This is a genomic window from Bradyrhizobium yuanmingense (assembly GCF_029167105.1).
GTDB lineage: Bacteria > Pseudomonadota > Alphaproteobacteria > Rhizobiales > Xanthobacteraceae > Bradyrhizobium > Bradyrhizobium yuanmingense_A.
Map to the genome: position 1 here is coordinate 54412 of NZ_JARFML010000023.1, position 57671 is coordinate 112082.

Here is a 57671-nt window from a genome sequence, read left to right on the forward strand (position 1 = left end):
GGGTGACGGAGGAATAGACGCCGGCCTGCGCCGAGGTCGGCACGCGCTTGGTGCGCTCCATGAAGCGCTTCGAGAATGCACGCGTGTCGTCGTTGAGATCCCAGTAGAACGCTTCCGCGAGCAGCAGCCCCTGCGCGGTCTCGAGGCCGATCGAGTCGATATCGGTGACGAACGCGAGCAGCGGCGAGACCTTCTGGCCGCCCTTGGTGATGCCGAACTCCGCCGCCTGCTTGATCGCGTTGATGGTATCGCCGCCGGCATTCGCGAGACCGATCACCTTCGCCTTGGAGGCCTGGGCCTGGAGCAGGAAGGACGAGAAATCCGACGTGTTGAGCGGGTGGCGGACGCTGCCAAGCACCTTGCCGCCGGTCTTGGTCACGACCGCGCTGGTGTCCTTCTCCAGATCCTGGCCGAAGGCGTAGTCGGCAGTGAGGAAGAACCAGCTGTCGAGACCCGACTTCACGGCCGCAAGACCGGTCACGTTGGCCTGGCCGTAGGTGTCGAACACGTAGTGGACGGTGTAGGGGCCGCAGGCCTCGTTGCTGAGACGGATCGAGCCCGGCCCGTTGAACATGATGATCTTGTTGCGCGCTTTCGCGATCTCGCCGGCGGCAAGCGCGGTCGCGGAGGCCGCGACGTCGTAGATCATCTCGACGCCCTGATTGTCGAGCATGTCGCGGGCAATGTTGGCGGAGAGATCGGCCTTGTTGAGATGGTCGGCCGCCAGCACCTGGATCTTGCGTCCCAGCACCTCGCCGCCGAAATCCTCGACCGCCATCTTCGCCGCAGTCTCGCTGCCGGAGCCGGTGATATCTGCATAAAGGCTCGACATGTCGAGGATGCCGCCGATCTTCAGCGGCGGCTTGTCCTGAGCCTGTGCGGCGCTCGCATTGAGGGCAAACGCGGCGGCAAAAATGCCGGACAAAATAGTCTTCATCGAAAACGACCTCCCTTATCGCGCCGTGCTCTGATGGCGGCTTGGTTATTGCTCTTAGCTATTCGCTGTTGCCGCAATCATGCCGCATGCGCAAGAGCGCAGCAAGCGCAGGTGCGATGCAGATGAATGATCAATGCGCGCTTTCCGCAAAGCGGAATGCCGAGAGGACGGAAGCTGTCCCCGCATCGTCATTGCGAGCCAACGGGTTCGCGCGAAGCGCGGCCCGATGACAGGCTCCGCGAAGCAATCCAGAAATGCATCCGCGGAAACAGTCTGGATTGCTTCGTCGCGAAGAGCTCGTCGCAATGACGGGGGTGAGAAAGCCCCTTCGCGTCTCACCACGCATGAGTTAAAGTCCGGCCGCAATGCAACCTCTCCGGATCACGTGACGCAACGGCCTCGCTTCATCGTCGCATGTCTTCTCGTCGCAAGTAGCTCGGCATTCGCGAGCCCCTGCCGGTTCGAGTCCCAAGGCGAAGGCCGCGTCGCTGCCATCGTCGATGCGCGCAGCGTGCGGCTCGGCGACGGGCGCGAGATCCGCCTCAGCGGCATCGCGCCGACCGCGACCACGAAGCAGGCGCTGACCTCGCTGCTCGCCGGCCGCGACGTGATGCTGCGGAGCGCTGACGACACGCCTGATCGCTACGGCCGCCAGAGCGCACTGGTCTTCATCGGCGAAAGCGACATCTCGGTGCAGGCCATGCTGCTCGCTCGGGGCGATGCCATCGCCTCCGCCGAGATTCTGGACAAGGACTGCGCGGCCGCCCTGATGGCGTCCGAAGCAGCGGCGCGGCGCCAAAAAATGGGCAGCTGGGCTGACCCGTCGGCCATAAAAAACGCGGAAAGTCCGGACGATATTTTGGCGGAGATCGGGCGCTTTACGGTGGTCGAGGGCAAAGTCCTGTCGGTCCGGCAAGCTGGGGCAACGACCTACCTCAACTTCGGACGAAACTGGACACGCGGCTTTGCCGTGACTATTTCAAGGCGCACGCTAGCGGCGTTCGAAAGCGCTGGTATGGCCCTTAAGTCCCTGGAGAATCGGCGTATTCGCGTTCGGGGCTGGGTTGAGGGGAATGCGGGGCCACGCATCGATGTACGCCTCGTGGGGCAGATCGAGTTGCTGGGCGCAAACGAGCCGACAGGGGTAAGGCCTTAAGTCAGGCCGGGCACGGGTTAAACGACGTGAATGGGGTGCTAGAACGGCACGGACTGGGCGATTGCCGCCGCCTGCGGGCTGCGCCGGCCGCGCTTTGCCTTGCGCTGGGCGGACTTCTCGCTGGCTGCGGCGATATGGGCCGGTTCCAGACTGCGGCGACCCCGGCAGCCGTCGCGATGCCGAAGCCGAAGCCCGCCGTAGCCCAAACCCCGGCAACCGAGAAGGAGCACGAGCGCATCCTGGCGAGCTATGGCGGGACCTATGACGATCCCAAGCTCGAGGCGCTCGTCAGCAAGACCGTCGACCGGCTGGTCGCGGCCTCCGAGCGGCCCGACCAGGGCTATAAGGTCACCATCCTCAATTCCGGGGCGGTGAACGCCTTCGCGCTGCCCAACGGCCAGCTCTATGTCACGCGAGGCCTGCTTGCGCTCGCCAGCGACACCTCCGAACTGTCCTCCGTGCTCAGCCACGAGATGGCGCATGTGCTGTCCAAGCACGCGGCGATGCGCGAGGACCAGGCCCGCCAGGCCGCGATCGTCACTCGCGTCGTCACCGACATGAGCAACGATCCCGACCTCACCGCGCTGGCGCTGGCCAAGACCAAGCTCACCATGGCGAGCTTCTCGCGCAAGCAGGAGTTCGAGGCCGACGGCATCGGCGTCAGCATTTCCGCCAAGGCGCATTTCGACCCTTACGGCGCGGCGCGCTTTCTGTCCGCAATGGAGCGCAATGCCGAGCTGAAGGCCGGCAAGAGCTCGCTCGATCCGCGCGCGCAGGATTTCACCTCGTCGCATCCGGCAACTCCGGAACGCGTGCAGAACGCGCAGAACATAGCCCGCCAATACACGGCGCCCGAAGGCGCCGAGCGCGATCGCGAAAGCTATCTTGCCGCGATCGACAACCTCGTCTATGGCGAAGACCCCAGCGAAGGCTTCGTCCGCGGCCGGCGCTTCCTGCATCCGAAGCTCGGCTTCACCTTCCAGGCGCCGGACAATTTCACGCTCGACAACACCGCGCAGGCCGTGATCGGCGTGCGCGAGGGCGGCGCGCAGGCGATGCGCTTCGACGTCGTGCGCGTGCCGGCGGAGCAATCGCTGGGCGACTACCTCAACTCCGGCTGGATGGAAGGCGTCGAGAAGGCCTCGACCGAGGATCTCACCGTCAACGGTTTCCCGGCGGCGTCTGCCACCGCCAAGGGCGATCAGTGGCAGTTCAAGGTCTATGCGCTGCGATTCGGCAGCGACGTCTATCGCTTCATCTTCGCGGCACGGCAGAAATCGACCGAGAGCGAGCGGAATGCGCGCGAGACCGTCAACTCGTTCCGCCGGCTGACGCTGGAGGAAATCCAGGCCGCTCGCCCGCTGCGCATCAAGGTCATCACTGTGCAGCCCGGCGATACCGTGGAATCGCTCTCCCACCGCATGGCCGGCGTCGACCATCCCGCCGAGCGCTTCCGCGTGCTGAACGGCCTCGATCGCACCGCGCAGGTGAAGGTGCGCGACCGCGTCAAGATCGTGGCGGACTAATTGTTTGAGCATGATCGCATCGGACAACCGCTACACACTTTCCGGATCATGCTCTGACGCCGCGCCAAGCGCGTCTCATCCTATTGAAGAGAACTTTGCCGCGGCTTCCCCCGCACCATGATCAGCACCGCCGCCATCACCTCCAGCGCGATGCAGAGATAGAACGGCAGCGTATAGCCGCCGGAGAGATCGCGCAGGAAACCGACCACGCCGGGACCGAACGCGTAGGTCACCTGGTTGATCGCCGTGTTGAGGCTGATCAGCACGCCGAAGGCGGCGGAGTCGAACTCCTGCTGCACGATGAGCGAGGGCAGCGTGATGAGGTTGCCGACCGAAAAACCGAACACGGCGCAGGCCGCGATCAGCACATAGTCGTTGTGCAGGTTGACGACGACGAGAAGCGCGGCGGCCTGGCTGAGGAACGACAGCGCCGACGCGAGGCGCTGATCCAGACGGTCGATCACCAGCGAGAACAGCACGCGGCCGACCACCGCCATCGCGGTCAGCACCGCGACGGCCACGGCCGCGCGCTCGCGTCCGATCACGGGATCGAGGAACGAGATCAGATGCACGATGAAGCCGACCTGGGCGAACAGAACCAGGGCGAAGGCAATCGTCACCGTGAGGAAACCGGCATCTCGCAGCGCCCAGGCGCGGATCTCCGTCGATGATTGCGGCTTCGCCTTCGCCGCCGCCTGCCACCCGTGGCGATCGGGCGGGCGGCCGACGAGAAGGAGGATGACCGGCACGAGCAGCACCAGCATGGCGCCGGCGGCGGCATACATCGCACCGGCAAAGCCGATATGGCCGATCAACGCCACCAGCAGCGGCACGCCGGCGATGCCGCCGAAGCTGGCGCCGTTGAGCGCGAGACTGATCGCCATGCCGCGCTTCTCGTCGAACCACAGGCTGATCGTGTTGGTGATCATGGCAAGACTGGTGCCGGCCCAGCCGAAGGCGAGCACGGCATTGGCGAGATAGAGCTGCCAGGGCTCGCGCACCGCGCCGATCGCGACCGCCGCGGCCGCCATCGCCAGCGTCCCGGCGATCAGGCTCAGCCGCGGACCGTATTTCCGCACGGCCTCGCCGACGAAGACGACCAACAGCGCGCCGAACAGGTAGAAGAACGTGGTGCCGGAGGAGATCAGCGACGCCGGCCAGCCCCGCGCGCGCTGCAGCTCGGCGACATAGACGCTCTGGCCGTAGAAGCCGAGCCCCCAGCCGAACGTGGCGAGCAGGAAGCAGACCGCGACGATGCGCCAGCCTTCATAGCGGAGCGAGGATTCGTTGGCCGGAGGCTGTTGAAGATTGTCGAGCATCGCCGCTTACTCCGTCATGCCCGGGTTTGTCCCGGGCATCCACGTCCGCACGTCTAAGACGTGGATGGCCGGGACAAGCCCGGCCATGACGCAGCATCTATTATCTTACCTCAGAAATCACTTCGATCTGGATCGAAGCATCAACGCTGCTGACAATCTGCCGCCACTTAGACCGCGTCGGGAAATTCGCCCATGGCCGCCTCCAGCCGCGCCTTGCGGCGCTTCGCCCAGGAGACCAGCGAGAGCACCGCAAGGCCCAGCACCACCGGCGGGAACACCACGAGGTTCACCGCGGACCAGCCGTAATTGGCGAGCAGCTGGCCCGACGAGAACGAGCCGATCGCCATCATGCCGAACACCAGGAAATCGTTGAAGGCCTGCACCTTGTTGCGCTCCTGCGGGCGATGGGTCTCCAGCACCAGCGCGGAGGCGCCGATGAAGGAGAAATTCCAGCCTACGCCAAGCACGATCAGCGTCGCCCAGAAATGCATCGCCGTGAGGCCGGAGAGACCGATGATGGCAGCGCCCGCTTCCAGCAGCAGGCCGGCGGCGACGATCTTCGGAGCGCCGAAGCGCGCGATCAGCGTGCCCGTGAAGAAGCTCGGCCCATACATCGCAACGATGTGCCATTGCAGGCCGAAATTGGAATCGGACACGGACAGGCCGCACAGCTTCATCGCAAGCGGCGCCGAGGTCATGACCAGGTTCATCATGGGATAGGAGATGACGCCGCACAGCGCTGCCGCGATGAAGCGCGGCTGGGACACGATCATGAGCAGCGGCCGGCCGCCGTGCAGATCGGCCGGCGCGGGCTTCGGCATATCGACGCCGGCGACGATGCCCATCGCGATCAGCGCGACGGCGGCCTGCACCAGGAAGCTGAAGGCGAACAGATAAGGCTGCCAGACATCCATGGTCCATTGCACGAGCTGCGGACCGAGCACGCCGGCGAACACGCCGCCCGCCATCACCCAGGACACGGCCTTCGGCCGGTAGGCCGCACTGGCGCCATCGGCGGCTGCGAAGCGATAGGATTGCGCCACCGCGCCGTAGAGACCGCCGAGGAAAGTCGCCAGACAAAACAGCGCGAACGAGCCGCGCAGGATCGCGAACGAGCCGAGCAGACCGGTGAGCGTACCGAGACCCGTGCCGATGACGAAGGCGGCGCGGCGGCCGAAGCGGCGCGAGATCGCACCGGTCGGCAGTGTGCCGGCGGCGAGCCCGACCACATACATCGAGATCGGCACGGTCGCGAACGACATGTCCGGCGCGAGCGTGGCGCCGACGATCGCACCGGTGGCGAAGATCACGGCCGAGTTGGCGCCGGTCAGCGCCTGCGCGGCGGCGAGGCGCACCACGTTGGCGCGCACGCGGGCGTCGTCGGCGATCTCATTGGCGGCAGTCACGTCCAGCATCGGCATTTCCGCCCAAAGGGCTCTGTTGATTCGCGGCACTATGGAGGGGTGAGAGAGGGCCGGCAACCGGCGCAAACGGGCGCGGGCCATGCCCCTGACGCAATCGCTGGAATGATAACGCTGCGCACCCTTGACGGCTTGCGCTCGATCAAATCCTATCCGCCGCGATCTTCCCGGGAGTTACCTTCATGTCCGTCGACGACAGGCCCACGCTTCACGCTCCCGACGACGATCCCTGGCTGTGGCTGGAGGAGATCGAGGGCCGGCAGGCACTCGATTTCGTCGAGCGGCAGAACAGCCTGACGCTCGCCGCGTTCGGCGGCAAGGCCTTCGAGCACGATCGCGACATCCTCGCGGCGATTTATGACCGACCTGACAACATTCCCTATGTCAGCCGGCGCGGCAACGACCTGCACAATCTCTGGAAAGATGCCGCCAACCCGCGCGGCCTGTGGCGGCGGACTTCGCTTGCGGAATTTCGTAAAGCCGATCCGGCATGGGAGACCATGCTGGACATCGACCAGCTCGCGAGAAGCGAAGACGAGGATTGGCTGCTCAGCGGGATCGCCACGATGCCGGGAAGCTCGCGCGCGATTCTGAGCCTGTCGCGCGGCGGCAGCGACGCCGTCACCTTGCGGGAATTCGACCTCGCCACGAAAAGTTTTGTCGCGGACGGCTTTACGCTGCCCGAAGCCAAGGGCGGCGTCGACTGGCTCGATGCCGACACACTGCTGCTGTCGAGCGCTTTTGGCGAGGGGATGGCGACGAGCTCGGGCTACGCGCGGACGGTCCGGCTGTGGCGGCGCGGCCAGCCGGTCGAGCAGGCTGAGGTGATCATCGAGACCACCGCCGAGCACATGGTGATCTATGGCAACACCGACGACACCGGGGCGGCGCCGCGCGTGTGGATCGTCGACCAGATCGACTTCTTCAACCACGCCATCTGGCTGCGCGATGCGGCCGGCACGACGACGAAGCTCGATCTGCCGACGGGGATTTGGATGCAGGCGCATGGCGACTGGTTCGCGATGAAGCTACGCAAGGACTGGCAGGTCGAAGGCCGGACCTACACCACCGACACCGTGCTCGGCATCTCGCTCTCGGCCTTCCTCGTCGGCAGCCGCGATTTTGTTGTCCTGTTCGAGCCCGCACCGCGGCGCGCGCTGCAGGGGTTGTTCTGGGCGGCAGGAAAGCTGGTGCTGTCGATTCTCGACGAGCTCAAGCCGCGCTTCGAGATCTGCACGCCGTCGGCTGCGAGCTGGAGCCGCAAGACGCTTTCCGGCCTGCCTCAGATCGGCGTCGTCGATATCTGGCCGCTCGATCGCCATCCGAGCGAGAGCAATGGCGATCTGCTCGCCAATGTGCAGGATCCGCTGACGCCGCCCTCGCTGCTGCTGATCGAGCGCGGCGTCGCCAGCCCGATCGTGCTGAAGCAGGCGCCGAAGACGTTCACTGCCGATGGGCTCGTGGTGACGCAGCACGAGGCGATCTCCGTTGACGGCGAGCGTATCCCCTATGTGCAGACCGGCCCCGCTGGCGAGACCGGCGATGCGCCGGTCTATCTGAGCGCCTATGGCGGCTTTGGTCTCGCGGTGAAGCCGTACTACAATTCCTCGCTCGGCAAGCTGTGGCTGGAGCGCGGCGGCACGATTGTGCAGGCGAATCTGCGCGGCGGCGGCGAGTTCGGCACGCGCTGGCACGATGCCGGACGGCTTGCCGGCAAGAAGCTCTCTCACGACGATTTCGCCGCCGTCGCCGCCGATCTCGTCCGCCGCGGTGTGACGAGCGCAAAACGCATCGCCGCGCAGGGCGGATCGAACGGCGGCATCCTCATCACCAACATGCTGGTGCGCTACCCCGAGCGTTTCGGCGCGCTGTTCTGCACCATCCCGCTGATCGACATGCGCCGCTACACCAAGCTGCTCGCCGGCGCGAGCTGGATCGCGGAATATGGCGATCCCGACAAGCCCGACGAATGGGAATGGCTGAAGACCTATTCCGCCTATCACAACGTCAAGGCCGGCCAGTCCTACCCGCCGATCCTGATCGCGACCACGCGGCGCGACGACCGCGTCCATCCCGGCCATGCCCGCAAGATGGCCGCAAAACTCCAGGCGATGGGCTTTGAAGCCTGGTTCTACGAGCCCGCCGCCGGCGGCCATGGCTACGGCAAGGACAACAAGGAGCGCGCCGGCTTCGAGGTGCTGGGTTTTCGGTTTCTGAAGGAGAGGATCGGGTGGAAGGATGAAGGCTAGCGTGGATGCGCTGACGTCTCCACATCGTCATGGCCGGGCTTGACCCGGCCATCCACGCCTTGCCCTCCGGCACAAAGAACGTGGATGCCCGGGCCTTCGCCTCACCGAAGCGGCTTCGGCCGCGCAGGCGGGACAAGCCCGGGCATGACGACCTCCTAGCCTCGCGCGAACACCAGCGTCAGATTGTTCGCGGGCATCTCGATCGTATCGACGAGGCCGAGGCCTGCCGCCTTCGCGAGCTTCTCGACATCGACGACGTCGCGCACGCCCCATTCGGGATTGCCCTCGCGCAAGGAGGTGTCGAACACCGCATTGCTGAGCGCAGTGTGCTTGCCGTCGCGCTTGAAGGGGCCGTAGAGGAACAGCTTGCCGTCACGGCGCAAATAACGGCCCGCGCCGGCGAACAGGCCTTCGGCCACGGCCCAGGGCGCGATGTGAATGACATTGGCGCAGAACACGGCCGCGAGGCTGGTCGGCCCCTGCCCGCTTTTCATTTCCGGACACCAGTCTGGATCGGTAAGGTCGATGCGCAGGGGTGGGCGAATGTTCGGCAAGCCGGCATGCACGCGCCAGGCTTCGATGCTCTTGAGGTGGCGCTGGTTGAGATCGCTCGGCCACCAGATCAGGCCCGGCGTGTGGCGGGCGAAATGCACCACGTGCTGCCCGGTTCCACTGCCGAGTTCCACGACGTTGCCGGTCGCATCCGCGAGATGCTTTTCCAGCGCTGCCCAGATCGGTTCGTGATTGCGATGGAAGGCCGGCGCGTCGAGCCGGCCATCCGGCTCGACCCGTCCGCCATCCCTGCCAAATTCGACCACATATTCAGCCAAGTGCCGTCCCCAAAAAATGCGAACCAGAAAGAAGGCCAAACGTCCGAGAATAATCTGCTAGTCCACGCCCATCCGAATGAACGAACTATCTCGTCAGTTGCAATGCGCAGGATATTAACTCCATTTCACCGCGTGCATAGTCTTGATTGTCAGGCGATGGCCTTTGTGCTTTTGAACAATTCCGCAAACGAGATCATCGAGATAACGCCGGGACGATGCCTTGACCGCCTTTCTTCGCAAGCCCGCTCTGCTTGCTGCGCTGGCCCTCCTCGCCGGTGCGGCAATTGCCCCGGCGGGGGCGCAATCCACCGTGGCGGAAGGCCAGAAGCTTGCCTTCGACCGCGGCAAGGGCAATTGCCTCACCTGCCACGTCATCAAAGGCGGCGACCTGCCGGGGACGATCGGACCGGAGCTGAAGGACATCAAGGCCAAATACCCCGATCGCAACGAGCTCACCGCGATCATCTTCGACGAGACCAAGCGCAATCCGCAGACCATGATGCCGCCGTTCGGCCGGAACCGGATTTTGACCGAACAGGAGATCGACGCGATCGTTGATTTCCTGCAGACGCTGTAACCGCCGGCGGCCCCAGGAGACTTGAGATGACCACGACCCCCAAGCCTCATTGGAGGCCTCATCCGACGCGGCGCCTGATCCTTCAGGGCGCTGCCTCCGTGGCGCTGCTCGGCCTCGGCAATCTGCCGTTCGCGCCCGCGCGCGCCGCGGCGAACGACAAATATCCGGAAGAGGCCTTCAGGCAGAAGAGCGAGGCGGATGCGATCAAGGCGCTCTACGGCAAGGCCGCCGAGCCGTCGGACAAGGTCAAGCTGGATGCGCCGGAGATCGCCGAGAATGGCGGCGTGGTGCCGATCTCGGTGACGACGTCACTCGACAAGGTCACCTCGATCTCGTTCTTCGTGGCCGAGAACCCGAACGCGCTCGCGGCCAGCTACAGGATTCCCGAGGGCACGATCCCTGCCGTCGCCAACCGGCTGAAGATGGCCAGGACCACCAAATTGACCGCGATCGTGGAGGCGGACGGCAAGCTCTACAGCGCGACCAAGGAGGTCAAGGTCACCGTCGGCGGTTGCGGCGGTTAATCGAGGCAGTTCGACATGGCATCCAGCATTCGCGTACGCGCAACATCGACCGGCGACATCACCGAGGTGCAGGCGCTGATCCAGCACCCCATGGACACCGGCCTCGTCAAGGACTCCAAGGGCGAGTTGATCCCGGCGCATTTCATCCAGCAGCTGAAGTTCGAGTGTAACGGCAAGGACGTGTTCGTCGCCGATTGGGGCACAGCGGTCTCCAAGGACCCCTATGTCAAGTTCAGTTTCAAGGGCGCCAGGAAGGGCGACGAGCTCAAGATCTCCTGGACCGACAACAAGGGCGGCTCGGATACGACCACCGCAAAAATCGCGTGATGAAGGCCCGCATCCACCTCCTGCTTGGCTCGCTCGGCGCCGCGCTCGTCGCGTTCGCGCTCGCCTCGCCGCGCGTGATCGCGGCCGACAAGGTCGATCCCGTCGCCGACGCCAAGGCGTTCCAGAACTTCTTCTTCCAGAAGTTTCCGAACGTGAAGCACGAGGATTTCGTCAACGGTCCGTACTCCATGAACGAGGACATGAAGCGCCAGTGGCAGGAGAAGGAGGAATTCCCTCCTTACGAGTTCGCGCTCGAGGCCGGCAAGGAGATGTTCTCGACCCCGTTCAAGAACGGCAAGACCTATGCCGATTGCTTTCCGAACGGCGGCATCGGCATCCGCCAGAACTATCCGTACTTCGACAGCGGCGAAGGCAAGGTCATCACGCTGGAGCTCGCGCTCAACCGCTGCCGCGAGGCCAATGGCGAGGCGCCCTATTCCTACATCAAGGACGAGATGGCCTCGCTCACCGCCTACATGGCCTACACCTCGCGCGGCAAGCTGATGGACATCAAGATACCCGACGATCCCCGCGCGCTGGCGGCGTACGAGAACGGCAAGCGCTATTTCTACACGCGGCGCGGCCAGATGAATTTCTCCTGCGCGAGCTGCCATGTGCAGAGCCCGGGCGAGCGCATCCGCGCCGAGACCCTCGCTCCGGCGCTCGGTATCCTCAACGCGATGCCGATCTACCGTTCCGAATGGGGCGGCATGGGCACGACCAGCCGCCGCTTCGTCACCTGCAACAGCCAGACCCGTGCGGTTCCGCTCGAGCCGCAGTCGGATGAGTATCGCGACGTCGAATATTTCCTGTCCTACGTCGCCAACGGCCTGCCGATCTCGGGACCGGGAGCACGGCCATGAAGCGGTCACTTGGCTTGGCCATGCTGCTCGCCTTGAGCCTTGCGCCATCCGCGCGCGCGGCGAGTGAGGCGGACTACAAGGCGGCCTATGCCGCCGCCGAAGCCGCCTCCAAGGAGGCGGCCGGCATGCGCAACCAGTGGACGGTGACCGTATCTGCGCTGGCGGCCGCGAAAAGGGCTGCCGATGACGGCGATTTCGGCCGTGCGGTGGCTGCAGCCAGGGAGGCCGAAGCGCTGGCGAAGGCGTCGATCTTCCAGGCTGTTTCCGAAAAAGAAGCCTGGAAGGCGATGGAAATCCGCTAGACTGCCCCGCGGTGAACGCAGTCCCCACGAGAGGCGCGGAGAATTCTTGAATGGCGATCCGCCGCCGCGATTTCCTGAAAGGTGCAGGCCTTGCCGCGGCAACGATCGGCCTGCCGCGGCTCGCCCGCGGCGCTGACGCGGCCAGCATCTACGACCTCGAACGGTTCGGCAATGCACGCATCCTGCACATCACCGACACGCATGCGCAGCTCAACCCGGTCTATTTCCGCGAGCCCAGCGTCAATATCGGCATCGGCGAGATGGCGGGACGGCCGCCGCATCTGGTCGGCCGCGCCTTTCTCGAACACTTCGGCATCCGCTCCGACAGCGCCGATGCCTACGCCTTCACCTGCTTCGAGTTCGAGAAGTCCGCAGGCCGCTTCGGCAAGCTTGGTGGCTTTGCCCATCTGAAGACGCTGGTCGATCGCCTGCGCGCCGATGTCGGCGAGCGGCGTTCGCTGCTCGTCGACGGCGGCGATCTCTGGCAGGGCACGGGGCTGGCCAACCTGATGCAGGGCCGCGACATGGTCGAGGTCGCCAATCTGCTCGGCATCGAGGCGATGACGGGCCATTGGGAATTCACCTATGGCGAGCAGGCGCTGCGCGACAATCTCGAGCGCTTCAAGGGCGAGTTCCTGGCGCAGAACGTGTTCCTGACCGAGGAAGCCGCGTTCAACGACGCCCCCGCCTTCGACAAGGCCACGGGGCGCGTGTTCAAGCCTTCTGTCATCAAGGAGCTCGGCGGGCATCGCATCGCGATCGTCGGCCAGGCCTTTCCCTACACTCCGATCGCGCATCCCAGGAGGTTCACACCGGACTGGAGCTTCGGCATCCGTGAGGAGGAGTTGCAGAAGCATGTCGATGCCTTGCGTGGCACCGACAAGGTCGACGCCGTCGTGCTGCTGTCGCACAACGGCATGGACGTGGACCTCAAGCTCGCCAGCCGGGTCACCGGCATCGACGTCGTTCTCGGCGGCCACTCCCATGATGCCGTGCCGCAGCCGATGCCAGTGAAGAACGCAGGCGGCACGACGCTCGTCACCAATGCCGGCTCCAACGGCAAATTTCTGGGTGTGCTCGATCTCGCACTCGACAGCGGCAAGGTCAGCGACGTCAGGTATCGGTTGCTGCCGGTCTATTCGGAGCTGCTGAAACCCGATCCGGCGATGGCCGAGCTGATCGGCCGGGTCCGTGCGCCGCACGTGGCCGACTGGTCGGAAAAGATCGCAACGCCCGACCGGCTGCTTTATCGCCGCGGCAATTTCTCCGGGCCCATGGACGAGCTGATCTGCACTGCGCTTCGCACCGAGCTCGACGCCGAGATCGCGCTGTCGCCGGGCTTCCGCTGGGGCGTCACCGCGCTGTCCGGCCAGGCGATGACCATGGAGGATCTGCTGGCGGAAACCGCGATCACCTATCCCGAGACCTATGTGCAGGAGATGACGGGAGCCCAGATCAAGGACCTGCTCGAGGACGTCTGCGACAACCTCTTCAACGCCGATCCCTACTACCAGCAGGGCGGCGACATGGTCCGTGCCGGCGGACTCAGCTACACCTGCACGCCGGACGCCGCGATCGGCAGCCGCATCTCGGAGCTGAAGCTCGGTAGCGGCAAGGCGCTCAGCGCCAGCCACCGCTACAAGGTCGCGGGCTGGGCCTCGGTCAACCCCCAGCAGGGCGCGCCGGTGTGGGACGTGGTCGGCAAATATCTGCGCTCGGGCCGGATGATGCCCGAACGGCTCGGCTCCGGCGTCACGCTGAAAGGCGTCGAAGGCAATCCAGGCATTGCAGGACTGGGATGATGGGGCCGCAACTCTTGTCCGTGGCGGTACCGGCTGCAACAAGAATCTTCTAAATTTCTTTGTTCATGCAGTGAATTACTTCTCTTTCTGACCCGGATCGTAGTAGAATCTTGGAAGTCAGTTCCAAGCCGGGTCCTGCCATGATCTTCCGCCAGCTCTTCGACAGCGTTTCGGGCACCTATAGCTACGTCCTCGCCAGCCGCCCCGGCGGCGAGGCGCTGATCCTCGATCCCGTGCTGGAGAAGGTCGACCGCTACTGCCAATTGCTGCGCGAGCTCGACCTCAAACTGGTCAAGGCGGTGGACACGCATCTGCATGCCGATCACGTCACCGGCCTCGGCGAGCTACGCGACCGCACCCATTGCATGACCGTGATGGGCGACCAGACCAAGGCCGACGTCGTCGCCATGCGGGTGGCCGACGGCGACAAGGTGACGATCGAGGGCTTGTCGCTCGACGTGATGTACACGCCGGGCCACACCGACGATTCCTATTCTTATTTGATGGGCGACCGCGTCTTCACCGGAGACACGCTGCTGATCCGCGGCACCGGCCGCACCGATTTCCAGAACGGCTCGGCGCGCGCGCAATACGATTCGATCTTCAACCGCCTCTTGAAGCTGCCGGACGAGACGATGGTGTTTCCGGCCCATGACTACAAGGGCGACACGGTCTCCACCATCGGTGAGGAAAAACGCTACAATCCACGGCTTCAGGTGCGCTCGGTCGACGAATATGTCGAGCTGATGGCCAATTTGAAGCTGCCCAATCCGAAGATGATGGACGTGGCGATCCCCGCCAACATGCATGTCGGCCTGCATCAGGAGGTGCTGGAGAAGGAAGGACGCGCGCTCAGCGCGATCGAGGCGATCCGCAGCCTCGGCCGGCCGGACATCCTGCTGGTCGACTTGCGCGAGACCAATGAGCGGATGAAGCACGGCATGCTCGAAGGCGCGCTGCACACGCCGTATCCCTCCGTCGAGGAAAGCCTCAAGCCCGGCGGCATGCTGCGCGAGGTCGCGGCCGCAACCGGGCGCCGTGTGGTGTTCTTCTGCGCCTTCGGCGAACGCTCGGCGATGGCCGTTGCGGCCGCAAAGGAAGCTGGGCTTCCCAACACCGCCCATATCGCCGGCGGCATCGATGCCTGGAAGAAGGCGGGCGGGCCGGTGGTGCACTGACGGCCTCGTCGCCTCCTTGAGATAAGTCAGGCGCCGCACATATTTGGCGGGTAGATTCGGATGCAGCATCACCATCCGGGACCAGCCATGGCCAAGACCGGCAAGCCGAGCGAGCCACCCAAGATCACCGAGAACAAGCCCGCGGACGACAAGGCGAAGAGGGCCCCGCGCCGGCGCGAGACCGATGACGACGATTACGAAGACGGCGACATCGCAACGCCGAAACGTGATCGCTATGGCCCGGACGACGAGCCATTCTGAGGAGATCTTGATCGCGCGCTAGCGGGATGGAGCCCTACCTGCACTATCTGCCATGCGCCTGCGTTCATGGACAAATAACTGCCAGCCCCGATAGTTTGCCCGTCCACCGGGAGTGAAACGGAACTGCAATGGTCGACGTTCTCGCCGCACCGCAACAAGGCAAGACCGACAGTGCGCTGCGCACGCTGACGGGGATCTCGATCGCGCATTGGGTCAGCCATTTCCATCTGCTGGTCCTGCCGATGCTGTTTCCGTTCCTGAAGGAGAAGCTCGGCGTCGGCTATGTCGAGCTCGGCTTCTCGCTGACCACGCTCGCCGTGGTCTCCGGCCTGACGCAGGCGCCGACCGGCTACCTCGTCGACCATTTTGGCGCACGCAGAATCCTGCTGATCGGGCTGACGCTCGGCGGCTGCGCGCTGATCCTGCTCGGTCTGCACCTCAGCTACGCCGCCCTGATCGCCTGTGCCGTGCTGCTCGGGCTCGCCAACAGCGTCTATCACCCCGCCAATTACGCGATCCTGGCCGAGCACATGGACGAGGCGCGGATGGGCCGCGCGTTCTCGGTCCACACCTTCGCCGGCTATCTCGGCGGCGCCGTGACGCCGGCGATCGTGGCGTCACTGGTCACGGTGTGGGGCGGCGTCGGCGCACTGATCGCCTCGGGCGCCATCGCCATTCTGGTGGCGATGCTGCTGATCGCCATGGGCATTCCAGAGGCCGGCGCGCACAAGAAGAAACCGGGCAGCGCAAGCGCGCCGAAGCAGGCCGTGATCACGCCGGCGCTGATCACGTTGACCGCGCTGTTCATGCTGCTCAGCCTGTCGGTCGCCGGCATCAACAATTTCGGCGTGGTCGCGCTGATGAGCGGCTACGGCACGTCCTATTCGATCGCCAACGTCGCGCTGACTGCTTTTCTCGCCGCAAGCGCCGCGGGCGTGCTCGCCGGCGGCTTCCTCGCCGACCGCACCGAGCGCCACGGCTATGTCGCGGCGGCCTGCTTCGCCGCGAATGCGGCCATCGTGCTGCTGATCGCGCTGGTGACGCTGCCGGGCTGGGCCCTGACCGCGACGATGGCGACCGCAGGTTTCCTCTCCGGCGTGATCGCGCCTTCGCGCGACATGCTGGTGCGCAATGCCGCGCCTCCGGGTGCCGCCGGGCGCGCCTTCGGCATCGTCTCCACCGGATTCAACCTCGGCGGCATCGTCTCACCGCTGCTGTTCGGCTGGATCATGGATCAAAGTGCGCCGCACTGGGTGTTCGGCGCGTCCGTGATCTTCATGGTGGCGACGGTGGTGCTGTCGCCGTTCACGGAGCGGAAGCGGGAAGCTTCTGGGAGTTGAGCGGGCGGTATCGCTATAGATTGGGATGTCGCCCCTGCCTGGTACGCAATTGCGCGCGGGGCGGGGAGAAGTTATGTGGCAGCTGGTAATTCCGAGTCTTCGCCCAATTATGCCCTGTGGCTATGGGTCCCGGGCTCGCGCTTCGCGCGCCCCGGGACGACATGTGTGATTGGGGCTGGCAGTGCCGCGACTTACGTCGGCGACACTGCGCCCTTCAGCGCCGTGCCCTGCGCCGTCGTACCACGCGTCAGCCTGGCCTTCTCCGTGTTCGGCCACAGCAGCAGCAGGCCGATGACGCCGGAGCCGATCATGACCACCGCGTTGATGGTGAAGCCGGTCAGGTAGCCGTCGAGCATGCTGTCGGCGCGCTGGATCACGGTGCCCATCACGCTCGGCGCGATGATGCCTGAAAGCGTGTAGAGCGCGCCGTAGATCGCGAGCACTGCACCGCGCTGCGAGGCCGGCGTGAACTCGCCAAGCATCGGCGGGCAGACCACGTAGATCGCGCCGCAGAGTCCGGAGCCGACGACGAGCAGCGCGATCTGCAGGCCGGCGCCCTCGACATGCGCCATCGCGGTGAGGATCAGGCCGCCGACGATGAGCGGCACCGAGCCGAGCACGCCGCGCGAGACGCGCGTGGTGTAGCCGCGGGCCATCATCACCTGCGAGATCCAGCCGGTGAGGAGAACGATGGTGGCGCCGAACACCCAGGGCAGGACCGAGATGAAGCCGGCCTGGCTCTGCGAGAAGCCGAGCCCCTTGACGATGAAGGGCGTGAACCAGGTAAGGCCGAGCGACAGCGCCCAATAAGCGCCGAAGGTCGCGATCACGCAGCCGAGGAAGGTGCGCGAGGTCAGCAGCTGCACATACGGAATCTTCGGCTCGGTGGCGGCCAGGACCTCGGTATCCTCCAGCGGGCCTTCCTTGCCGAGCGCGAGCCAGGCTGCGACCCAGATCAGGCCGACGACCCCGAGCGCGCCGAAGGCGTAGTGCCAGGAATGGTTGACGATGATCCAGTTCAGCGCCGGCACCGCCAGGATGACGCCGAAGGCCGAGCCCTGTGACAGGATGGCGGTCGGCAGCGTGCGCTTCTCGTCGGGGAACCATTTGTAGATGGCGTGCGCGGCGACCGAGAAGGCCGGCCCTTCGCCCGCCCCCAGCACGATGCGGCAGATCAAGAGCGTGGTGAAGGAGACCGTGCCGACCATCGGGAACTGCGACACCGCCCAGATCACCGCCAGCGTCAACAACACCCAGCGCGTCGGCACCTTGTTGACGATGAAGCCGACCACGATGGCAGAGATCGAGAACAGGAAGAAGAACGAGGACCCGAGCAGACCGAACTGCTCGGCGCTGAGCTTCATCTCGGTCATGATCGGCACGCCGGCGAGACCGACCACGATCTTGTCCGCGAAGTTTACCACCATGAACAGAAAGAGGAGAAATGTAATGGTCCAGGCGCCTTTTGGCGTTTTGGTCGTCTTAACCGCCACATTCGGCATTTCCTGAGCGCTCATCATTCTCCCCGTATCACTTGTTTGGCAGTTTTTTGATTTGGCCGTCTTGGAAGCTAACAGCGGCTTCAGGGCCAACGCAACCCCGGCATTTCCGCATCAGGTGTGCTAGGCAGCAATTCCGTTAATTCCGTCCGGCGCCATCATCGTGCTGAGCATCCGAAACCTCTCAAAAACCTTCTCGTCGGCCGGCGAGCCCGTCCACGTTCTGCGTGGCGTCGACCTTGACCTCGGGGCCGGCGAGCGCGTCGCGCTGACCGGTGAGTCCGGCAGCGGCAAGAGCACGCTGCTGCACCTGATCGCCGGCCTCGACGCCGCCGATGGCGGCTCGATCCGGCTGGGTGACGCCGAGGTCACCACGTTATCGGATGCCGGACGCGCCAGCTTGCGGCGAGATCGCATTGGCTTGGTTTTTCAGCAATTCAACCTGATCCCGAGCCTCTCCGTCGCGGACAATCTCGCCTTCCAGGCGCGGATCGCCGGCCGGCATGATGCGGCCTGGACAAAAGAGCTCGTCGAGCGGCTCGGACTCGGCAGCCTGCTCAAACGTTATCCAGAACAAATATCAGGCGGCCAGCAGCAGCGGGTCGCGATCGGTCGGGCGCTGGCGACAAAGCCCGCGCTGCTGTTGGCGGACGAGCCGACCGGCAATCTCGACGAAGCCACCGCCGAGGAAGTGCTGGCGCTGGCGCGCGATCTCGTCGCGCGCACCGGCTGCGGCTTCCTGATGGTGACGCACAGCCTGCATCTCGCCGCCACGCTCGACCGTCATCTCACGCTGCATGCGGGGCGCATTTCATGACGCGCGCGCTCTGGGTTCTCGCCGTACTGCTCAGCCATTGGCGGCGCCACAAGATGCAATTCGCCACGCTGCTGATCGGACTGATCGCTGCAACCGCGCTGTGGAGCGGGGTGCAGGCGATCAACCAGCAGGCCCGCAATGCCTACGACCGTGCCGCAGCGACATTCGGCGGCGCGCGCACCGCGATGCTGGTCGCGCCCAATGCGGCGACCTTCCCGCAGGAGCTGTTCATAAAGCTCCGCCGCGCCGGCTGGCCGGTGTCGCCGGTGCTGGAGGGACGCGTCCAGATCAACGGCCGTTCGGTGCGGCTGCTCGGCATCGAGCCGGTCACGCTGCCGGTCGATGTCGGCAACGCGCCGCGCCTGGGTGCCGCGGATCTCAGCAGCTTCGTTTCTCCGCCCGGCCAGACATTGGTGGCCCGGGAGACGCTGAGGGGCTTGCAAGAAGCGGAAGGCGCGGCCCCGGCGATCAGCAGCGGCGCAAGGCTGCCGCCGCTGCGCATCCAGCCGCAGCTCGCACCCGATGTGCTCGTGGTCGATATCGGCGTGGCACAGCGGCTGCTGAGCAAGCCCGACCAGGTCTCGCGGCTGCTGATCGGCAAGCCGAGGGGCAAGCCCGCACCGCTCGCGAGCGTGGTCGGCGAGCAGCTAGAGCTGATCGAGCCCAATGCGGAGACGGAGCTCGAGCGTCTCACCGACAGTTTTCATCTCAACCTCACCGCCTTCGGCCTGCTGTCGTTCTTCGTCGGCCTGTTCATCGTCAATTCGGCTGTGGGCCTTGCGTTCGAGCAGCGGCTGCCGATGCTGCGCACCTTGCGCGCCTGCGGCGCCTCGGCGCGGCTGGTCAATACGGTGCTGGTGATCGAGCTGGTTGCACTGGCGCTGGTCGCAGGCCTGATCGGGCTCGCCTGCGGCTATTTCATCGCCGCCGCCCTGCTGCCCGATGTCGCGGCCTCGCTGCGCGGACTCTATGGCGCACAGATCCCGGGGCAGCTCAGCCTTCGGCCCGAATGGTGGCTCGCCGGCATCGGGATCAGCGTGGCGGGTGCGCTTGTGGCGGCGGCGACCAGCCTGATCAAGGCGATCAGGATGCCGGTGCTGGCGACGGCGCAGCCGGGCGCCTGGCAGCAGCGGCAACGCCGCTGGCTGATCCTGCAGAGCTGTGCGGCCTGCGGCGCGTTCGCCGTCGCGCTGCTGCTGTTCTACTACGGGCAATCACTGATCGCAGGGTTCGGCGTGCTGGCCGCGCTGATGTTCGGTGCGGCACTGATCCTGCCGGCCTTGCTCGACATCATCCTGCTCGTGGGTCAGCGCCTCGCGCGAGGCCCGCTCGCGCTGTGGTTCTGGGCGGACAGCCGGCAGCAGCTCTCCGGATTGTCGCTGGCGCTAATGGCGCTTTTGCTCGCGCTTGCCGTCAACGTCGGGGTCTCCTCCATGGTGGAGACCTTCAGCCGCACCTTCATCGGCTGGCTCAACGGGCGGCTCGCCGCCGACGTCTACATCAGCGCGTCCGACAATGCGCAAGGCGTCGCGATCCGGAACTGGCTGAAGGATCGCAGCGATGTTCAGGCGATCCTCTCGGGCGGGCGCGCGGAGGCGCAGGTTCAGGGCCAGCCGGTCGAGTTGCTCGGCCTGCCTGACCACGCGCTCTATCGCGAGCGCTGGCCGCTGCTCGACACGGCGCCCCGCGCCTGGACCCGCCTGGTACCGGGCAATGCCGCCTTCATCAGCGAGCAATTGAGCCGGCGGCTGAACGTGCAGATCGGCGACGTCGTCGAGGTGCCGGCGCCGGGCGGGAGCTGGGAGCTCGACATCGTCGGCATCTATGCCGATTATGGCAACCCCAGGGGGCAACTCACGGTGAACGTTGCCGCATTGATCCGGCAGTTTCCGCAGACGCCGCAGACGCGGATCGGCCTGATCGTCGCGAGAGAGAATATCCCCGGCCTGATTGCGGCTTTGCAGAAGCAGTTCGGGCTCGACGACCGCAGCGTCGCCGACCAGGCGACGGTGAAGGCGGAATCGATCCGCATCTTCAACCGCACCTTTGCAGTGACGTCGGCGCTGAACGCCTTCACGCTCGGCGTAGCAGGCATCGCTTTGCTCACGAGCCTGCTGACCTTGGCGAACTCTCGCCTGCCGCAGCTTGCGCCGCTGTGGGCGATCGGCCTGACGCGGCCGCGCCTTGCCTCGATCGAGCTGACCAAGACGCTCTCGGTCGCGCTGTTCACGGCACTGCTGGCCGTGCCGCTTGGACTGCTGGTGGCGTGGTGCCTGATTGCGATCGTCAATGTGAAGGCATTCGGCTGGCGGCTGCCGTTCCACGTGTTTCCGCTGCAATTGGTCGAGCTGGTCGTGGTCGCACTGCTTGCTTCGCTGGTGGCCGCCTTGCTGCCGATACTGCGGCTGGCGCGGATGCAGCCGGCGGCTCTCGTCAAGGTGTTTGCCAATGAGCGCTGACCGGATCTCGCGGCGCGCCTTCGCCGCCGGCATCGCCGCCCTCGCTCTCGCGCGGCGCGCCGGCGCGCAGGGCTATGCCGGGCTCGGCGAGACCGCCGACGGCTTTGCCAAAGTCACGCCGGGAAAGACATTCACCTTTCCCGCCGATCACGGGCCGCATCCGGACTTTCGCATCGAGTGGTGGTATCTCACGGCAAACCTCGTCGATGGCAGCGGCGCGGCTTGCGGCCTGCAATGGACTCTGTTCCGCCAGGCCGCGCAGCCGGGTCCGCAAGGCGAAGGCTGGGCCAATCAGCAGGTCTGGATGGCGCATGCGGCGGTGACGCGCGCCGACACTCACCGCTTCTCCGAAACGTTTTCACGCGGTGGCGTCGGGCAAGCCGGCGTGACGGCGAAGCCGTTCGAGGCCTGGATCGACGATTGGGAGATGAAGGGTCTCGAGCGCCCCGACGATCGCACCTTGGCACCGCTGACGCTGAAGGCGTCTGGCGCCGATTTCAGCTATGCGCTGACGCTGGAGGCCGAGCGGCCGGTCGTGCTGCAGGGCGATCGCGGCTACAGCCGCAAATCGGAGCGCGGGCAGGCCTCGTACTACTACAGCCAGCCGTTCTACCGCGCCCGCGGTACGCTCAGCATCGACGACAAGCCGGTCGATGCCTCGGGCCAGGCCTGGATGGACCGGGAATGGAGCAGCCAGCCGCTCGACGCCGACCAGACCGGCTGGGACTGGCTGTCGCTGCATCTGTCATCCGGCGACAAGCTGATGCTGTACCGGCTGCGGCAGAAGGACGGCAGAAATTATCCGTTCGGCAACTGGATCAGCGCGGCCGGCGAGACGCAGATGATTGCAGGCAGCGACATCCAGATGATGCCGAAGGCGACGGCTGAGGTTGCGGGACGCAAGCTGCCGGTGCAATGGCACATCGCGATCCCCGCGCGATCATTCTCGATCCTCTGCAAGCCGCTCAATCCGAACGCCTGGATGGGGACCGGTTTCTCGTACTGGGAAGGGCCGATCAGCTTTGCCGGCACACATGACGGCGTTGGCTATCTCGAGCTGACCGGCTATTGAAGCGCGGTTTCTCTCCAAGGGGTTTCGCGATGTATCATCTCACCGCCCTCGTCACGCTGTTGGCGATCGCGTTTTATTTCTTCACCTCCGTCAATGTCTCGCGCTCGCGCACCAAGACCGGCGTCAAGGCGCCTGCGATGTCGGGGCATCCGGATTTCGAACGCGCCTTCCGCATCCAGATGAACACGTTGGAATGGATGCCGATTGTCCTGCCCGCGCTGTGGCTGTTCGCGATCTATATCAGCGACGCCATCGCGGCGGGGATCGGCGCGATATGGATCATCGGCCGGATCGTCTATTTCATCGGCTATTCGCAAGCCGCGGCCAAGCGCGGCACCGGCTTTGCGATCCAGGCGCTCGCCGCAATGGCGCTGTGGGTCGGGGCACTGGGGGCAGTGGTGTTGCGATTGGTGTGAGAGGCCGAGCTGCGGACACATACTCGGTGTCGTCCCGGACAAGCGTAAGCGCCGATCCGGGACCCATAGCCACAGGAAGATGTCGTGACGCGAGCTGATCGCTCCGAGTCCCCGTAACCACACCTGCTTGTGGTTATGGGTCCCGGATCGGCGCGCGCTTGAAGCGCGCTTGTCCGGGACGACAGTGGAATGTGTGGCGCCGGCTTTGCCCTACTTCGTCAGCGGACAGCCGCTTTCCTTGGCGGTGAAGAAGGCCTTGTCGCCGGGGACGGTGGCGAGCAGCTTGTAATAGTCCCACGGCTTCTTCGATTCCGAGGGCTTCTTGACCTCGAACAGATACATGTCGTGGACCATGCGGCCGTTCTCGAGCACCTTGCCGCCTTGCGCGAAGTCGTCGTCGACCGGCAGCTCCTTCAGCTTCTTAGCGACGGCATCCGGATCCTTGGTCCCCGCAGCCTTGACCGCCTTGAGGTAGCTCAGCGTCGCCGAATAGGTACCGGCGTGGATCATGCTCGGCATCCGCCCGGTACGCTTGAGGAAGCGCTCGCCGAGATTGCGCGTCCTGTCGTTGAGATCCCAGTAATAGCCTTCGGTGAGCACCAGTCCTTGCGCGGCCTGCAAGCCGAGGCCGTTGACTTCGGCGAGCGTCATCAGAAGGCCCGCGAGCTTCTGGCCACTCGCGACGATGCCGAACTCGGACGCCTGCTTGATCGAGTTGGTGGTGTCGAGGCCGGCATTGGCGAGGCCGACGATCTTCGCCTTCGAGCTCTGCGCCTGCAGCAGGAACGAGGAGAAGTCCGACGAATTGAGCGGAACGCGCACCGAGCCGAGCACCTTGCCACCATTGGCGGTGACGATCTCGCTGGTGTCCTTCTCCAGCGCGTAGCCGAAGGCGTAGTCCGCGGTGAGGAAGAACCAGGTGTCGCCGCCGGCTTTGGTCAGAGCGCCGCCGGTGCCGACGCCGAGCGCGCGGGTGTCGTAGGCCCAGTGGAAGCCGTAGGGCTGGCAGGCATCGCCAGTCAGGCGCGAGGTCGCGGCGCCGACGACGATGTCGATCTTCTTCTTTTCCTTGGATAGCTCGTGGATCGCGAGCGCGACCGAGGAGGTCGTCAGCTCCGTGATCATGTCGACGTTCTCGACGTCGTACCAGCGCCGCGCGATCGAGCTTGCGAGGTCAGGCTTGTTCTGGTGGTCGGCAGTGACAAGCTCGATCTTGTGGCCGAGTACTTCGCCGCCGAAATCCTCGATCGCCATCCTCGCCGCTTCGACCGACCATTTGCCGCCATAATCGGCATAGACGCCGGACTGGTCGTTGAGGATGCCGATCTTGACGCCTTGCGCGGAGGCGGGAACCGCAATCAAGAGGGCCGAGGCCGCTGCGGCCCAAAGTGCTGATTTCATATGTTTAACTCCCGGCATTCTTCTGTGAAATCGCGCGGATAGTAGTGAAGAAACCCGCGTGCGCCCATTCATTTCATGTTGGTCGTTAGTATGGGATTCTGCGCGCCACATTCTCCACCGTCGTCCCGGGGCGCGTGAGCGAGGATACGCTGGCGGTCACCTTACGAAACCATCGCCTCCGGCTTCTTGTCGCGCCGCCCTTCCGCCAGGTTCCGCACCACGACATAGAAGATCGGCGTGAACAGAAGGCCGAACAGGGTGACGCCGATCATGCCGAAGAACACGGCGACGCCGACGGCCTGGCGCATCTCCGAGCCCGAGCCGGTGGAGATCACCAGCGGCAAGACGCCGAGGATGAAGGCAAACGAGGTCATCAGGATCGGCCGCAAGCGCAGGCGGCAGGCATCGATGACGGCCTCCAGCCGCGGCTTGCCTTCGTTCTCGATGTCGCGCGCGAATTCGACGATCAGGATCGCGTTCTTCGCCGCCAGTCCCACCAGCACGACGAAGCCGATCTGGGTCAGAATGTTGACGTCCTGGCCCATGATGCGAACGCCGATGGTGGCGGCGAGCAGGCACATCGGCACGATCAGGATCACCGCGAACGGCAGCGTCCAGCTGCCATATTGCGCGGCGAGCACGAGATAGACGAACAGCACGCAGATCGGGAACACGTAGAGACCGGCATTGCCGCCGGTGACCTGCTGATAGGACAGGTCGGTCCATTCGAAGGTGAAGCCGCTCGGCAAGGTGTCGTTGGCGAGCTGCTTGATGGCGTTGAGCGCGGTGGTCGAGCTGGTGCCCGGCGCCGGCTCGCCCTGCAGTTCGGACGCCGCATAGAGATTGTAGCGCGCCACGCGGTCGGGTCCCGAGACGTCCTTGAACTCGACCACGCTGCCGAGCATCACCATGTCGCCGGAGCCGTTGCGCGTGCGCAGGCGCGCAAGGTCGCTCGGTTCTTTTCGGAACGGAAAGTCGGCCTGCGCGGTGACGTGGTAGGTGCGGCCGAACAGGTTGAAGTCGTTGACATAGGTCGATCCGAAATAGGTCTGGATCGTCTCGTTGATGTTGGAGATGGGCACGCCCAGCTTCTGCGCCTTGGTGCGGTCGATGTCGACGAAGAGCTGCGGCGTGTTGGCGGTGAACGGCGAGAACACCGAGGGGGCGAGCAGCGAGGGCGATTTGCGCGCCGCGGCGACAAGCTCGTCAGTGGCCGCGGCGAGCATTTCAGGCCCGCGGCCCTGGCGGTCCTGGATACGAATGGCAAATCCGCCGCCGGTGCCGATGCCGGGCACGGCCGGCGGCGGAATCACGATGATGAAGGCGCCCTGGATCGCGGACAGCCGCTTGCGCAGCTCGGCCGTGATGGCGTTCGCGGACAGGCCCTTCTTCAGCCGCGCCTCGGGCTCGTCGAACACCGGGAACAGCGCCGCCGCATTGCCGGCCTGCGTGCGGGTGGCGCCGGAGAAACCAGCAAAGGCTGCGACGCGAACGATGCCCGGCGTATCCAGCGAGATTCGCTCGATCTCGCGCACCACCTCGGTGGTGCGCGCCAGCGACGCCGCGCCCGGCAATTGTACGGATATGATGACGTAGCCGCGATCCTGCGCCGGGATGAAGCCCTGTGGCGTGGTCACGATCAGCCAGCCGGCGCCGCCGATCAGCACGACGTAGATCAGCAGCATCACCACCGAATGGCGGATCGCGAAATTGGCGAGGCCGGCATAGCCATGCGCCATCCGGTCGAACAGACGGTTGAACACGCCGGTGAACGCACCCCACGCCCGCGCGATGACGTTCCAGGCGGCCGGCGGCCGCTTTTCTTCGTGTGGCGTGAGGATCTGCGAGGCCAGCGCGGGCGAGAGCGTCAGCGAGCAGAAGCAGGAGATCGCCGTCGCAACGGCGATGGTGACGGCGAATTGCTGGAAGAATTGCCCGGAGATGCCGCCGAGGAACGCCGTCGGCACGAACACCGCGCATAGCACCAGGGCGATCGAGACCAGCGCGCTGCCGACCTCCTCCATCGTCTTCAGTGCGGCATCGCGACGACTGAGGCCGTGCTCGAGATGGCGCTCGACATTCTCGACCACGACGATGGCGTCGTCGACCACGATACCGACCGCAAGGACGAGCCCGAACAGGGTCAGATTGTTGATGGAGAAACCGAGCGCCGCCATCACTGCGAACGTGCCGACCAGCGAGACGGGGATCGCGATGATCGGAATGATCGCGGGCCGCCATCCCTGCAAGAACACCAGCACCACAATGACCACGAGCAGCATGGCCTCGTAGATGGTCTTGATCAGCTCATGGACCGACTGGGCGATGAACTCGGTCGGGTTGTAGCCAATATTGTAGTCGAGGCCCTTGGGGAAGCTCTCCTTGAGCTGCGTCATGGTGTCGGAGATGTTCTTTGCGGTCGCGAGCGCGTTCGAGCCCGGCCGCTGCGTCACCAACATGGCGACCGCCGACTTGCGCAGCAGGAAGCTGTTGGTGCTGTAAGCCAGCGCCCCGAGCTCGATGCGGGCGACGTCGCGCAGCCGCACCGTGCGGCCGTCAGGGCCGGCCTTGATCAGGATATCCTCGAACTGCTTCTGGTCCTTCAAACGTCCGGTGAAGGTGAGGTTGGGCTGGAAGGCGCGATCGGCGATCGGCGGCTCGGCGATCTGGCCGCCCGCGATCTGCACGTTCTGGGCGCGGATGGCCGCGAGCACCTCAGCCGAGGTCAGGCCGAGATTGGCGATTCTGTCAGGATCGAGCCACAGCCGCATCGAATAGTCGCGGGCGCCGAAAATCTGGATGTCGCCGACGCCGTCGATGCGCAAGAGCTGGTCGCGGACCTGGAGCAGCGCATAATTGGAGATGTAGAGCTGGTCGAACGTGTCGTCCGGCGACAGCATGAACACGACCATCAGGATGTCGGGCGAGTTCTTGCGGGTGGTGACGCCGTTGCGCTGAACTTCCTCGGGCAGGCGCGGCTGTGCGATCGCCACGCGGTTCTGCACGAGCACCTGGGCCTTGTCGAGATCGGTGCCGAGCTTGAAGGTGACGGTGATGGTGAGCTGGCCGTTCGAGGTCGCCTGGCTGTAGAGATACAGCATGTCCTCGACGCCGTTGATCTCCTGCTCGATGGGAGCTGCGACCGTGTCGGACACGGTCTGGGCGGAGGCGCCGGGATATTGCGTCGTAACGACGACGGTCGGCGGCACCACTTGCGGATATTCGGAGACCGGCAGCGTGGTGTAGGCGAGCGCACCGACGATCAGGAGCACGATCGACAGCACCATTGCCAAAATGGGCTGGTTGATGGAGAGGCGGCCAAGATTCATGACTTGCCACCGGCCGGCGCTTGCGCGGTCTGGGGAGCGACCTTGGCGCCGACGCGGGCGCGCTGGATGCCGTTGACGATGACGCGATCGTCCGGCTTCAGCCCTTCACGGATCACACGCAGGCCGTCGTCGAGCGGACCGAGCACGACGGGACGTGCCTCGACCGTGTCATCCGCCTTGACCACGAACACGATCTTGCGGGACTGGTCGGTCGCAACAGCAACGTCTGGAATCAGCAGCGCCTCGTAAGGCGCGCTGCCGATCAGGCGGACGCGGCCGAACTGGCCGGGCAGGATCGAGAGATCCGTGTTCTTCACCACGGCGCGGCTGCGCAGCGTGCCGGTTGAGACGTCCAGCCGATTGTCGAGGAAATTGACAGTGCCCTCGCGCGAGGGCTTGGTCTCGCCGGCCAGCGTCACTTGCACCGGGTTTGCGGTATCGCGCGAGCTCGGGCGCCGGCCTTCGAACCACAGCTTGCTGTATTTGATGAAGGTCGCTTCATCCATGTCGAAATAGATGTAGATGGGATCGAGCGCGACGATCGAAGTCAGCAGCGTCGAGGTGCCGGTGTCGCTGCCCTGCACGAGATTGCCGGGGCTGACGAGATGGCGGCTGACGCGGCCGGTCAGCGGCGCTATCACGTGCGTGAACTCGATGTTGAGCTTGGCAGCCTTTAGTGCGCCTTCGGCCTGCATCTCGGCGGCATGCGCGGCCTGCAGCGCTTGGCGGCGCTGATCGACGACCTGCTCGGAGACGGCGCTGGTCTGCACCAGATTGAGACCACGATCGAGCTCGCGCTTGGCAAGCTCCACTCGCGCCCGTGCGTCGGACAGCTGGCCCTCCGCCTGAGTGGCCACCGCCTCGAACGGGCGCGGATCGATCACGTAAAGCAGATCACCCTGACGCACGATGGCGCCGTCCTGAAACTCGACCGAGTTGACGAAGCCGCCGACCCGCGGCCGCACCTGGACCTCCTCCACCGCCTCGAAGCGGCCGGTGAACTCGTCCCAATCGGTGACGGTGCGCTTGACCGGCTGGGCGACCGTCACCGACGGCGCCGGCGGAGCCGCAGCCTGCGATGCCGGCTTGTCGCAGCCGGACAGGGCGAACGCGGCGGCGAGAAGCCCGGCGACTGCGCTGACCTGAACGAAATCGTGCTTTTTGATCAACTGCCTGCTTCCGTCCGGTCCGCTCATCCCCAGGTCCTCGCATCAAAGCCGCAGAAAATGCAGGGTACGCCTCTACCTGCGGGCGCTGCAAGATGGGTTGCAAAGATGAACTCTTCAAGACCAATGCGCGGGCAATGCTTCGGATGACGCCCTGACCGGATGACGGGTTGACAGGGAGAGAGACGGTGCCAAGCAACGCAGTTCAGACAAGCCGAACCTGCCGTGAACGACGAGCTCTCGCAATTGTGAGCTTTTCCCGGCGGCTGTCCTTCCAGATGCCCGCTTCAGGCGGGCCGTCATGTCAGAGGGAGAGCTACTTCCGCAGCCTGGCCTTGGCGCCGGCGACGATCTGCATGGCAACGCCGGCAATCCAGCCGACCAAGACGAGCCAGGTCCAGGCCATGTGCGGATCGAGCCGGAGCACGATCACGGCGACCGAGGCGAAGGCGGTGAGCGTAGCGAAGAGCGTGCCGGCGGCGCTCATGAGCTCGGCGGCGTCGATCTGGCTGTGCGCGTCGTCGAAAGGCATCTGCGGCGTGTCGATGCCCAGATAGAAGCCGATGCCGCCGAGCAGCATCATCAGCAGCAGGAAGCCCTGCGTAGTGAGGGTGGGAATCGCCGAGCCGACATAGGCGCCGACGAACAATCCGCACGCGGCTCCTGCCATGGCAAGGCCGACGCGCTCGAACACATGGGCAGTCTTACGAAAATGAAAACGCATGGCCAGCCTCCGCGAGGCGTTGAATGTGGAGAGGTTAGGCCAGTTTTGGGGGGCGTGGAAGGTGAGGAGATTTACGGATGCGTGAGGGGTCTAACTCCCTCTCCCCGTTCTTACGGGGAGAGGTAAAGAGAGTCACCTCGCCCCGAACGTGGTCTTGCCGAACAGCGCCTTTTGCGTGGACGGCTGCGAGCGCCAATATTGCGGCGGCGCCTCGACCTCCCCGCCGAGCTCGGCGGCGGCGTGCCAGCCCCAGCGCGGATCGTAGAGTAGGCCGCGGGCGAGCGCGACCATGTCGGCCTTGCCCGACGCGACGATCTCCTCCGCGTGCTTCGACTCGGTGATCAGGCCGACGGCGATGGTGGGCAGGCCGGTCTCGCGCTTGATCGCCTCTGCAAACTGCACCTGATAGCCGGGGCCAAGCGGAATCTTCTGCAGCGGCGAGACGCCGCCGGAGGATGCATCGATCCAGTCGACGCCGCGCGCCTTCAGCGCGTTCGCGAATTCGATGGTCTGTGCCAGATCCCAGCCGCCTTCGACCCAATCGGTCGACGACACCCGCATGCCGACCGGCTTGTCGGCGGGGAACGCGGCGCGCACCGCGTCGAACACCTCCAGTGGAAAGCGCATGCGGTTCGCGAGGCTGCCGCCATATTCGTCGGTGCGCTTGTTGGAGATCGGCGACAGGAATTGATGCAAGAGATAACCATGCGCGCCATGGACCTCGATGGCGTCGATGCCGAGCCGCGCGGCACGCATTGTGCTGTCGACGAAGGCCTCGCGGATGCGCTTCAAGCCCGCGGCATCGAGCGCGAGCGGCGCGGCCTCGCCCTCCTTGTGCGGCACCGCTGACGGCCCGACCGTCTGCCAGCCGCCCTGCTCGACCGGGATCAGCTGGCCGCCGTCCCAGGGCCGCGCGCTCGAGGCCTTGCGACCGGCATGGGCGAGCTGCATCGCAATCGCGGTGGAGGAATATCTGCGCACCGAATGCAGAATCGGCTTCAGCGCGGCCTCGCAGGCGTCGCTGTAGAGCCCGAGGCAGCCCGGCGTGATACGGCCGATCGCCTCGACATGCGTCGCCTCGATGCAGAACATCGCCGCGCCCGACAGGCTGAGATTGTTGATGTGGGTGAAGTGCCAGTCGGTGGCGACGCCGTCGTCGGCCGAATATTGGCACATCGGCGACACCACGAGGCGGTTCTTCAACGTCAGGCCGCGCAGCTTGATCGGGGAAAACAGGACGGACATGCGGGAAGTTCCGGGGGATGGAGGGAGATGGGATCAGTGTAGTGGGCGCGCGGCGGATTGCTAGCGGGGCGCGGGAATGGCGGGTCGCCTGTTCGTGCATTCCGGCAATGGCTCGATGGTCAGCTGCGCCACAGACTCCGCCGTCATCCCGGGCTCGCGCCTCCCGCGAGCCTCGGGACGACAGCGGAGTTTGCCGCAGGACAGTGCCGGCTACTCCGCCAGCGTGAATTGCAGCAGCAGGGTTCGCTGCAGCATCGAGAAATTGTCGTCGGAGATCAGGGTCAGCACGGTTTCGCCGTCGGCGGTGACGTGGGCGTCGATGGCTTCCATGTTGTCGATCTCGTGGCCGAGATCGGCGGCGAACAGCGTCAGGCCGTCGACGACGGCGCCCGGCGCGATTCCCTTCAGCGGGATCGCGCGGATGCGGATGTTGACGCCGGTGAACCAGGAGAATTTGCGTTCGAGGATGAGGAGATCGCCCGAGGGCAGCAGCACCGCGTCGCTGATGTCGAAATTCTCCGAGCGCCGCACGCTGAACTGGCCGGGCGTCGGGCCGCCGATCAGGAAAGCGAGGAGGTTGCCGTCGGCATCGAGCCCGCGCTCGGAAAAGGCGATCAGCGTGCCCGCGAGCGGCTGGGCGCCCTTGCCCTGCCCTTTGGGCACGGCGACCATCGCCTCCAGCCCCTTGTTGTAGGGCAGCTTGCGCAAGGCCGGTGGGACGGCGATCACTTCGCCGCGGGCGCCCGTGGCACCCTTGGCGAAATCATAGCGCAAGATCTGATTGACGCGTTCGAGCCCGACATAGACGAGGTTGCCGTCGCGCGCGAGCGACTCGGTATCGTACCAGAGCCGCTTCTCGGTGATCGGCCGCCCGTCGGCGCCCAGCACCGGCGCGGCCTCGACATCGGTGAGCCCGACCATCTCGCGGCCGGAATAGCGGATCGTGCCGGTGAACCAACCGCCCTGATCGGAGATGGCGAGAAAGCGCTCGCCCTTGGTGTCGAGGAAGCGGAGGCCCGACAGGCCGCCGAAGCCGCGATAGGGCGAGGTCAGCACCAGGCCACTGCGAAAATCCAGCGAGCCGAAGCGCGTGCGCGAGCGGTCGCGCGGCTCGAAATTGGTAATGCTGCGCGCGTTGACCTCGACGCTGACCGGCGCGGTGACGGCATGCTCGAGCTGAAGGGCGCGCGGCGGCGGCTCGGTCTTGGGCTGCAGCTGCGCCTGCGCCAGACGCGGCAGCGCGAGAGTGGAAAATCCCGCCGCCGCGAGGCTGACGAAGCTGCGGCGGGATGGATGCGTGCTCACGAATGCAGTTTGCGTCGCGGGCGACCGGCCGCTTGCGTTGGCGCCGTGTTGGTCTCGCTGAAGAGCTCGGCAAGCTTTTCGGTGATCGCGCCGCCGAGCTCCTCGGCGTCCACGATGGTCACGGCGCGGCGATAATAGCGCGTCACGTCATGGCCGATGCCGATCGCGATCAGCTCGACCGGCGAGCGGGTCTCGATCTCCTCGATGATGTGGCGCAGATGCCGCTCGAGGTAATTGCCGGGATTAACCGACAGCGTGGAATCGTCGACCGGCGCGCCGTCCGAGATCATCATCAGGATCTTGCGCTGCTCGGGCCGGCCGAGCAGGCGCTTGTGCGCCCAGTCCAGCGCCTCGCCGTCGATGTTTTCCTTCAAGAGGCCCTCGCGCATCATCAGGCCTAGGTTTTTCCGCGCACGACGCCACGGGGCGTCCGCGGACTTGTAGATGATGTGGCGGAGATCGTTGAGGCGGCCCGGATTGGCCGGCTTGCCGGCGGCAAGCCACGCCTCGCGCGATTGCCCGCCCTTCCAGGCCCGCGTGGTGAAGCCGAGAATCTCGACCTTGACGCCGCAACGCTCCAGCGTGCGCGCGAGGATGTCGGCGCAGGTCGCGGCGACCGTGATCGGGCGGCCGCGCATGGAGCCGGAATTGTCGAGCAGCAGCGTCACCACGGTGTCGCGGAACGTCGCCTCCTTCTCGTGCATGAAGGACAGCGGGTGATAGGGATCGGTGACGACGCGCGACAGGCGCGCAGGGTCGAGGATGCCCTCTTCGAGGTCGAACTCCCAGGCGCGATTCTGCTGCGCCATCAAGCGGCGCTGCAGCCGGTTGGCGAGACGGGCGACGATGCCCTGCAGATGTGCGAGCTGCTTGTCGAGATAGGCGCGCAGCCGCTCCAGCTCGTCATGGTCGCAGAGATCTTCGGCGGCGATGACCTCGTCGAACTTGGGCGCGAAGGCGTGATATTCAGGCCCACGCGGCTCGTTCCTGCCGTGCTGGTTCGGGCGCGTCGCCTCGCCCGGCGTCTCGTCGTCACCGAGCTCGCCATCGTCGAAGGTGTCGGAGGTCGAGGCCTGCGCGCTTTCCATCGCGCTCTCGCTCATCTCCTCGCTGGTTGCCTGCGCCTGGTCGGCGCTCATCTCCTGCGCGGCATCGGAATCGGGCGAGCCTTCCGCACCGGACTGATCGTTGTCGCCGTCCTGGTTCTCCTCGTTCTCGTCGTTGTCCTCGCTGTCGGCGTTGCGCTCGTCGCCGAGCTCGAGCGCCGACAGCAGGTCATGCACGGCATCGCCGAACTTGGTCTGATCCTCGAGCACGCCGTCGAGCCGGTCGAGCCGCTTGCCGATCTTGTCTTCGAGGATCGGCCGCCAGAGGTCGACCATCTTCTTGGCCGCGGTCGGCGGCGCCATGCCCGTGAGGCGCTCGCGCACCAGCATCGCCAGCGCGTCCGCGAGCGGCGCGTCGGCGCGGTCGGTGATCTCGTCAAACTTGCCGCGGTGGAAATGGTCGTCGAGCATCGCCGCGAGGTTCTTGGCAACGCCGGCCATGCGGCGCGCGCCGATCGCCTCGACCCGGGCCTGCTCCACCGCCTCGAACACGCCGCGCGCCTGCGGATTGCCGGGCATCAGCTTGCGGTGAACCTTGGGATCGTGACAGGCGATCTTGAGCGCGATGGAATCGGCATGGCCGCGCACGATCGCGGCGTCACGCTTGGTCATCTTGCGCGCGGGTTCGGGCAGCCGCGCTTTGCCGGGCGCAAGGCCCGGGCGCTCGGCGGCAAAGGAGACGTCGAGCTCGGGCGCCTTCGCGATCGCCTTCAGGCAGGAGGCGACCGAGCGCTTGAACGGCTCGGTCGGCGCTTCCTTGTTGCTGCGGAATTTGGAGTTGGAGGTGGTCATCTGACCCTATCTGTCATCCCGGCGAAGGCCGGGACCCATAACCACCGGCCGCTCTTGTGTCAGGAAACTATCAGCGTCGCTTCAATCGAGACATCACGCGGGATGGGTCCCGGCCTTCGCCGGGACCACACACCGTGAGAGATCAGCTCAGCGCGACGTTGACTGCCGATTCCGGCAGCTCCGCGTTGAAGCAGCGCTGGTAGAACTCGGCGACCAGGGGACGTTCGAGCTCGTCGCATTTGTTGAGGAAGGTGACGCGGAAGGCGAAGCCGATATCGCCGAAGATGTCGGAGTTTTCCGCCCAGGTGATCACCGTGCGCGGGCTCATCACCGTCGACAGATCGCCATTGGCGAAGGCGTTGCGGGTGAGGTCGGCGAGGCGCACCATCTTGTTGACGATGTCGCGGCCCTCCTGCGTGCGATAGTGCTTGGCCTTGGCCAGCACGATCTCGACTTCCTCGTCGTGGCTGAGATAGTTCAGCGTGGTGACGATCGACCAGCGGTCCATCTGGCCCTGGTTGATCTGCTGGGTGCCGTGATAGAGGCCCGAGGTGTCGCCGAGGCCGACGGTGTTGGCGGTGGCGAACAGCCGGAACGCCGGATGCGGCTTGATCACCTTGTTCTGGTCCAAGAGCGTCAGGCGGCCCGAGACCTCCAGCACGCGCTGGATCACGAACATCACGTCCGGGCGGCCGGCGTCGTATTCGTCGAACACCAGCGCGACGTTGTTCTGCAGCGCCCAGGGCAGGATGCCGTCGCGGAATTCGGTGACCTGCTTGCCGTCGCGGACCACGATCGAGTCCTTGCCGACGAGGTCGATACGGCTGATGTGGCTGTCGAGGTTGACGCGCACGCAGGGCCAGTTCAGGCGTGCCGCGACCTGCTCGATATGGGTGGATTTGCCGGTGCCGTGATAGCCGGTCACCATCACGCGGCGGTTCCTGGCAAAGCCCGCGAGAATGGCCAGCGTGGTGGCGCGGTCGAAGCGGTAATCGGAATCCACTTCGGGCACATGAGGATCGACTTCGGAATAGGCCGGGACTTCGAGATCGCTGTCGATCCCGAACACCTGGCGCACCGACACCTTCATGTCGGGCAGGCCGGAAACTTCCTCAACTTTGGACAGGGCGGCGGTCGTCATCAATCCTCCGAGGTCCCGGGCGGTCCCGAAACCGGTTATTCGCACGTTGGCTGCGGCTGGGTGCTGAAAATCAACCTATCAGAGACAACGAGCCGGCAGAAGCCCGCCCACCAATCAAAGTTCCGTTGTCTTTTCATTTAGATAGGCAAGGAACGCAGTTTTTGGAGGGCTGCCTTGCGAATCACGCCGAAATTCGGGCGGGTCGCGCCCAATCCATGCGAATGGTACTTTGGCCGTATGCAGTTACTTATGTAGGGTCCGAAGCCCTCATGCTCCAGCCCTTCAAGAGACGACGTGACGTCCTTTCTCGATCCCCTCATTGCCTTCGTTTCCGCCCATGCGTGGCTGGCCTATCTGACCCTGTTCCTGGCGGCGCTGCTCGAGGCAGTTCCGGTGGTGGGATCGGTGATCCCCGGCTCGACCATCATTCTGGCGCTGAGCGCCTTGGTCCCCGGCGGCGAATTGCAGCTGCCATGGGTGCTCTTGGCGGCCGCAACTGGTGCGGTACTCGGCGACGGGTCGGCCTATTGGATCGGGCACAGGCGGCAGCGCGAGATCCTCAACACCTGGCCGCTGACCAATTATCCGCGCGTCGTCGCCGAGAGCGAGAATTTCTTCCACCGCTTCGGCACCTGGGCCGTGTTCTTCGCCCGCTTCGTGCCGCCGATCCGCGCCTTCGTCCCGGTGACCGCCGGCGCGCTCGGCATGGCGCCCGCGACATTCTATGCCGTGAACATCCCGGCGATCCTGGCCTGGGCGCCGGCTCATGTGCTGCCGGGCGTCTTGGCCGTGTCGGCCCTGCATGAATATGCCGGGCTGCATCATCATGCGCATGTCGGCAAGCACATCTGGATGCTGACCGTTGCAGGGGTTGCGATCGTGCTGGGCGTGGGGATGTGGATCTATCGCCGGCGGAATGGCCGTGGCGCGACGGCCAAGCCGCAGGATTAGGGCAGACGCCACATTACAAGCGCCGTCCCTGCGTTCGCAGGCACCGAGTTTGTGCGAGAGCATCGCACCCATGACATCGGTGTGATTGACCTGCTTCACCGCTAGCGGCACGTTGGCCCGCATCCTCGCGCCCGCCACCCCATGTTCACCATCGCCAGCCTCTGGATTCCCTTCACCATCATTGCCGCGCTCGGGCAGGTCGCGCGCAATGCGATGCAGCGGTCGTTGACGAAGCCGCTGGGGACCTGGGGCGCGACCAATATCCGATTCCTGTTCGGCTTTCCGTTCTCGCTGCTGTTCCTGGGGCTGGCGCTGCTCGCGACCGGCGATCATCTGAGCGCGCCGCCAACCGTGTTCTGGCCGTGGCTGCTGTTGGGCGCGCTCAGCCAGATCGTCGCCACCGGCCTGATGCTGCTCGCGATGAACGACCGCTCCTTTGTCGTGACGACGGCCTACCTGAAGACCGAGGCGATCCAGACCGCGATATTCGGCTTCGTCTTCCTCGGCGATCACCTGACCTGGCTGAAGGTGCTCGCGATCATGATCGCCACCGTCGGCGTCGTCATCACCGCGCTCCGCCCCGGCGGCGACAAGAGCTTTGCCGAGCTGAAGCCGACCATCACCGGCCTCGTTGCCGCGGCGGCCTTCGCGCTGTCAGCGGTCGGCTTTCGCGGCGCCATCATCAATGTGCCCGACACGTCCTTCGTGACCGCAGTGTCAATCACGCTGGTGCTCGGCCTGTTCGTGCAGACGCTGGTGCTGACGATCTATCTGCTCTGGCGTGCTCCAAAGGTGCTGCAGGCGATCCTCGCCCTGTGGAAGCCCTCGATGCTGGCGGGCTTCACGGGCGCCCTCGCGTCGCAATTCTGGTTCCTGGCGTTCGCGTTGACAGCCGCCGCCAATGTCCGAACGCTCGCTTTGGTCGAGGTGCTGTTCGCGCAAGCGGTGGCCTACTACTCGTTCAAGCAGCCAATCGCACCGCGCGAGCTTCTTGGCATCGCGCTGATCGTGATCGGCGTTGCGGTGCTGGTGGGGGCCTAATTCCGGTCTTCCGGCAGGCTCGGCAGCGGCGAGACCTCGATGCCTTCGTCGATCAGCGACTTTGCCTCTTCGGGCGAAGCCTCGCCGTAGATCGGGCGGTGCTCCTTGTCGCCGTAGTGCATGGCGCGGGCTTCGTTGGCAAAACGCTCGCCGACATTGTCGGCGTTCTTGACGATGTGGTCGCGCAGCTCTTTCAGCTTGGCGCGCAGCTCGCGCTCCTGCGCCATCAAGAGCGAGGTCGGCCCTGACGGCGCAGCCTCGGGCACGGTCGCGGACACGGGCTCCGGCGGCGGCGTGGCGCGGCCGCGCCCCTTCTTGCCGACAATGCGCGGCGCCATGATCGCCTTGTCGACCTTGGCTGAGCCGCAGATCGGGCAGGTCACGAGCTTGCGCTTCACCTGCGAATCATAGGCGGACGAGCTCTGGAACCAGCTCTCGAAGGCGTGATTGCGGTCGCAGTGGAGCGCGTAGCGGATCATGCCGAGCCCCGCACGAGGTGCAAATGGTCCGGCCCGGCCTTGGGATCGGAGACGCCGAAGCGACGGCCGTGCTGGAGCGACGGAATCGCGCGGCGCGCCGTCTCGACCTTGGCCGGATCGATCATGGCCATGATGATGCCCGGCTCGACATCGCCCTCGGCGAGGATCTCGCCCCAGGGATCGACGATCAGCGAATGCCCGTAGGTCTCGCGCTTGTTCTCGTGGGTGCCGGCCTGCGCCGCCGCGAAGACGAAGCAGCCGGTCTCGATCGCACGGGCGCGCAGCAGCACGTGCCAATGCGCTTCACCGGTCTTGCGGGTGAAGGCGGACGGCACCGTGATGAAATAGGCGCCGCTTTCGGCGAGCGCGCGGTACAGCGCGGGGAAGCGCACATCGTAGCAGATCGTCAAGCCGATGCGGCCCCAGGGCAAATCCGAGATCACGGCGGTCTCGCCCGGCTGGTAGTTGGCGGATTCGCGATAGCTCTCGCCGTCCGGCAGCTCGATGTCGAACATGTGGATCTTGTCGTAGCTCGCGAGCACGTTGCCCTCGGGCCCGATCAGGAAGGAGCGGTTGACCGCCTTCTCCGGAGAGAAGCGCAGCGCCAGCGAGCCGACATGGAGGTGAATCTTCAGCTCCGCCGCGAGCGCCCGGTAGGCCTTCAGCGAGGCGTCGTCCTCTTCGCTCTGGAGATGCTCGAACAGCGCCTTGCGGTTCAGCTGCATCATGTTGCTGACTTCCGGCGTCTGCACATAATCGGCGCCATTGGCCGCAGCCTGCCGGATCAGCTTCGTGGCCTGCTCGAGGCTCGGCCCGGGCATCAGGCCGGTGCGCATCTGCACCATGGCGGCCGTAAACGTGCGGTTCTCGCTCATGATACCGCCTTCACGCTTTCGAGCATGCCATCGAGCTTGCCTTCGCGATCGAGCGCATAGAGGTCGTCACAGCCGCCGACATGGGTGCCGCCGATCCAGATCTGCGGGAAGGTCGAGCCCTGGCCGGCGCGGCCGTACATTTCCTGGCGCCAGGACGGGTTCTTGGCGACATCGAATTCGGTGAAGGTCGCCTTCTTGCGGGTCAGCAGTGACTTGGCGGCGGAACAATAGCCGCAGCCCGGCCGGGTGTAGATCTCGACAGCAGCGGTCATTCGTCTGGCGCTCTCATGTCATGAATTCATTGAATTATATGGGACGGGGCCCGCTCTCGACAACCCGGGCAAAGACCAGCACGTCGACCTGGGCCGCCTTGGCGCGCAGCAGGGCCCGCGCGCAGGTGTCGAGAGTCGCGCCTGACGTCAAGACATCGTCGATCAGGACAACGCGGCGGCCCTGGACCTCGGCCTGACGGTCGGGAGATACCTGGAATGCGCCCTGCACATTGGTGGCGCGCTGGGCCCGCGACAGGCCGATCTGCTGCTCGGTGGCACGCACCCGCCGCAGCACGTCGCCCCGCACCTTGACCCCGCTCTGCCGCTCGATGACGCGCGCGAGCGCGCCGGACTGGTTGTAACGGCGCCGCCAGGCCCGCCGCCAATGCAGGGGCACGGGCACCAGCATGTCGGCGCCGGTCAGCAACTCGCCGCCCGCGCGCGCCATCCAGCGGCCCATGGCCGGCGCCAGATCGGTACGGTCCTGATATTTCAGCGCATGCACCAGCGTACGCGCAACGTCGTCGTAGCGTACCGCCGCGCGGGCGCGCTGGTAGGCCGGCGGGCTCGCGATCGCCTCCATCGACAGCATCTCGGGGCCGGGATCGTAGACGAAGGGAATGCCGAGCCGCGGGCAATAGGGCCGTTCGATGAACGACAGCCGCGCCCAGCACGAGGCGCAAACGCCCTCGCCGTCAACCGGCTCCTGGCACGATACGCACTGTGTCGGCAGCGCGATGTCGAGCGCCAGCCGCGCCGCCCGCGCCAGCACGTGGCGGCCGGCCGTCCAGGCGGTCCGCAGGGGTGAAGGGATGGAGCGGGCGGTTTCGGTTGCCATGAGGCAAGGCTAGCGTTCCGTGCAATGGCGCTCAAGCGGTCGAGGCGCCCGACAAAGACCATCATATGAGCAGTTCGTGGTGCTCTCTCAGGATGGTGCGGGCGCTCCGCCGCTCCGAGGCCGGCGCGAAGATCGCGTCATAGGCCAGCCGCATCTGGCGAGCAGCCCGCGCAGGGGGCATCGCGCCCACGCCTGTCCCCAGCCCCGGGACGAGCAAGGACCGGATCGTGTCGTCGGCGCCAGCATTGTGGGACAGGACGGCAATCAGAGCTGCCCGGAATGCGAGATACACATTCACGGTCTGATCGATTCGTGTCGGGACTCGCATCGTGGGCGCGCTCACCAGAAACGGGAAGCGCGCTTGGCCTGTGGAAAGCACGATCGCTTGGCCGACCGGGAGTTCTCCATAATGGTGCTGCGACAGTATGGCCTGTAGATTGGTTTGGAGATCCCAGCCGAAATATCGCGAATAGAGCAGATCGATCCCGCCATCCATGTGCCCAAAGCTGTTCGCGGGGCTCAGGATCGCATCAGCGTCCGGCGCGAAGATATCGCCGAGCGAGACCTCGACGTCTGCTACATCGGCAAAAGCAGCTCTCCATGCCTCGACGAGGTCTGCGTCAATATCGCGAAGGTGAATGCTGAACACTGCCGGAGCCTCGGTGAGGCCTGACTATACGACGGCGTGTTTGGCTGTTCCACCTGCCTCTTCTGGGCGTGGGTTGCCAGAGTGGCCATCACGAGCGTAACCAAACCGCATGGCTGTGCCGCCCCAAACCCCGCCCGCCTTGTTCGATCGTGCCTTGCTGCAGAGGCGACAGCAGCGCGCCCAGGCCCAAGGCGCGGTCACATTCCTGCTCGATCGGGTCGCCGAGGACATGTCCGACCGCTTGGCAGCGGTGATGCGGGAGTTTCACGCTCCCGCCGACCTTTGGACGCCCGGCGCGGGGCTGGCCGTGTTGCGCACGCGGCTTCCCTCCATCGAACACATCGCGCTTGACGCGGCCGGCGCGGAGAAGTTGCCCCTCGCGCCTGAGAGCCTCGATCTCGTCGTCTCGGCGCTGGCACTGCAATACGTCAACGACCTGCCGGGCGTGCTCGCGCAAATCCGCCGGGCGCTCAAGCCGGACGGGCTGCTGCTTGCTGCCATGATCGGCGGCGACAGCCTCACCGAGCTGCGCCAGGCCTTCGCCGCGGCGGAAGCCGAATGCGAGGGCGGTGTATCGCCGCGTGTCGCACCGTTCGCGGACCTCCGCGACGTCGGTGCGCTATTGCAGCGGGCGGGCTTTGCGCTGCCGGTGACCGACGTCGATCGTGTCGTGGTGCGCTACGGCAATGCGTTCGCGCTGATGCAGGATATCAGGCGTATGGGCGCGGCCAATGTGCTGATCGAGCGGCGGCGAACGCCGTCGCGCCGTGCGACGCTGCTGCGGATGGCCGAGATCTACGCCGAGCGCTTTGCCGATGCCGACGGCCGCATCCGCGCGACATTCGACATCGTCTGGCTCTCCGGCTGGGCCCCGCATGCGAGCCAGCAGCAGCCGCTGAAGCCGGGATCGGCGAAAGCGAGCCTGGCGGAGGCGGTGAAGAAGGCGGGGAAGGAATAATCCCGGCACTGCTGTCATTCCGTGGCGCGCGACAACGCGAACCCGGAATCTCGAGATTCTCGATGCTCTTGCATCGCCCCGGAATGACGATGCAAGAGCATCGTCACATCAGCAGGTCAATCAGATGCGGGATCAGCGGAATGTCCGCGGGCGGCATCGGATAGTCGCGCAGCTTGTTGGCGCGGACCCAGGCAAGGTTCTGGCCCTCGCGTGCGGTGACCAACCCCTCCCAGCGCCGGCAGATATAGAGCGGCATCAAGAGATGGAAGGTCTCGTAACCGTAGCTGGCGAAGGTCAGCGGCGCGAGGCACGGCTCGGCGACGTCGATGCCGAGCTCCTCATGAAGCTCCCGGATCAGGCTCTGCTCCGGCCGCTCGCCCGGCTCGAGCTTGCCGCCGGGGAATTCCCACAGGCCGGCCAGGGCCTTTCCTTTCGGGCGCTGCGCGATCAGGACGCGTTTGTCGGCGTCGACGAGCGCGCAGGCCACCACCAGTGTCAGTTTGAGATCGGCCATGCGCGTCTGTCGCTCGCTGAGATCGTTTGCAACGGTTTGTTAACCTCGTTGCGGTCCACGTTTCCAAGGGCACCATAAGTCATATTTAATCCGCAGTTCCTAGAGTGGGAACTCTTTAAACCACTCCAGGCCAACCCATGCGTGCTGCGCTTTCGGTTCTCGTCCGCAGATTCGTCCACGACCGGGGCGGCAATATCGCGGTGATTTTCGCGCTCGCCTGCGTTCCCCTGATCAGCGCGGTCGGCTGCGCCATCGACTATTCTCGCGCGACGATGATCCGGTCCAAGCTTCAGGCCGCGGCGGATGCCGCCAGTGTCGGCTCGATCGCCAAGGCTTCGCCCGCCTTCAAGGCCGCCGGCAATATGACTGCGGACGGCTCGATTTCGGTCGGCGTCACGGACGCCACCAACATCTTCAATGCCAATCGCGCCAGTCAGTCCGGCTACACGCTGACCAGCCTGACGCCGACCGTCGTCAAGTCCGGCTCGACCGTCATCGCCACGGTTTCGTTCACCGCAACTTTGAACACCATGTTCCTCGGCGTGATCGGCAAGTCCGTGCTGACGTTGAGCGGCACGTCGAAGGCGACGGCCAGCATGCCGCTCTATATCGATTTCTATCTGCTGCTGGACAATTCGCCGTCGATGGGCGTCGGTGCGACCCCGGCCGACGTGCAGAAGATGGTCGACAACACGCCGGACAAGTGCGCCTTCGCCTGCCACGATCTCAAGGACAAGAACAACTATTACGACCTTGCCAAGAAGCTTGGCGTGACCACCCGGATCGACGTGCTTCGGAGCGCCACGGAGTCCCTGATGGATACGGCAAGCGCCACCGAGACCTATTCAAACCAGTTCAGGATGGCGATCTATGATTTCGGCGGCTCTGCAAGCTCGCTCGGCCTGCGCAGCCTGTTTTCCTTGTCGGCCTCCCTCTCCAGCGCCAAGACGGCGGCGGGCAAGATCGACTTGATGTCGGTGAACGGCCAGAACGAGAACAACGATCAGGATACCCCATTCACCGCGGTCTTTCCTGCCATCAACGGCCAGATCAGCTCCCCCGGCAGCGGCACGTCGGCCAGTCCGCTCAAATACCTGTTCTTCGTGTCCGACGGCGTCGCCGACGAGAGCAACACCGGATGCCTGAAGCCGCTCTCGGGCAGCACGCGCTGCCAGTCGCCGCTCAACGCCGCGCTTTGCAAGACGATCAAGGATCGCGGCGTGAAGATCGCGGTGTTGTACACGACCTATCTCGCGCTGCCGACCAACTCCTGGTACATGAAATGGATCAGCCCGTTCAATGCCGGCCCCTATGGTCCGTCGCCGAACAGCCAGATCGCGCAGAACATGCAGAGCTGCGCTTCGCCGGGCCTGTATTTCGAGGTCAGCCCGACGCAAGGCATCGCGGACGCCATGAACGCACTGTTCAAGAAGGCGGTCGCGGACGCGCGGATCTCCGGATGATGGCTTGACGTGATTCCGGGGCGATGCGTTAGCATCGAACTATGGTGCGCAGTTGCGCACCATAGAATCTCGAGATTCCGGGCTCTTGCTTCGCGAGCCCGGAATGACGGCTCTAGAGGCTACGACCTGTAGTCCCCGTTGATGGCCACATATTCCTTGGTGAGGTCGCAGGTCATGACGCGGTCGCGGCCCTTGCCGAGGCCGAGCGAGACCAGAATCGCAATCTCCGGCGCCTTCATCGCTTCCGACACCTGCGCTTCGTCATAATCGGGATCGCGCGCCCCGCGCTTGGCGACGCGGATGCCGTTGAACGAGATCGACAGCTTGTCGCGATCAGCCGGCTCGCCGGCCTTGCCGACGGCCATCACCACGCGGCCCCAATTGGCATCCTCGCCGGCGATCGCGGTCTTCACCAGCGGCGAGTTCGCGATCGACATCGCGATCTTGCGAGCCGAGGCCTTGGTCTTGGCGCCCTCCACGGTGATCTCGACCAGCTTGCGCGCGCCTTCGCCGTCGCGGGCGACCTGCTCCGCGAGATTGGCGAGCACCTGGTTGAACGCCTTGACGAAGGCCTTCAGGCGTGGGTCGCTGGCGCGGCTGATCTTCGGCGCGCCGTGCTCGGCGGCGGCGCCGGTGGCGAAGGCCAGCAGCGTATCCGAGGTCGAGGTGTCGCCGTCGATCGTCACGGCGTTGAACGTGTCCTCGACGCCGCTCTTGAGCAGAGCCTGCAGCGCGGCAGGCGCGATCGGCGCGTCAGTGAAGATGAAGGACAGCATCGTCGCCATGTCGGGCGCGATCATGCCGGCGCCCTTGGCCATGCCGTTGATGGTAACCTTGGCCTTGCCGAGCTTGACGGTCGCGGTCGCCACCTTCGGGAAGGTGTCGGTGGTCATGATCGCCTTGGCCGCGGCGAGATAGTCGCCCGGCTCGGCAGTCTCGGCGAGGCGGCCGAGCACGCCGTCGAACTTGGTGGCGTCCAGCGGCTCGCCGATCACCCCGGTCGAGGCCAGGAAGATCTCGCTCTCGCTGCAGCCGACCGCCTTGGCCGCGATCTTCGCCGTCAGCGCGGTGGAGGCGCGCCCGGTCTTGCCGGTGAAGGCGTTGGCATTGCCGGAATTGACTACCAGCGCGCGCGCCTTGCCGCCCTTCAGCCTGGCGCGGCACCATTCCACCGGCGCCGAGGGGCACTTCGACTTGGTGAAGACTCCGGCGACCGCGGTGCCCTTGTCCATCACCGCCAGCAGAACGTCGGTGCGGTTCTTGTAGCGGATGCCGGCTTCGGCCGTCGCAAGACGGATGCCCGCGATCACGGGCATGTCGGGGACGGTTTTGGGGGCGAGTGGAGAGACGGAGGAGGACATCGCGGGCGCCTTGGTAGGGTCTGGACATGCAGATGGCCGGGGGAGCCCCGGCCATTGCGACGTTAGATATACTTGGCGTCCGCGAAGTGACAGCGAATTCTTACTTCTTCGCCGGCGGCGCCATCTTGCTGTCGGACGGCTTGGCATCCTTCGACGCATCCGCCGCCGGCTGGTCCAGCCGCTCGACCTTGGCTTCGGTACGCAGCTTGGCGACATACTCGGCCTGGGCCTTGCGGGTCACGTACTGCTCGATCTGGGCCTTGACCTGCTCGAAATCGGGCGCCTTGCGGTTGCGCTTTTCCTCGACCTTGATGATGTGCCAGCCGAATTGCGACTTCACGGGGTCGGAGATCTTGCCGGGCTCCAGCGAGAAGGCCACGGCCGAGAATTCCGGCACCATCTGCTCCTTGGTGAAGAAGCCGAGGTCGCCGCCGTCGGCGGAGCCGGGGTCCTTGGACTTCTTCTTGGCGAGCTCGGCGAAATCGGCCCCCTTCTCGAGCTCGGCCTTCACCGCCTTGGCCTCGTCCTCGGTCTCGACCAGGATGTGGCGGGCGCGCACCTCCTGCTCGCCGGTGATCTGCTTGGCGGCCTCCTCATAGACCTTCTTCATGGCGTCCGGCGTGGTGGCGGCCTTGCCTTCGCTGGCGAGCAGGCTGTCCATCAGAAGCCGGTTGCGGGCGAAGGCCAGGCGCTTCTTGAACTCCTCGCCGTCGGCGATCTTCTTGTCTTCGGCAGCCTTGCTGACGATCTTCATGTCGATCAGGAACGACAGGACGTTCTCGTCCTTGGTGGCCGGGTCCATCTGGGCGAGGCTCGGCCCGAGTTCCTCCTCGGCCATGGTGACGTCGCTCTTCTTGATTTCCGCACCATTGACCTTCGCCAGCACCGGATCATCGGCGGCCCGGAGCGGGCCCGCGAACGCCAGGGACAGCGCCAGAGCGAGGCTGCCAGCCAGGGCGGACGCGGAGCGGAAGCGCTGGGTTGCCGGGAACGAGGTGGTCATGGAAAATCCTTATGTTGAAGCAGGGGGCTGCTCGAGCGGGGCGGACACTCGCCCAATCAGGGGGGCTTGGCAACGCGAAAAGTCTGTCAAAATGATGAATTAGCCGCACTGCGCCCGCCGTTGACAAGGCCCCGACCGGGCCATATCTCTGCGCGGTCGCGACCATGGCGATGGCGTTTATTTTGCTGCGTTTTTGGCCGTTGAACCCAGACTTGCCCAATTCCCACCCATATGGCGGATGTCCCCCGCAGTCCGGGCTCTGACGCCGCGAAGCGTCACGGTGAGTTGATAGGCGGGCGGGTGACAACTTCTTAGGCCCAACGCGGTTGAATCGCGAACACAGGAACCAGGCATGATCGGCGCGCTCGCCCGCAAGTTTTTCGGCTCCGCCAACGACCGGCGGGTGAAGGGATATCAGTCCCGCGTCAACGCGATCAATGCGCTGGAGCCTGAGCTCGCCAAGCTCTCCGACGAGGCGCTCAAGGCCCGCACCGCGGAATTCAAGCAGCAGCTCGCGAACGGCAAGACGCTGGACGATCTCCTCGTCCCGGCCTTCGCCACCGTGCGCGAGGCCGCCAAGCGCACGCTCGGCCAGCGCCATTTCGACGTCCAGCTGATCGGCGGCATGGTGCTGCACGAGGGCGACATCGCCGAGATGAAGACCGGCGAAGGCAAGACGCTGGTCGCGACGCTTGCGGTGTATCTGAACGCGCTCGCCGGCAAAGGCGTCCATGTCGTCACGGTCAACGACTACCTCGCCCGCCGCGACTCCGGCTGGATGGGCCAGATCTACAGCTTCCTCGGCATGACCACCGGCGTGATCGTGCACGGCCTCGACGATGCCGAGCGCAAGGCGGCCTATGCCTGCGACATCACCTACGGCACCAACAACGAATACGGCTTCGACTATCTCCGCGACAATATGAAGTACCGGCTCGAGGACATGGTCCAGCGGCCGCACTTCTTCGCCATCGTCGACGAGGTCGACTCCATTCTGATCGACGAAGCGCGCACGCCGCTGATCATCTCCGGCCCGCTCGACGACCGCTCCGACTTCTACAACACCATCGATGGGTTCCTGCCCAAGCTCGACAAGACCGACTACGAGGTCGACGAAAAGCAGCGCACGGTGACGCTGACCGAAGGCGGCATGGAGAAAATCGAGACGCTGCTGCGCGATGCCGGCCAGCTCAAGGGCGAGTCGCTCTACGACGTCGAGAACGTCTCCGTCGTGCACCACATCAACCAGGCCCTGCGCGCTCACACGCTGTTCACGCGCGACAAGGACTACATCGTCCGCGACGGCGAAGTCGTCATCATCGACGAGTTCACCGGCCGCATGATGCCGGGCCGCCGCTATTCGGAAGGCCTGCATCAGGCGCTGGAAGCCAAGGAGCACGTCCAGGTCCAGCCCGAGAACCAGACGCTGGCCTCGATCACCTTCCAGAACTACTTCCGCATGTACGAGAAGCTGGCGGGCATGACCGGCACCGCCGCGACCGAAGCGGACGAATTGTTCGACATCTACAAGCTCGAGGTCGTGGAGATCCCGACCAATCTGTCGATCGCGCGCCTCGACGAGGACGACGAGGTCTATCGGACCCAGAAGGAAAAATATCAGGCCATCCTCGCCGAGATCGAGCGCGCCAATTCGCGCCTGCAGCCGGTGCTGGTCGGTACCGCCTCGATCGAGAAGTCGGAAGTGCTCGCCGAATTCCTCAAGAAGAACGGCTACAAGCAGATCGATTTCGGCAAGGAGGGCGCGCTCGACAAGCTCTATGCCGCCGCCCGCGCCGGCAAGCCGGCCAAACTGTTCGCGGTGCTGAACGCGCGCTTCCACGAGCAGGAAGCCTACATCGTCGCCGAAGCCGGCGTGCCGGGCGCGATCACGATCGCCACCAACATGGCCGGCCGCGGCACCGACATCAAGCTCGGCGGCTCGCTGGAGATGCGCATCCAGCAGGAGACTGCGGGCATCACCGACGAGGCCGAGAAGGCCAAGAAGATCGAGCAGATCAAGGCCGATATCGAGCACTTCCGCGACATCGTGCTGAAGGCCGAGGAGACCGTCGAGGTCGAGCCGGCCAAGGGAAGCAAGCCTGCCAAGACCGTGAAGAAGCCCGGCGGCCTCTACATCATCGGCTCCGAACGCCACGAATCCCGCCGCATCGACAACCAGCTGCGCGGCCGTTCCGGCCGTCAGGGCGATCCCGGCCGCTCGAAGTTCTTCCTGTCGCTGGAAGACGACCTGATGCGCATCTTCGGCTCGGACCGTCTCGACAGCATGCTGCAGCGTCTCGGCCTGCAAGAGGGCGAGGCCATCATCCATCCCTGGATCAACAAGGCGCTGGAGAAGGCGCAGCAGAAGGTCGAGGCGCGCAACTTCGACATCCGCAAGAACCTGCTCAAGTTCGACAACGTCCAGAACGACCAGCGCAAGGTGATCTTCGACCAGCGCGTCGAGCTGATGAAGGACGAGAGCGTCGCCGAGACCGTCACCGACATGCGCCACGCCTTCATCGACGACCTCGTCGCCAAGCACGTGCCCGAGCATGCCTATGCCGAGCAGTGGGACGTCGCCGGACTCAAGGACGAATTGAAGCGCGTGCTCGATCTCGACCTGCCGGTCGACGAATGGGCCAAGGAAGAGGGCATCGCCGACGAGGAGCTGCTGACGCGCATCGAGACCAAGGCCGACGAGCACATGGCGGCCAAGGTCGCGCAATGGGGTCCCGACGTGATGCGTTACGTCGAGAAGACCATCCTGTTGCAGACGCTCGACCATCTCTGGCGCGAGCACCTGATCATGCTCGACCACCTGCGCCAGGTCATCGGCCTGCGCGGCTACGGCCAGCGCGATCCCCTGCAGGAGTACAAGACCGAAGCCTTCAATCTCTTCCAGGAGATGAGCGCTCACCTGCGCGAGGCCGTCACGGCGCAGCTGATGCGCGTCGAGATCGTTCCGCCGGAGCAGGAAGCCCCGGTGCTGCCGCCGATGGAAGCGCACAAGTTCGATCCGAACACCGGCGAGGACGAGATGGCCCTCGCCAGCGTCACCCTGGGCGCCCAGGCTACGGATGCCTCGATGCGCGATCCGAAGAACCCGACCAGCTGGGGCAAGGTCGGCCGCAACGAGGACTGCCCGTGCGGCTCCGGCAGGAAGTACAAGCACTGCCACGGGCGGTATGCTTAGCGGCTAGCTTGGCTGTGAGGCGCGACGTCTGCGCCTCATTCTCCGACGTCGTCGCCCGGCTCGACCAAGCGACCCAGTACGCCACGGCCTCTCGGCTCAATCACATCCGTCTCTGGAATACTGGGCGGATTAAATCGGGCGATGACAGTTGTGCATGTGGCATAAAGCGCGCCCCATCACCGGGCTGGTTGCGTCACTCTCGCGCGAGAGCCGCCCCACTCAGTTCGAGCTGTCGATCAAGCTCTCCAGCAGCCGCTTGAGCTCGCTCGTCGACTTGTCGCCGTAGCTCTCCAGGATGTGCTCCTCCTGGTCGACCGCGAGCGAGTTGAGCTTCTTGCACAGCACCTTGCCGCGGTCGGAGATGAACATCAGCACCTTGCGGCGGTCGTTCGGGTCCTGCACGCGGTAGACCAGCGTGTCGGAGACCATGCGGTCGATCATCTTCGTGAGCGTCGGATGGTTGAGCAGCACGGCGTCCGCGAGCTCGCCCATCGAATGGCCGTTGCCGTCCGACAGCACTTTCAGGATTCGCCATTGCTCGACCGGCACGCCCTCCTTGCTCAACCTCAGTTCGAGCTGCCGGTTGATTTCCCGGTTGGCTTGCGCGAGCAGGTAAGCGAGGTGTTCGGTGATCGGGGAATTTTGTTTCGGCGGTTTTGCCACGGCTGAGACTTCGCCTTGACCCAAATGAGTGAATGTCTTGCAATCGATGCTGCATCTATATGCACTTCAATTCTTGAATATTCAATATTTTCAAAATAGGATCATTGCCCAACAAAAGGGCGGAAGCCGCGGCCGCCTGCTCAATGTGCTTTCAGGTCTGGTCTCAGACAGGAGTTGGCGTGCGCGCGACGGTGAACTTCCCGGCTCACGGCGGCTCGGCGTTGCCGCCGTCCCTGCTGTTCAGGAATTTGTCGTCATCGGCGGCGGATTTGGACCTGTCTCCGGTCGATGCGCATTTCATGAGGCGGCGCAGCGCGCGCAGCAAGCTGCGCATCGGCAATTTCCTCACCTTCACCGGTTCGCCCGGGATCTGGGGCCCGACCTCCACCAACAGCGCGATGCTGGCGGTTGCCGAGATCAACAAGCGCGGCGGCATTCTGGGCCGCGAGCTCGAGCTCTCGATCTACGATTCCGGCGGACCGATCGAGGAGGTGGTGCGCCGCGCCGAGCAGGCGATCGCCTTCGACGAGGTCGACCTCATCATGGGCTCGCATATCAGCGCGGTCCGCGTCGCGCTGCGCAAGGTCACCGGCAACCGCATCCCCTACATTTACACGCCCGTTTACGAAGGCGGCGAGCGCACGCCGGGTGTCATGGCGATCGGCGAGACGCCGCGCTGGCAGAGCCGGCCCTCGATCCATTGGCTGGCGGAGGTCAAGAAGGCGGCGCGCTGGTACCTGATCGGCAGCGATTACGTCTGGCCCTGGCAGTCGCATCGCGCGGTCAAGCGCTACATCAAGGAAGCCGGCGGCCAGGTCGTTGGCGAGGAGTTCGTGCCCGTCGGCGAGGACAATCACGAGCCGCATCTGGCCCGCATCCGCGCTGCCCGGCCCGATGTGGTGCTGATCTCGCTGATCGGCACCGACAGCATCACCTTCAACCGCGCCTTCGCCGAAGCGGGCCTCGCCACGTCCACGCTACGGCTTGCAGGCGCGATGGACGAGACCGTGCTGCTCGGCATCGGCGCCGACAACACAGAGAATCTGTTCTGCGCCTCCGGCTATTTCAACGGTCTGGTCTCGCGCGCCAATGACGAGTTCCTCAGTGCCTATTATTCCATGTTCGGTGCCAACGCGCCGCCGGTCGGTTCCGTCGGTCAGTCGAACTATGAGGGGCTGCGCTTCCTGGAATCCGTCGCAAACCGCGCCGGGTCATTGGCCTTTCGTCCGCTGCTGAAGGCCGCGCGCAACACCGTCTACTCGGCCGGCCGCGGTCCCGTGACGCTTCGCGACGGCCGCGCCGAGATGCCTATGTACCTCGCTGAAGCCGACGGTCTCGACTTCAAGATCATCAAGACGCTCTGAGACGGCTCCGATACGCCGCAACGGCCTTGCGAAATAATACTTGAAAAGGAAAATATTTCCGTCTCTAGTAACGCCGTGAAGCCGGCTGGCCGCGCCCGGAAAGGCGCGAGCGAGAGTCTTTCATCAGTGCCAGGGATCAAGAAGCCTTCAAGGAGAGCGCCGTGACAGTTGCCCTTCCCACGCCAGCCCAACTTCGCAGTGTCGCCGAGCAGTGCGGCCTTTCGCTCACCGATGAGGACGTCGCCTCGTTCCGCGGTCTCATGCAGGGCTCGATCGAAGCCTACAATCTCGTTGCCGCGATGCCGGACGAATTGCCCGAGGTGAAGTATCCGCGCACGCCGGGCTACCGGCCCTCGGCGGAGGAGAACCCGCGCAATGCCTGGTATCGCAAGTCGAGCGTGAAGGGCGCCGCCAGCGGCAAGCTCAAGGGCAAGACCGTCGCGCTGAAGGACAACATCATGCTGGCCGGCGTGCCCATGACCAACGGCTCGTCGACGCTGGAAGGCTATGTGCCCGATTTCGACGCCACCATCGTCACCCGCATGCTGGATGCCGGCGCCGAGATCAAGGGCAAGGTGCATTGCGAGCATTTCTGTCTATCCGGCGGCAGCCATACCGGCTCCTACGGGCCGGTGCATAATCCGCACAAGATGGGCTACTCGGCCGGCGGCTCGTCGTCGGGATCGGGCGTCGTGGTCGCGCTGGGCGAGGTCGACATGGCCATTGGCGGCGACCAGGGCGGCTCGATCCGCATGCCGTCGTCGTTCTGCGGCATCTACGGCATGAAGCCGACCTGGGGCCTCGTCCCCTACACCGGCATCATGCCGATCGAGATCTACGTCGACCACACCGGCCCGATGACCGCGACGGTCGCCGACAATGCGCTGCTGCTCGAAGTGCTGGCCGGCGACGACGGCTACGATCCCAGGATCAAGGCCCCGAAAGTGGAGGAATACACCAAGGCGCTCGGCCAGGGCGTCAAGGGCATGAAGATCGGCATTCTCAAGGAAGGTTTCGAGCAGCCGACCGCCGAGTCTGCGGTGAATGAAAGTGTGCGCGAGGCCGCAAAACGCTTCAAGGACCTCGGCGCCACGGTCGAGACCGTCTCGATCCCGATGCACCTGATGGGCGGGGCGATCTGGACCCCGATCGGCACTGAAGGCCTGACCCAGACCATGATGTTCGGCGACGGCTACGGCCTCAGCCGCGGCGATCTCTATTCGACCTCGCTGATGGATTTCCATCGCGGCTGGCGTCGGCAGGCCGACTCGCTGTCCGAGACCACCAAACTGTTCATGCTGCTCGGCACTTACATCAACAACAATTTCGGCCCGCGCTTCTACGGCAAGGCGCTCAACATCTCGCGCCGGCTGACCGCGGCCTACGACAAGGCCTTTGCCGATTACGATCTGCTCCTGCTGCCGACCACGCCGATGAAGGCGACCAAGCTGCCGGAACCGAATGCCAGCCGCGAGGAGTACGTCGCCCGCGCGCTCGAGATGATCTCCAACACCGCGCCGTTCGACATCACGCACCATCCCGCGATGTCGCTGCCCTGCGGCATGGTCGACGGCCTTCCGGTCGGCCTGATGCTGGTCGGCCGAATGTTCGAGGAATCCACCATCTACCGCGCCGCCCATGCCTTCGAGCAGATCGGCGACTGGAAGAAGATGTGAGCAAAGTTTCGATTCAGGCGAACGGAACACCCTCAAATGGCTAACGCGTTCGTCGCGGCGTTCGAGATCCTGAGCTTCGGCGCGATCATCGTCCTGATCGTGCTGGGGCTCGGGATCATCGCCAGCATGATGGGCATCTTCAACTTCGCGCAAGGCGAGTTCGTCCTGCTCGGCGCCTACATCACCTATCTCGCTTATGCCAAGGGCCTGCCGATCTGGGCGGGCATGGTTGCAGCGCCTTTCGTGGTCGGTGCGCTCGGCTTCGTGCTGGAGGCGCTGATCATCCGACGATTCTACGCCGCGCCGATCGTTGCCATGCTCGGCACCTATGCGCTCGGCCTGATCATCCGCGAGGCCGTGCGCGGCCTGATCGGCGGTTTCTATCTCACCGTGCCGGAGCCGATCGGCGGGTCGATCGACATCGGCGCCATGCATATCTCGGCCTGGCGCTTCACCATCATCGTCATCACGCTGCTGGTGATGGGGCTCTGTTATCTGCTGCTGTCGCGGACGAGCTTCGGCCTGCGCGTGCGGGCGACGCTGGAGAACCCGTCGCTGGCGCGCGCCTCGGGCATTTCGACGCCGCTGATCTACGGCGCGACGTTCGCCTTCGGTGCGGCGCTCGCGGGCCTTGCCGGCGCGCTGATCGTGCCGGTGTTCAGCCTATTTGCCGATCTCGGCCTGCGCTTCCTGATCCAGGGTTTTGTCGCGGTCATGGTCGGCGGGGTCGGCTCCTTCATCGGCCCGGTCGCGGGCGCCGGCGTCATCGGCACGCTGAGCGCGGCGCTGCCCTGGGTGATGGCACCCGTCGTCGCCGACGTGCTCGTCTTCGTGCTCGCCATCGTCTTCATCAAATTCCGTCCGCAAGGTCTCATCGCTGGAAAAGGGGTTTAATCACATGCTCGATCGTGCTCAGCTCACGCGACGTCGTTTCCTGTCCAATTTCGCCTTTGCCTCCGGCGCGGTCGCAACCGGCGTCGGCAGCTGGGTGATCCCTGCGCCCTGGGCCAATGCGGCCGAGGCGCCGATCAAGGTCGGCATCGCCACCGACCTCACCGGCCCGATCGCCTATGCCGGCAACGCCGACGCCAATGTCGCGAAAATGGTGATCAAGGAGATCAACGCGGCCGGCGGCCTGCTCGGCCGTCCGCTCGAGCTCTACATCGAGGACACCGCGTCCAACGAATCCGTCGCCGTCGGCAACGTGCGCAAGCTGATCCAGCGCGACAAGGTCGACATGGTCCTCGGCGGCATCACCTCCTCGATGCGCAATGCGATCAAGGACCCGATCGTGGCGCGCGGCAAGACCCTCTACATCTATCCGCAGCTCTACGAGGGCAAGGAGTGCACGCCATATCTGTTCTGCACCGGCCCGACGCCGGCGCAGCAATGCGACGAGTTCATCCCCTGGCTGATCAAGAACGGCGGCAAGAAGTTCGCGCTGCCGAGCGCCAACTACGTCTGGCCGCACACCCTCAACGTCTACGCCCGCAAGGTGATCGAATCCAATGGCGGCGAGGTCGTGTTCGAGGAATATTACCCGCTCGACCAGGTCGATTTCTCCGCGACCGTCAACCGCATCATCTCCAACAAGGTCGACGTCGTCTTCAACACCGTCATTCCGCCCGGCGTCGGCCCGTTCTTCAAGCAGCTCTATGAAGCCGGCTTCCTCAAGAACGGCGGCCGTCTGGCCTGCGTCTACTATGACGAGAACACGCTCAACATCAACCAGGCCGCCGAAATCGAAGGCCTCGCCAGCTGCCTCGACTATTTCAAGGTGCTGACCAAGGAGAACCCGTTCGACGCCAAGATCCAGGCGGCCTATGAAAAGGATTTTCCGGGCAACTTCCTGTTCGCCGCCGGCAGCGCGGCGACGGGCACTTATCGCGGCCTCAAGCTGTGGGAAGCCGCGGTGAAGGAAGCCGGCAAGATCGACCGCGAATCGGTGGCTGCCGCGCTCGACCATGCCAAGATCGCCGAAGGCCCCGGCGGACCTGCCGAGATGGTGCCGGGCAAACGGCACTGCAAGATGAAGATGTACACCGCGGTCGCCAAGAGCGGAAACTACGAGATCGTCGGGCGCAGCAACGGCCTCGTCGATCCCAAGGAATGCTGATTCTTCACCTCTCCCCTCTTGGGAGAGGTGAACCCCGCCGTGATTGACGCGGCTGACTCTCACGATGTTGAACTCGGAATGCTGAAGCCGATGAGTGTGGTAAGAGAGGCCATCGTCGCCGACGCGGACGACGAAGTGGACGGTGCGATGGCTGACGGCGCAGCGGCGGAACGGGTCAATGACCGCGCCAAGGCAGGACGAAAAATCCTGCCCATCGTCGAGGGTCTCGTGCTCCTCGCGGCGCTGCTGGCGCCGCTGGTGCTGCAGGACTATCTCACGGTGTTCGCGACGCGCGTGATCATCCTGGCGCTGTTTGCGCTGTCGTTCGACCTGGTCTGGGGCTATGCCGGCATCATGAGCTTCGGCCAGGCGCTGTTCTTCGGCTCGGCCGGCTATGGCGTCGCGCTGCTCGCGCGCGACCTCAACATCACCAACATCTTCCTGGTGCTGCCGGCGGGAACATTGATCGGCCTCACTTTCGCGCTGCTGCTCGGCGGCTTCCTGCTGCTGGGACGGCATCCCTCCAGCGTGATCTTCGTCTCGCTCGGCACGCTGACCGGCTCCTACGCCGCCGATCGCCTGGCGCGCGGCTGGTATTATCTCGGCGGCCAGAACGGCATCCCCTCGATCGCGCCGATGTCGCTCGGCGGTTACGACTTCACGGAGGGCCCGGCGTTCTACTATCTCGTGCTCGGCATCCTCGTCGTGGTCTACCTGCTCTGCCGCTTCCTGGTGCGCTCGCAATTCGGTCTGGCGCTCGCAGGCCTGCGCGAGAACGAGCAGCGCATCGCCTTCTTCGGCTACAAGGCGCAGCATCTCAAAGCCATCATCTTCACCATCGGCGGCGCCGTCGCAGGCCTCGCCGGCAGCCTCTACGCCTTCCACGAAGGCTTCGTCTGGCCCAACATGGTGGGCGTCGTGGTTTCGACCCAGGTCGTGCTCTACGTCCTGTTCGGCGGCTCCGGCACACTGATCGGCGCCGTCATCGGCGCTGTCATCGTCGAGGGCGTCAGCTTCTGGCTCTCGGACAATTACCGCGACATCTGGCCGATCATCCTTGGCCTGCTGCTCCTGCTCGTGATCCTATTCCGACCGCTCGGCCTGATCAGTTTTGTCCTTGGCGAGCGCGAACGGGTCGGCAGCTTCGGTGCCAAGCAAAAGGAGACGCGCAATGCTCCTTGAAGCGGCCGGCATCAAGAAGGTCTTCGGCAAGCTCACCGCGCTCGACGGCGCAGCCCTCACGGTCGGCGAGAACGAGTTTCACGGCCTGATCGGCCCGAACGGCTCGGGCAAGAGCACGCTGATGAAGTGCATCGCCGGCGCCGAAGTGCCGACCCAAGGCAAAGTCTCCTTCGTCAACACCGACATCACCGCGTTCACGCCGACCGAACGTGCGCGCGCCGGCATGAGCCTGAAATTCCAGATCACATCCGTGCTGCCGTCGCTGACGCTCTACGATAACATCCTGCTCGCGCTGCAGGCGCAGTCCTCGCTGTTCGACCTCGTGTTCTCGCGCACGCGCAGGTTCTTGCACGACCAGGTCATGACCATGCTGACGCAGTTCCGCCTCGCCGACCGCGCCTTCGATGCCGCCGCTGCGCTGTCGCACGGCCAGCAGCAATGGCTGGAGATCGCGATGGCGCTCGCCGGCAAGCCGAAGCTCCTATTGCTCGACGAGCCCACCGGCGGCATGAGCCTTGAAGAGCGCCGCGTCACCGGCGAGCTGCTGCAGCCGATCAAAAAACATTGCTCGCTGGTCATCGTCGAGCACGACCTCGATTTCATTCGCGACATCTGCGATCGCCTCACCGTGCTCGACCAGGGCAAGGTGCTGGCGTCTGGCACGGTGTCCGAGATCCAGGCCAACACATCCGTCCAGGAGATCTATCTGCGCCGTGCCTGAATTTTTGGACATCAAGCATCTCGACGCCGGCTATGGCCGCAGCCAGGTCCTGTTCGACGTCAGCCTCGGCATTCCCTGGCGCGGCGGCGTTGCCGTGCTCGGCCGCAACGGTGCCGGCAAGACCACGCTGATGAAGACCATCGTCGGCGAGCTGCCGGCCTGGAAGGGCGAGGTCGCGTTCGACGGCCGCGACATCAGCCGCCGCGCCACCCAGGAGCGCGTGCGCGCCGGCATCGGCTACGTGCCGCAGGAGCATTCGGTATTCGCGCGCCTGTCGGTGCGCGACAATCTCGCCGTCGGCTCGCTCGCGAGCAAGGATTCCTCGGCGATCGACCGCGTACTGGCCATCTTCCCAAAGCTCGGCCAGCGCCTCGACCAGCCCGCCGGCACGCTGTCCGGCGGCGAGCGCAAGATGCTTGCGATCGGCCGCGCCATGCTGGGCGACCCAAAACTGCTGCTGCTGGACGAGCCCACCGAAGGCGTCTGGATCGGCGTCATCGAGGAGATCACCGAGCGCCTGATCGAGCTCGCCAAGACCATCGCCGTCATCATCGTCGAGCAGCACCTCGACCTCGCGCTCCGCGTCGCCGACTACGCCTATGTGCTCGACCGCGGCCGCGTCGCGCTGCAGGGCGAGGCGGGCGAGGTGCGGGGCAAGCCGGAGCTGATGCGATATCTGGCGCCGTAGGGATATGGCCCTTCGCGCGAGCGGAGCGTGCGCCTCGTCCTTCGAGACGACCGCTTCGCGGTCTCCTCAGGATGAGGCTAGGCAGCCATTGGAGCCTGTTGAACCTGGCGCAGCACCCTCGATCCTCATTCTGAGGGCCCGCCAACGGCGGGCGTCTCGAAGGATGGCCACAGGCGAGATCACGCCATATGCGATACCGCTGCCGCTTGACCGAGACTGGCCCGGCGCCCCGTCCGGCTCTTCAACTGTCAAACATCCGAACGTGACATCGCGATCCCGCGGCGCCGTTCGCCCGGGTTCTGCTTCACTCTCGCGCCCAAAAAATCGGAAGGGCGCAGGGAAGGCCGGGTACCGGCTGGCACCCACGAGCCCCTGTGCATGATGCGTAGTTTAGACGCTCACAGGGGTGACACAGGTGCAGCCCGATAACCGGCCTTCCCTGCGCAGTGGTTTGACGGCTTATGTCGCGCTCTCCCCGGGGAGCGATGCACTATTGCCCCCGTCGCCTCGCGAGATCACTGATACGCGCCCTCCGGTAGGACGACGCGCACCACCACGAGACTTGACGTACAGACCCCGG

50 protein-coding genes (1 of these 50 running past the window's edge) are annotated in these 57671 nt (G+C 65.1%); 28 read left to right on the forward strand and 22 right to left on the reverse strand.

Annotation, left to right across the window (positions count from 1 at the left end; all coding sequences use genetic code 11):
- Positions 1–937: the 5' portion of an ABC transporter substrate-binding protein gene (locus P0R31_RS26760; RefSeq protein WP_275517355.1), read on the reverse strand. 269 nt of this gene lie to the left of the window's left edge; 937 of the gene's 1206 nt are visible here — the first part of the coding sequence; the start codon lies at positions 935–937; its stop codon lies beyond the left edge, outside the window.
- A gap of 385 nt (positions 938–1322) precedes the next feature.
- Here P0R31_RS26760 and P0R31_RS26765 point away from each other — a divergent pair, with 385 nt between their 5' ends.
- Together P0R31_RS26765 and P0R31_RS26770 are read left to right on the forward strand one after the other, a co-directional pair.
- Entirely contained in the window at positions 1323–2093 is a 771-nt protein-coding gene (locus P0R31_RS26765) for a thermonuclease family protein (RefSeq protein ID WP_275517356.1), read from the forward strand.
- A 134-nt stretch (positions 2094–2227) separates the two neighbouring features.
- Positions 2228–3619, forward strand: a complete 1392-nt coding sequence (locus P0R31_RS26770) for a M48 family metalloprotease (RefSeq protein ID WP_275517431.1) — start codon at positions 2228–2230, stop codon at positions 3617–3619.
- An 80-nt stretch (positions 3620–3699) separates the two neighbouring features.
- Here P0R31_RS26770 and P0R31_RS26775 read toward each other — a convergent pair whose 3' ends face one another.
- Together P0R31_RS26775 and P0R31_RS26780 are read right to left on the reverse strand one after the other, a co-directional pair.
- Positions 3700–4938 (reverse strand): MFS transporter, encoded by a 1239-nt coding sequence (locus P0R31_RS26775; protein ID WP_275517357.1) that lies wholly within the window; start codon positions 4936–4938, stop codon positions 3700–3702.
- Between the two features lie 167 nt (positions 4939–5105).
- Positions 5106–6353, reverse strand: coding sequence for an MFS transporter (locus tag P0R31_RS26780; RefSeq protein ID WP_275517358.1), 1248 nt, complete (start codon positions 6351–6353; stop codon positions 5106–5108).
- Positions 6354–6541: 188 nt separating this feature from the next.
- Between P0R31_RS26780 and P0R31_RS26785 the strand changes: the two genes are divergently transcribed.
- Positions 6542–8608 carry a prolyl oligopeptidase family serine peptidase gene (locus tag P0R31_RS26785; RefSeq protein ID WP_275517360.1) on the forward strand — a complete coding sequence of 689 codons (2067 nt, stop codon included), beginning with the start codon at positions 6542–6544 and terminating at the stop codon, positions 8606–8608.
- Positions 8609–8763: 155 nt separating this feature from the next.
- On the opposite strand, the gene P0R31_RS26790 is transcribed toward P0R31_RS26785, so the two are convergent.
- The gene (locus tag P0R31_RS26790) at positions 8764–9438 is read right to left on the reverse strand and encodes a DUF938 domain-containing protein (RefSeq protein ID WP_275517361.1); all 675 of its coding nucleotides are present in this window, start codon (positions 9436–9438) and stop codon (positions 8764–8766) included.
- A gap of 220 nt (positions 9439–9658) precedes the next feature.
- Here P0R31_RS26790 and soxX point away from each other — a divergent pair, with 220 nt between their 5' ends.
- From soxX to P0R31_RS26835, 9 genes are all read left to right on the forward strand, one after another.
- Positions 9659–10015, forward strand: coding sequence for a sulfur oxidation c-type cytochrome SoxX (soxX, locus tag P0R31_RS26795; RefSeq protein WP_275517363.1), 357 nt, complete (start codon positions 9659–9661; stop codon positions 10013–10015).
- A 26-nt stretch (positions 10016–10041) separates the two neighbouring features.
- Positions 10042–10539: a thiosulfate oxidation carrier protein SoxY gene (gene soxY / locus P0R31_RS26800; RefSeq protein WP_275517364.1), complete on the forward strand. Its 498-nt coding sequence runs from the start codon at positions 10042–10044 to the stop codon at positions 10537–10539.
- A 15-nt stretch (positions 10540–10554) separates the two neighbouring features.
- Positions 10555–10866, forward strand: coding sequence for a thiosulfate oxidation carrier complex protein SoxZ (gene soxZ / locus P0R31_RS26805; RefSeq protein WP_275517366.1), 312 nt, complete (start codon positions 10555–10557; stop codon positions 10864–10866).
- On the forward strand, positions 10866–11729 hold the full coding sequence (gene soxA, locus P0R31_RS26810) for a sulfur oxidation c-type cytochrome SoxA (RefSeq protein WP_275517367.1): 864 nt from the start codon (positions 10866–10868) through the stop codon (positions 11727–11729). The genes soxZ and soxA overlap by 1 nt, the downstream gene beginning before the upstream one ends.
- Complete coding sequence (locus P0R31_RS26815; RefSeq protein WP_275517368.1) at positions 11726–12031, forward strand: hypothetical protein; 306 nt, start codon at positions 11726–11728, stop codon at positions 12029–12031. The genes soxA and P0R31_RS26815 overlap by 4 nt, the downstream gene beginning before the upstream one ends.
- A gap of 50 nt (positions 12032–12081) precedes the next feature.
- Positions 12082–13833 carry a thiosulfohydrolase SoxB gene (gene soxB / locus P0R31_RS26820; protein WP_275517369.1) on the forward strand — a complete coding sequence of 584 codons (1752 nt, stop codon included), beginning with the start codon at positions 12082–12084 and terminating at the stop codon, positions 13831–13833.
- A gap of 140 nt (positions 13834–13973) precedes the next feature.
- Positions 13974–15011: an MBL fold metallo-hydrolase gene (locus P0R31_RS26825; protein ID WP_275517432.1), complete on the forward strand. Its 1038-nt coding sequence runs from the start codon at positions 13974–13976 to the stop codon at positions 15009–15011.
- 87 nt (positions 15012–15098) lie between these two features.
- Entirely contained in the window at positions 15099–15272 is a 174-nt protein-coding gene (locus P0R31_RS26830) for a hypothetical protein (protein ID WP_275498159.1), read from the forward strand.
- Between the two features lie 128 nt (positions 15273–15400).
- Positions 15401–16612: an MFS transporter gene (locus P0R31_RS26835; RefSeq protein ID WP_275517370.1), complete on the forward strand. Its 1212-nt coding sequence runs from the start codon at positions 15401–15403 to the stop codon at positions 16610–16612.
- Between the two features lie 191 nt (positions 16613–16803).
- Here the strand turns inward: P0R31_RS26835 and P0R31_RS26840 are convergent, their stop codons facing one another.
- Positions 16804–18129, reverse strand: a complete 1326-nt coding sequence (locus P0R31_RS26840; protein ID WP_343299339.1) for an MFS transporter — start codon at positions 18127–18129, stop codon at positions 16804–16806.
- Positions 18130–18274: 145 nt separating this feature from the next.
- On the opposite strand from P0R31_RS26840, the gene P0R31_RS26845 reads away from it, so the two are divergent.
- Genes P0R31_RS26845 through P0R31_RS26860 form a run of 4 tightly spaced genes read left to right on the forward strand, consistent with a single transcriptional unit; the run spans position 18275 to position 22875 of the window.
- Positions 18275–18928, forward strand: coding sequence for an ABC transporter ATP-binding protein (locus tag P0R31_RS26845; protein WP_275517373.1), 654 nt, complete (start codon positions 18275–18277; stop codon positions 18926–18928).
- Positions 18925–21387: an FtsX-like permease family protein gene (locus P0R31_RS26850; RefSeq protein WP_275517375.1), complete on the forward strand. Its 2463-nt coding sequence runs from the start codon at positions 18925–18927 to the stop codon at positions 21385–21387. The genes P0R31_RS26845 and P0R31_RS26850 overlap by 4 nt, the downstream gene beginning before the upstream one ends.
- On the forward strand, positions 21377–22459 hold the full coding sequence (locus P0R31_RS26855) for a lipocalin-like domain-containing protein (RefSeq protein ID WP_275517376.1): 1083 nt from the start codon (positions 21377–21379) through the stop codon (positions 22457–22459). The genes P0R31_RS26850 and P0R31_RS26855 overlap by 11 nt, the downstream gene beginning before the upstream one ends.
- A gap of 29 nt (positions 22460–22488) precedes the next feature.
- Complete coding sequence (locus tag P0R31_RS26860) at positions 22489–22875, forward strand: MAPEG family protein (protein WP_275517377.1); 387 nt, start codon at positions 22489–22491, stop codon at positions 22873–22875.
- Positions 22876–23085: 210 nt separating this feature from the next.
- Here the strand turns inward: P0R31_RS26860 and P0R31_RS26865 are convergent, their stop codons facing one another.
- The 8 genes from P0R31_RS26865 to cobS all read right to left on the reverse strand — a co-directional run bounded on the left by P0R31_RS26865 (position 23086) and on the right by cobS (position 35084).
- Entirely contained in the window at positions 23086–24276 is a 1191-nt protein-coding gene (locus tag P0R31_RS26865) for an ABC transporter substrate-binding protein (protein ID WP_275517378.1), read from the reverse strand.
- A 161-nt stretch (positions 24277–24437) separates the two neighbouring features.
- Positions 24438–27605, reverse strand: a complete 3168-nt coding sequence (locus P0R31_RS26870; protein ID WP_275517379.1) for an efflux RND transporter permease subunit — start codon at positions 27603–27605, stop codon at positions 24438–24440.
- On the reverse strand, positions 27602–28801 hold the full coding sequence (locus P0R31_RS26875; RefSeq protein ID WP_275517380.1) for an efflux RND transporter periplasmic adaptor subunit: 1200 nt from the start codon (positions 28799–28801) through the stop codon (positions 27602–27604). Before P0R31_RS26875 ends, P0R31_RS26870 begins: the two co-directional genes overlap by 4 nt.
- Before the next feature lie 286 nt (positions 28802–29087).
- Positions 29088–29495: a hypothetical protein gene (locus tag P0R31_RS26880; protein ID WP_275517381.1), complete on the reverse strand. Its 408-nt coding sequence runs from the start codon at positions 29493–29495 to the stop codon at positions 29088–29090.
- Between the two features lie 132 nt (positions 29496–29627).
- Positions 29628–30740, reverse strand: coding sequence for an NADH:flavin oxidoreductase/NADH oxidase (locus tag P0R31_RS26885; protein ID WP_275517382.1), 1113 nt, complete (start codon positions 30738–30740; stop codon positions 29628–29630).
- 210 nt (positions 30741–30950) lie between these two features.
- Positions 30951–32045 carry an esterase-like activity of phytase family protein gene (locus tag P0R31_RS26890; protein WP_275517383.1) on the reverse strand — a complete coding sequence of 365 codons (1095 nt, stop codon included), beginning with the start codon at positions 32043–32045 and terminating at the stop codon, positions 30951–30953.
- Positions 32042–33943 (reverse strand): cobaltochelatase subunit CobT, encoded by a 1902-nt coding sequence (gene cobT, locus P0R31_RS26895; protein ID WP_275517384.1) that lies wholly within the window; start codon positions 33941–33943, stop codon positions 32042–32044. Before cobT ends, P0R31_RS26890 begins: the two co-directional genes overlap by 4 nt.
- A 142-nt stretch (positions 33944–34085) precedes the next feature.
- Positions 34086–35084 (reverse strand): cobaltochelatase subunit CobS, encoded by a 999-nt coding sequence (gene cobS / locus P0R31_RS26900; RefSeq protein WP_025032652.1) that lies wholly within the window; start codon positions 35082–35084, stop codon positions 34086–34088.
- Positions 35085–35378: 294 nt separating this feature from the next.
- On the opposite strand from cobS, the gene P0R31_RS26905 reads away from it, so the two are divergent.
- Both P0R31_RS26905 and P0R31_RS26910 read left to right on the forward strand, forming a co-directional pair.
- Positions 35379–36035, forward strand: coding sequence for a DedA family protein (locus tag P0R31_RS26905; protein ID WP_275517385.1), 657 nt, complete (start codon positions 35379–35381; stop codon positions 36033–36035).
- Positions 36036–36176: 141 nt separating this feature from the next.
- Positions 36177–37076, forward strand: a complete 900-nt coding sequence (locus P0R31_RS26910; RefSeq protein ID WP_275517386.1) for an EamA family transporter — start codon at positions 36177–36179, stop codon at positions 37074–37076.
- Here P0R31_RS26910 and P0R31_RS26915 read toward each other — a convergent pair.
- The 5 genes from P0R31_RS26915 to P0R31_RS26935 all read right to left on the reverse strand — a co-directional run bounded on the left by P0R31_RS26915 (position 37073) and on the right by P0R31_RS26935 (position 40189).
- Positions 37073–37555, reverse strand: coding sequence for a DUF1178 family protein (locus P0R31_RS26915; protein ID WP_275517387.1), 483 nt, complete (start codon positions 37553–37555; stop codon positions 37073–37075). The two genes, P0R31_RS26910 and P0R31_RS26915, sit on opposite strands and share 4 nt — an antisense overlap.
- Positions 37552–38430, reverse strand: coding sequence for a carbon-nitrogen hydrolase family protein (locus tag P0R31_RS26920; RefSeq protein ID WP_275517388.1), 879 nt, complete (start codon positions 38428–38430; stop codon positions 37552–37554). Before P0R31_RS26920 ends, P0R31_RS26915 begins: the two co-directional genes overlap by 4 nt.
- Positions 38427–38702 (reverse strand): glutaredoxin 3, encoded by a 276-nt coding sequence (gene grxC, locus P0R31_RS26925; protein WP_036026245.1) that lies wholly within the window; start codon positions 38700–38702, stop codon positions 38427–38429. The genes P0R31_RS26920 and grxC overlap by 4 nt, the downstream gene beginning before the upstream one ends.
- A 34-nt stretch (positions 38703–38736) precedes the next feature.
- Positions 38737–39540: a ComF family protein gene (locus tag P0R31_RS26930; protein WP_275517389.1), complete on the reverse strand. Its 804-nt coding sequence runs from the start codon at positions 39538–39540 to the stop codon at positions 38737–38739.
- Positions 39541–39601: 61 nt separating this feature from the next.
- Positions 39602–40189 carry a macro domain-containing protein gene (locus P0R31_RS26935; protein ID WP_275517390.1) on the reverse strand — a complete coding sequence of 196 codons (588 nt, stop codon included), beginning with the start codon at positions 40187–40189 and terminating at the stop codon, positions 39602–39604.
- Between the two features lie 109 nt (positions 40190–40298).
- Here P0R31_RS26935 and P0R31_RS26940 point away from each other — a divergent pair, with 109 nt between their 5' ends.
- On the forward strand, positions 40299–41147 hold the full coding sequence (locus P0R31_RS26940) for a methyltransferase domain-containing protein (RefSeq protein WP_275517392.1): 849 nt from the start codon (positions 40299–40301) through the stop codon (positions 41145–41147).
- Positions 41148–41250: 103 nt separating this feature from the next.
- Here P0R31_RS26940 and P0R31_RS26945 read toward each other — a convergent pair whose 3' ends face one another.
- The gene (locus P0R31_RS26945) at positions 41251–41661 is read right to left on the reverse strand and encodes a (deoxy)nucleoside triphosphate pyrophosphohydrolase (protein ID WP_275517393.1); all 411 of its coding nucleotides are present in this window, start codon (positions 41659–41661) and stop codon (positions 41251–41253) included.
- Positions 41662–41798: 137 nt separating this feature from the next.
- On the opposite strand from P0R31_RS26945, the gene P0R31_RS26950 reads away from it, so the two are divergent.
- Positions 41799–43124, forward strand: coding sequence for a TadE/TadG family type IV pilus assembly protein (locus P0R31_RS26950; RefSeq protein ID WP_275517395.1), 1326 nt, complete (start codon positions 41799–41801; stop codon positions 43122–43124).
- A 119-nt stretch (positions 43125–43243) separates the two neighbouring features.
- Here P0R31_RS26950 and argJ read toward each other — a convergent pair whose 3' ends face one another.
- Both argJ and P0R31_RS26960 read right to left on the reverse strand, forming a co-directional pair.
- Positions 43244–44485 carry a bifunctional glutamate N-acetyltransferase/amino-acid acetyltransferase ArgJ gene (argJ, locus tag P0R31_RS26955; protein WP_275517397.1) on the reverse strand — a complete coding sequence of 414 codons (1242 nt, stop codon included), beginning with the start codon at positions 44483–44485 and terminating at the stop codon, positions 43244–43246.
- Positions 44486–44585: 100 nt separating this feature from the next.
- Positions 44586–45488 carry a peptidylprolyl isomerase gene (locus P0R31_RS26960; RefSeq protein WP_275517399.1) on the reverse strand — a complete coding sequence of 301 codons (903 nt, stop codon included), beginning with the start codon at positions 45486–45488 and terminating at the stop codon, positions 44586–44588.
- Between the two features lie 352 nt (positions 45489–45840).
- On the opposite strand from P0R31_RS26960, the gene secA reads away from it, so the two are divergent.
- Positions 45841–48681: a preprotein translocase subunit SecA gene (gene secA, locus P0R31_RS26965; protein ID WP_275517401.1), complete on the forward strand. Its 2841-nt coding sequence runs from the start codon at positions 45841–45843 to the stop codon at positions 48679–48681.
- 219 nt (positions 48682–48900) lie between these two features.
- Here the strand turns inward: secA and P0R31_RS26970 are convergent, their stop codons facing one another.
- Entirely contained in the window at positions 48901–49344 is a 444-nt protein-coding gene (locus tag P0R31_RS26970) for a MarR family winged helix-turn-helix transcriptional regulator (protein WP_128265510.1), read from the reverse strand.
- 179 nt (positions 49345–49523) lie between these two features.
- On the opposite strand from P0R31_RS26970, the gene P0R31_RS26975 reads away from it, so the two are divergent.
- The 7 genes from P0R31_RS26975 to P0R31_RS27005 all read left to right on the forward strand — a co-directional run bounded on the left by P0R31_RS26975 (position 49524) and on the right by P0R31_RS27005 (position 57091).
- Complete coding sequence (locus P0R31_RS26975) at positions 49524–50708, forward strand: substrate-binding domain-containing protein (protein ID WP_275517402.1); 1185 nt, start codon at positions 49524–49526, stop codon at positions 50706–50708.
- Between the two features lie 161 nt (positions 50709–50869).
- Positions 50870–52384 carry an amidase gene (locus P0R31_RS26980; RefSeq protein ID WP_275517403.1) on the forward strand — a complete coding sequence of 505 codons (1515 nt, stop codon included), beginning with the start codon at positions 50870–50872 and terminating at the stop codon, positions 52382–52384.
- Positions 52385–52420: 36 nt separating this feature from the next.
- Positions 52421–53278 carry a branched-chain amino acid ABC transporter permease gene (locus P0R31_RS26985; RefSeq protein WP_025032673.1) on the forward strand — a complete coding sequence of 286 codons (858 nt, stop codon included), beginning with the start codon at positions 52421–52423 and terminating at the stop codon, positions 53276–53278.
- Positions 53279–53282: 4 nt separating this feature from the next.
- Entirely contained in the window at positions 53283–54500 is a 1218-nt protein-coding gene (locus P0R31_RS26990; protein WP_275517405.1) for a substrate-binding protein, read from the forward strand.
- A gap of 78 nt (positions 54501–54578) precedes the next feature.
- Complete coding sequence (locus tag P0R31_RS26995; RefSeq protein WP_275517408.1) at positions 54579–55682, forward strand: branched-chain amino acid ABC transporter permease; 1104 nt, start codon at positions 54579–54581, stop codon at positions 55680–55682.
- Positions 55672–56403 carry an ABC transporter ATP-binding protein gene (locus P0R31_RS27000; protein ID WP_157285752.1) on the forward strand — a complete coding sequence of 244 codons (732 nt, stop codon included), beginning with the start codon at positions 55672–55674 and terminating at the stop codon, positions 56401–56403. Before P0R31_RS26995 ends, P0R31_RS27000 begins: the two co-directional genes overlap by 11 nt.
- Complete coding sequence (locus tag P0R31_RS27005) at positions 56396–57091, forward strand: ABC transporter ATP-binding protein (RefSeq protein ID WP_275517410.1); 696 nt, start codon at positions 56396–56398, stop codon at positions 57089–57091. The genes P0R31_RS27000 and P0R31_RS27005 overlap by 8 nt, the downstream gene beginning before the upstream one ends.
- The last annotated feature ends 580 nt before the right edge of the window (positions 57092–57671 follow it).

Excerpts from the sequence above, each read along its gene's own strand:
- P0R31_RS26770 (WP_275517431.1), top strand. The coding sequence starts at position 2,228 with ATGGGCCGGTTCCAGACTGCGGCGACCCCGGCAGCCGTCGCGATGCCG.
- P0R31_RS26775 (WP_275517357.1), bottom strand. The coding sequence starts at position 4,938 with ATGCTCGACAATCTTCAACAGCCTCCGGCCAACGAATCCTCGCTCCGC.
- P0R31_RS26780 (WP_275517358.1), bottom strand. The coding sequence starts at position 6,353 with ATGCTGGACGTGACTGCCGCCAATGAGATCGCCGACGACGCCCGCGTG.
- P0R31_RS26785 (WP_275517360.1), top strand. The coding sequence starts at position 6,542 with ATGTCCGTCGACGACAGGCCCACGCTTCACGCTCCCGACGACGATCCC.
- soxY (WP_275517364.1), top strand. The coding sequence starts at position 10,042 with ATGACCACGACCCCCAAGCCTCATTGGAGGCCTCATCCGACGCGGCGC.
- soxZ (WP_275517366.1), top strand. The coding sequence starts at position 10,555 with ATGGCATCCAGCATTCGCGTACGCGCAACATCGACCGGCGACATCACC.
- soxA (WP_275517367.1), top strand. The coding sequence starts at position 10,866 with ATGAAGGCCCGCATCCACCTCCTGCTTGGCTCGCTCGGCGCCGCGCTC.
- P0R31_RS26815 (WP_275517368.1), top strand. The coding sequence starts at position 11,726 with ATGAAGCGGTCACTTGGCTTGGCCATGCTGCTCGCCTTGAGCCTTGCG.
- soxB (WP_275517369.1), top strand. The coding sequence starts at position 12,082 with ATGGCGATCCGCCGCCGCGATTTCCTGAAAGGTGCAGGCCTTGCCGCG.
- P0R31_RS26825 (WP_275517432.1), top strand. The coding sequence starts at position 13,974 with ATGATCTTCCGCCAGCTCTTCGACAGCGTTTCGGGCACCTATAGCTAC.
- P0R31_RS26830 (WP_275498159.1), top strand. The coding sequence starts at position 15,099 with ATGGCCAAGACCGGCAAGCCGAGCGAGCCACCCAAGATCACCGAGAAC.
- P0R31_RS26835 (WP_275517370.1), top strand. The coding sequence starts at position 15,401 with ATGGTCGACGTTCTCGCCGCACCGCAACAAGGCAAGACCGACAGTGCG.
- P0R31_RS26840 (WP_343299339.1), bottom strand. The coding sequence starts at position 18,129 with ATGAGCGCTCAGGAAATGCCGAATGTGGCGGTTAAGACGACCAAAACG.
- P0R31_RS26850 (WP_275517375.1), top strand. The coding sequence starts at position 18,925 with ATGACGCGCGCGCTCTGGGTTCTCGCCGTACTGCTCAGCCATTGGCGG.
- P0R31_RS26855 (WP_275517376.1), top strand. The coding sequence starts at position 21,377 with ATGAGCGCTGACCGGATCTCGCGGCGCGCCTTCGCCGCCGGCATCGCC.
- P0R31_RS26860 (WP_275517377.1), top strand. The coding sequence starts at position 22,489 with ATGTATCATCTCACCGCCCTCGTCACGCTGTTGGCGATCGCGTTTTAT.
- P0R31_RS26865 (WP_275517378.1), bottom strand. The coding sequence starts at position 24,276 with ATGAAATCAGCACTTTGGGCCGCAGCGGCCTCGGCCCTCTTGATTGCG.
- P0R31_RS26870 (WP_275517379.1), bottom strand. The coding sequence starts at position 27,605 with ATGAATCTTGGCCGCCTCTCCATCAACCAGCCCATTTTGGCAATGGTG.
- P0R31_RS26875 (WP_275517380.1), bottom strand. The coding sequence starts at position 28,801 with ATGAGCGGACCGGACGGAAGCAGGCAGTTGATCAAAAAGCACGATTTC.
- P0R31_RS26880 (WP_275517381.1), bottom strand. The coding sequence starts at position 29,495 with ATGCGTTTTCATTTTCGTAAGACTGCCCATGTGTTCGAGCGCGTCGGC.
- P0R31_RS26885 (WP_275517382.1), bottom strand. The coding sequence starts at position 30,740 with ATGTCCGTCCTGTTTTCCCCGATCAAGCTGCGCGGCCTGACGTTGAAG.
- cobT (WP_275517384.1), bottom strand. The coding sequence starts at position 33,943 with ATGACCACCTCCAACTCCAAATTCCGCAGCAACAAGGAAGCGCCGACC.
- cobS (WP_025032652.1), bottom strand. The coding sequence starts at position 35,084 with ATGACGACCGCCGCCCTGTCCAAAGTTGAGGAAGTTTCCGGCCTGCCC.
- P0R31_RS26910 (WP_275517386.1), top strand. The coding sequence starts at position 36,177 with ATGTTCACCATCGCCAGCCTCTGGATTCCCTTCACCATCATTGCCGCG.
- P0R31_RS26915 (WP_275517387.1), bottom strand. The coding sequence starts at position 37,555 with ATGATCCGCTACGCGCTCCACTGCGACCGCAATCACGCCTTCGAGAGC.
- P0R31_RS26920 (WP_275517388.1), bottom strand. The coding sequence starts at position 38,430 with ATGAGCGAGAACCGCACGTTTACGGCCGCCATGGTGCAGATGCGCACC.
- grxC (WP_036026245.1), bottom strand. The coding sequence starts at position 38,702 with ATGACCGCTGCTGTCGAGATCTACACCCGGCCGGGCTGCGGCTATTGT.
- P0R31_RS26930 (WP_275517389.1), bottom strand. The coding sequence starts at position 39,540 with ATGGCAACCGAAACCGCCCGCTCCATCCCTTCACCCCTGCGGACCGCC.
- P0R31_RS26940 (WP_275517392.1), top strand. The coding sequence starts at position 40,299 with ATGGCTGTGCCGCCCCAAACCCCGCCCGCCTTGTTCGATCGTGCCTTG.
- P0R31_RS26945 (WP_275517393.1), bottom strand. The coding sequence starts at position 41,661 with ATGGCCGATCTCAAACTGACACTGGTGGTGGCCTGCGCGCTCGTCGAC.
- P0R31_RS26950 (WP_275517395.1), top strand. The coding sequence starts at position 41,799 with ATGCGTGCTGCGCTTTCGGTTCTCGTCCGCAGATTCGTCCACGACCGG.
- argJ (WP_275517397.1), bottom strand. The coding sequence starts at position 44,485 with ATGTCCTCCTCCGTCTCTCCACTCGCCCCCAAAACCGTCCCCGACATG.
- P0R31_RS26960 (WP_275517399.1), bottom strand. The coding sequence starts at position 45,488 with ATGACCACCTCGTTCCCGGCAACCCAGCGCTTCCGCTCCGCGTCCGCC.
- secA (WP_275517401.1), top strand. The coding sequence starts at position 45,841 with ATGATCGGCGCGCTCGCCCGCAAGTTTTTCGGCTCCGCCAACGACCGG.
- P0R31_RS26985 (WP_025032673.1), top strand. The coding sequence starts at position 52,421 with ATGGCTAACGCGTTCGTCGCGGCGTTCGAGATCCTGAGCTTCGGCGCG.
- P0R31_RS26990 (WP_275517405.1), top strand. The coding sequence starts at position 53,283 with ATGCTCGATCGTGCTCAGCTCACGCGACGTCGTTTCCTGTCCAATTTC.
- P0R31_RS26995 (WP_275517408.1), top strand. The coding sequence starts at position 54,579 with ATGCTGAAGCCGATGAGTGTGGTAAGAGAGGCCATCGTCGCCGACGCG.
- P0R31_RS27000 (WP_157285752.1), top strand. The coding sequence starts at position 55,672 with ATGCTCCTTGAAGCGGCCGGCATCAAGAAGGTCTTCGGCAAGCTCACC.